At 63.3% G+C, this 56,297-nt stretch carries 57 protein-coding genes and 1 pseudogene (1 of these 58 cut by a window edge); 26 read left to right on the top strand and 32 right to left on the bottom strand.

Annotated features, from left to right (window positions below; translation table 11 throughout):
- Positions 1 to 184 precede the first annotated feature (184 nt).
- Positions 185 to 1,180 carry a carbon-nitrogen hydrolase family protein gene (locus tag L981_RS09895; protein ID WP_043614571.1) on the top strand — a complete coding sequence of 332 codons (996 nt, stop codon included), beginning with the start codon at positions 185 to 187 and terminating at the stop codon, positions 1,178 to 1,180.
- Between the two features lie 33 nt (positions 1,181 to 1,213).
- On the opposite strand, the gene L981_RS09890 is transcribed toward L981_RS09895, so the two are convergent.
- Entirely contained in the window at positions 1,214 to 1,810 is a 597-nt protein-coding gene (locus tag L981_RS09890) for a demethoxyubiquinone hydroxylase family protein (RefSeq protein WP_043614568.1), read from the bottom strand.
- Between the two features lie 23 nt (positions 1,811 to 1,833).
- Positions 1,834 to 3,048, bottom strand: coding sequence for an NADP-dependent isocitrate dehydrogenase (locus L981_RS09885; protein WP_043614565.1), 1,215 nt, complete (start codon positions 3,046 to 3,048; stop codon positions 1,834 to 1,836).
- Positions 3,049 to 3,324: 276 nt separating this feature from the next.
- Here L981_RS09885 and L981_RS09880 point away from each other — a divergent pair, with 276 nt between their 5' ends.
- From L981_RS09880 to murI, 3 genes are all read left to right on the top strand, one after another.
- The gene (locus tag L981_RS09880; protein ID WP_043614562.1) at positions 3,325 to 5,301 is read left to right on the top strand and encodes an FUSC family protein; all 1,977 of its coding nucleotides are present in this window, start codon (positions 3,325 to 3,327) and stop codon (positions 5,299 to 5,301) included.
- A 63-nt stretch (positions 5,302 to 5,364) separates the two neighbouring features.
- Complete coding sequence (locus tag L981_RS09875) at positions 5,365 to 6,195, top strand: RNA methyltransferase (RefSeq protein ID WP_043614559.1); 831 nt, start codon at positions 5,365 to 5,367, stop codon at positions 6,193 to 6,195.
- A complete protein-coding gene (murI, locus tag L981_RS09870) occupies positions 6,182 to 7,042 on the top strand; it encodes a glutamate racemase (protein WP_043614556.1) in 861 nt (286 codons plus the stop codon). The genes L981_RS09875 and murI overlap by 14 nt, the downstream gene beginning before the upstream one ends.
- Here murI and L981_RS09865 read toward each other — a convergent pair.
- Positions 7,019 to 7,207, bottom strand: coding sequence for a hypothetical protein (locus L981_RS09865; RefSeq protein WP_043614554.1), 189 nt, complete (start codon positions 7,205 to 7,207; stop codon positions 7,019 to 7,021). The genes murI and L981_RS09865 overlap by 24 nt on opposite strands.
- Before the next feature lie 339 nt (positions 7,208 to 7,546).
- Here L981_RS09865 and L981_RS09860 point away from each other — a divergent pair, with 339 nt between their 5' ends.
- Positions 7,547 to 9,064, top strand: coding sequence for an ATP-binding protein (locus L981_RS09860; RefSeq protein ID WP_043614551.1), 1,518 nt, complete (start codon positions 7,547 to 7,549; stop codon positions 9,062 to 9,064).
- A 72-nt stretch (positions 9,065 to 9,136) separates the two neighbouring features.
- On the opposite strand, the gene L981_RS09855 is transcribed toward L981_RS09860, so the two are convergent.
- A complete protein-coding gene (locus L981_RS09855; RefSeq protein WP_043614655.1) occupies positions 9,137 to 9,472 on the bottom strand; it encodes a cupin domain-containing protein in 336 nt (111 codons plus the stop codon).
- A gap of 109 nt (positions 9,473 to 9,581) precedes the next feature.
- Here L981_RS09855 and L981_RS09850 point away from each other — a divergent pair, with 109 nt between their 5' ends.
- The 5 genes from L981_RS09850 to L981_RS09830 all read left to right on the top strand — a co-directional run bounded on the left by L981_RS09850 (position 9,582) and on the right by L981_RS09830 (position 13,889).
- A complete protein-coding gene (locus tag L981_RS09850) occupies positions 9,582 to 10,109 on the top strand; it encodes a MarR family winged helix-turn-helix transcriptional regulator (RefSeq protein WP_052201699.1) in 528 nt (175 codons plus the stop codon).
- A 227-nt stretch (positions 10,110 to 10,336) separates the two neighbouring features.
- Entirely contained in the window at positions 10,337 to 10,954 is a 618-nt protein-coding gene (gene rpsD, locus L981_RS09845; protein WP_034794529.1) for a 30S ribosomal protein S4, read from the top strand.
- 153 nt (positions 10,955 to 11,107) lie between these two features.
- On the top strand, positions 11,108 to 12,055 hold the full coding sequence (locus L981_RS09840) for a glutaminase (protein WP_034794526.1): 948 nt from the start codon (positions 11,108 to 11,110) through the stop codon (positions 12,053 to 12,055).
- A gap of 128 nt (positions 12,056 to 12,183) precedes the next feature.
- Positions 12,184 to 13,068 (top strand): tRNA 2-thiocytidine(32) synthetase TtcA, encoded by an 885-nt coding sequence (gene ttcA / locus L981_RS09835; RefSeq protein ID WP_043614545.1) that lies wholly within the window; start codon positions 12,184 to 12,186, stop codon positions 13,066 to 13,068.
- Complete coding sequence (locus L981_RS09830) at positions 13,065 to 13,889, top strand: inositol monophosphatase family protein (protein ID WP_043614542.1); 825 nt, start codon at positions 13,065 to 13,067, stop codon at positions 13,887 to 13,889. Before ttcA ends, L981_RS09830 begins: the two co-directional genes overlap by 4 nt.
- Positions 13,890 to 13,967: 78 nt before the next feature.
- Here the strand turns inward: L981_RS09830 and L981_RS09825 are convergent, their stop codons facing one another.
- From L981_RS09825 to purL, 6 genes are all read right to left on the bottom strand, one after another.
- Positions 13,968 to 15,260: a multidrug effflux MFS transporter gene (locus L981_RS09825; protein WP_043614539.1), complete on the bottom strand. Its 1,293-nt coding sequence runs from the start codon at positions 15,258 to 15,260 to the stop codon at positions 13,968 to 13,970.
- A gap of 101 nt (positions 15,261 to 15,361) precedes the next feature.
- The gene (locus L981_RS09820) at positions 15,362 to 16,600 is read right to left on the bottom strand and encodes a multidrug effflux MFS transporter (protein ID WP_043614536.1); all 1,239 of its coding nucleotides are present in this window, start codon (positions 16,598 to 16,600) and stop codon (positions 15,362 to 15,364) included.
- 475 nt (positions 16,601 to 17,075) lie between these two features.
- A complete protein-coding gene (gene grxD / locus L981_RS09815) occupies positions 17,076 to 17,414 on the bottom strand; it encodes a Grx4 family monothiol glutaredoxin (protein ID WP_043614534.1) in 339 nt (112 codons plus the stop codon).
- A gap of 131 nt (positions 17,415 to 17,545) precedes the next feature.
- Positions 17,546 to 17,794: a hypothetical protein gene (locus L981_RS09810; protein ID WP_043614530.1), complete on the bottom strand. Its 249-nt coding sequence runs from the start codon at positions 17,792 to 17,794 to the stop codon at positions 17,546 to 17,548.
- Positions 17,795 to 17,800: 6 nt separating this feature from the next.
- A complete protein-coding gene (locus L981_RS09805) occupies positions 17,801 to 18,034 on the bottom strand; it encodes a BolA family protein (protein WP_034794447.1) in 234 nt (77 codons plus the stop codon).
- Positions 18,035 to 18,259: 225 nt separating this feature from the next.
- The gene (purL, locus tag L981_RS09800) at positions 18,260 to 20,491 is read right to left on the bottom strand and encodes a phosphoribosylformylglycinamidine synthase subunit PurL (protein WP_043614527.1); all 2,232 of its coding nucleotides are present in this window, start codon (positions 20,489 to 20,491) and stop codon (positions 18,260 to 18,262) included.
- On the opposite strand from purL, the gene L981_RS34440 reads away from it, so the two are divergent.
- Complete coding sequence (locus tag L981_RS34440; RefSeq protein ID WP_156134025.1) at positions 20,478 to 20,645, top strand: hypothetical protein; 168 nt, start codon at positions 20,478 to 20,480, stop codon at positions 20,643 to 20,645. The two genes, purL and L981_RS34440, sit on opposite strands and share 14 nt — an antisense overlap.
- 393 nt (positions 20,646 to 21,038) lie before the next feature.
- Complete coding sequence (locus L981_RS09795; RefSeq protein ID WP_156134024.1) at positions 21,039 to 21,632, top strand: hypothetical protein; 594 nt, start codon at positions 21,039 to 21,041, stop codon at positions 21,630 to 21,632.
- A 138-nt stretch (positions 21,633 to 21,770) separates the two neighbouring features.
- Here L981_RS09795 and L981_RS09790 read toward each other — a convergent pair whose 3' ends face one another.
- Complete coding sequence (locus tag L981_RS09790; RefSeq protein ID WP_043614521.1) at positions 21,771 to 22,352, bottom strand: acyloxyacyl hydrolase; 582 nt, start codon at positions 22,350 to 22,352, stop codon at positions 21,771 to 21,773.
- 92 nt (positions 22,353 to 22,444) lie between these two features.
- Complete coding sequence (locus tag L981_RS09785; RefSeq protein ID WP_043614519.1) at positions 22,445 to 23,863, bottom strand: PLP-dependent aminotransferase family protein; 1,419 nt, start codon at positions 23,861 to 23,863, stop codon at positions 22,445 to 22,447.
- A gap of 106 nt (positions 23,864 to 23,969) precedes the next feature.
- Between L981_RS09785 and L981_RS35525 the strand changes: the two genes are divergently transcribed.
- On the top strand, positions 23,970 to 24,200 hold the full coding sequence (locus L981_RS35525) for a DUF1127 domain-containing protein (protein WP_043614515.1): 231 nt from the start codon (positions 23,970 to 23,972) through the stop codon (positions 24,198 to 24,200).
- A gap of 93 nt (positions 24,201 to 24,293) precedes the next feature.
- On the opposite strand, the gene L981_RS09775 is transcribed toward L981_RS35525, so the two are convergent.
- From L981_RS09775 to purC, 4 genes are all read right to left on the bottom strand, one after another.
- Positions 24,294 to 24,701 (bottom strand): hypothetical protein, encoded by a 408-nt coding sequence (locus tag L981_RS09775; protein WP_043614513.1) that lies wholly within the window; start codon positions 24,699 to 24,701, stop codon positions 24,294 to 24,296.
- A gap of 55 nt (positions 24,702 to 24,756) precedes the next feature.
- A complete protein-coding gene (purQ, locus tag L981_RS09770; protein WP_043614510.1) occupies positions 24,757 to 25,428 on the bottom strand; it encodes a phosphoribosylformylglycinamidine synthase subunit PurQ in 672 nt (223 codons plus the stop codon).
- A gap of 170 nt (positions 25,429 to 25,598) precedes the next feature.
- Positions 25,599 to 25,841, bottom strand: coding sequence for a phosphoribosylformylglycinamidine synthase subunit PurS (gene purS / locus L981_RS09765; protein ID WP_034794427.1), 243 nt, complete (start codon positions 25,839 to 25,841; stop codon positions 25,599 to 25,601).
- A 17-nt stretch (positions 25,842 to 25,858) separates the two neighbouring features.
- The gene (gene purC / locus L981_RS09760; protein WP_043614507.1) at positions 25,859 to 26,623 is read right to left on the bottom strand and encodes a phosphoribosylaminoimidazolesuccinocarboxamide synthase; all 765 of its coding nucleotides are present in this window, start codon (positions 26,621 to 26,623) and stop codon (positions 25,859 to 25,861) included.
- A 309-nt stretch (positions 26,624 to 26,932) separates the two neighbouring features.
- On the opposite strand from purC, the gene L981_RS09755 reads away from it, so the two are divergent.
- Complete coding sequence (locus L981_RS09755) at positions 26,933 to 27,247, top strand: ATPase inhibitor subunit zeta (RefSeq protein WP_043614504.1); 315 nt, start codon at positions 26,933 to 26,935, stop codon at positions 27,245 to 27,247.
- A 59-nt stretch (positions 27,248 to 27,306) separates the two neighbouring features.
- Here the strand turns inward: L981_RS09755 and L981_RS09750 are convergent, their stop codons facing one another.
- Together L981_RS09750 and L981_RS09745 are read right to left on the bottom strand one after the other, a co-directional pair.
- Complete coding sequence (locus L981_RS09750; RefSeq protein WP_052201698.1) at positions 27,307 to 29,829, bottom strand: EAL domain-containing protein; 2,523 nt, start codon at positions 29,827 to 29,829, stop codon at positions 27,307 to 27,309.
- A 178-nt stretch (positions 29,830 to 30,007) separates the two neighbouring features.
- Positions 30,008 to 30,562, bottom strand: a complete 555-nt coding sequence (locus L981_RS09745) for an alpha/beta hydrolase (protein ID WP_043614501.1) — start codon at positions 30,560 to 30,562, stop codon at positions 30,008 to 30,010.
- A 261-nt stretch (positions 30,563 to 30,823) separates the two neighbouring features.
- On the opposite strand from L981_RS09745, the gene L981_RS09740 reads away from it, so the two are divergent.
- Positions 30,824 to 31,639, top strand: coding sequence for a DUF2189 domain-containing protein (locus L981_RS09740; RefSeq protein WP_043614499.1), 816 nt, complete (start codon positions 30,824 to 30,826; stop codon positions 31,637 to 31,639).
- 97 nt (positions 31,640 to 31,736) lie between these two features.
- Here L981_RS09740 and L981_RS09735 read toward each other — a convergent pair whose 3' ends face one another.
- From L981_RS09735 to L981_RS09705, 7 genes are all read right to left on the bottom strand, one after another.
- The gene (locus L981_RS09735) at positions 31,737 to 32,042 is read right to left on the bottom strand and encodes a PilZ domain-containing protein (protein ID WP_034794416.1); all 306 of its coding nucleotides are present in this window, start codon (positions 32,040 to 32,042) and stop codon (positions 31,737 to 31,739) included.
- Positions 32,043 to 32,195: 153 nt separating this feature from the next.
- Positions 32,196 to 33,497 carry an adenylosuccinate lyase gene (gene purB, locus L981_RS09730; protein ID WP_043614496.1) on the bottom strand — a complete coding sequence of 434 codons (1,302 nt, stop codon included), beginning with the start codon at positions 33,495 to 33,497 and terminating at the stop codon, positions 32,196 to 32,198.
- 63 nt (positions 33,498 to 33,560) lie between these two features.
- On the bottom strand, positions 33,561 to 34,121 hold the full coding sequence (locus L981_RS09725; protein WP_156134023.1) for a hypothetical protein: 561 nt from the start codon (positions 34,119 to 34,121) through the stop codon (positions 33,561 to 33,563).
- Complete coding sequence (locus L981_RS09720) at positions 34,118 to 34,861, bottom strand: DUF2259 domain-containing protein (protein ID WP_043614493.1); 744 nt, start codon at positions 34,859 to 34,861, stop codon at positions 34,118 to 34,120. The genes L981_RS09725 and L981_RS09720 overlap by 4 nt, the downstream gene beginning before the upstream one ends.
- A complete protein-coding gene (gene rpe, locus L981_RS09715) occupies positions 34,858 to 35,535 on the bottom strand; it encodes a ribulose-phosphate 3-epimerase (protein ID WP_043614490.1) in 678 nt (225 codons plus the stop codon). Before rpe ends, L981_RS09720 begins: the two co-directional genes overlap by 4 nt.
- Before the next feature lie 76 nt (positions 35,536 to 35,611).
- Positions 35,612 to 36,619, bottom strand: coding sequence for a P1 family peptidase (locus tag L981_RS09710; RefSeq protein WP_043614487.1), 1,008 nt, complete (start codon positions 36,617 to 36,619; stop codon positions 35,612 to 35,614).
- A complete protein-coding gene (locus tag L981_RS09705; protein ID WP_043614483.1) occupies positions 36,616 to 37,707 on the bottom strand; it encodes a branched-chain amino acid ABC transporter substrate-binding protein in 1,092 nt (363 codons plus the stop codon). Before L981_RS09705 ends, L981_RS09710 begins: the two co-directional genes overlap by 4 nt.
- Before the next feature lie 338 nt (positions 37,708 to 38,045).
- On the opposite strand from L981_RS09705, the gene L981_RS09700 reads away from it, so the two are divergent.
- The 8 genes and pseudogenes from L981_RS09700 to L981_RS09665 all read left to right on the top strand — a co-directional run.
- The gene (locus tag L981_RS09700) at positions 38,046 to 38,495 is read left to right on the top strand and encodes a flavin reductase family protein (RefSeq protein WP_082005956.1); all 450 of its coding nucleotides are present in this window, start codon (positions 38,046 to 38,048) and stop codon (positions 38,493 to 38,495) included.
- Between the two features lie 124 nt (positions 38,496 to 38,619).
- Positions 38,620 to 39,549, top strand: coding sequence for a MoxR family ATPase (locus L981_RS09695; RefSeq protein WP_043614478.1), 930 nt, complete (start codon positions 38,620 to 38,622; stop codon positions 39,547 to 39,549).
- Entirely contained in the window at positions 39,549 to 40,805 is a 1,257-nt protein-coding gene (locus L981_RS09690; RefSeq protein WP_043614475.1) for a VWA domain-containing protein, read from the top strand. The genes L981_RS09695 and L981_RS09690 overlap by 1 nt, the downstream gene beginning before the upstream one ends.
- Before the next feature lie 53 nt (positions 40,806 to 40,858).
- The gene (locus L981_RS09685) at positions 40,859 to 41,191 is read left to right on the top strand and encodes an XdhC family protein (RefSeq protein ID WP_043614472.1); all 333 of its coding nucleotides are present in this window, start codon (positions 40,859 to 40,861) and stop codon (positions 41,189 to 41,191) included.
- A 2-nt stretch (positions 41,192 to 41,193) separates the two neighbouring features.
- The gene (locus L981_RS09680) at positions 41,194 to 41,895 is read left to right on the top strand and encodes an XdhC family protein (protein ID WP_043614469.1); all 702 of its coding nucleotides are present in this window, start codon (positions 41,194 to 41,196) and stop codon (positions 41,893 to 41,895) included.
- On the top strand, positions 41,892 to 43,520 hold the full coding sequence (locus tag L981_RS09675; protein ID WP_043614466.1) for an NTP transferase domain-containing protein: 1,629 nt from the start codon (positions 41,892 to 41,894) through the stop codon (positions 43,518 to 43,520). Before L981_RS09680 ends, L981_RS09675 begins: the two co-directional genes overlap by 4 nt.
- On the top strand, positions 43,513 to 43,830 hold the full coding sequence (locus tag L981_RS09670; RefSeq protein WP_043614463.1) for a TfoX/Sxy family protein: 318 nt from the start codon (positions 43,513 to 43,515) through the stop codon (positions 43,828 to 43,830). Before L981_RS09675 ends, L981_RS09670 begins: the two co-directional genes overlap by 8 nt.
- An 88-nt stretch (positions 43,831 to 43,918) precedes the next feature.
- A pseudogene (locus tag L981_RS09665) lies at positions 43,919 to 44,637 on the top strand (alpha/beta hydrolase family protein); the annotation flags it as partial.
- 132 nt (positions 44,638 to 44,769) lie between these two features.
- Here the strand turns inward: L981_RS09665 and L981_RS09660 are convergent.
- The 6 genes from L981_RS09660 to L981_RS34435 form a co-directional block, all read right to left on the bottom strand.
- Complete coding sequence (locus L981_RS09660; protein WP_043614461.1) at positions 44,770 to 45,201, bottom strand: NUDIX domain-containing protein; 432 nt, start codon at positions 45,199 to 45,201, stop codon at positions 44,770 to 44,772.
- A 9-nt stretch (positions 45,202 to 45,210) separates the two neighbouring features.
- On the bottom strand, positions 45,211 to 46,719 hold the full coding sequence (locus L981_RS09655) for a DEAD/DEAH box helicase (RefSeq protein WP_043614459.1): 1,509 nt from the start codon (positions 46,717 to 46,719) through the stop codon (positions 45,211 to 45,213).
- A 185-nt stretch (positions 46,720 to 46,904) separates the two neighbouring features.
- Complete coding sequence (locus L981_RS09650) at positions 46,905 to 48,239, bottom strand: M23 family metallopeptidase (RefSeq protein ID WP_043614457.1); 1,335 nt, start codon at positions 48,237 to 48,239, stop codon at positions 46,905 to 46,907.
- Positions 48,240 to 48,343: 104 nt separating this feature from the next.
- Positions 48,344 to 49,171, bottom strand: coding sequence for a ferritin-like domain-containing protein (locus tag L981_RS09645; protein ID WP_043614454.1), 828 nt, complete (start codon positions 49,169 to 49,171; stop codon positions 48,344 to 48,346).
- An 8-nt stretch (positions 49,172 to 49,179) separates the two neighbouring features.
- Positions 49,180 to 49,647, bottom strand: a complete 468-nt coding sequence (locus tag L981_RS09640; protein WP_043614453.1) for a peroxiredoxin — start codon at positions 49,645 to 49,647, stop codon at positions 49,180 to 49,182.
- Positions 49,648 to 49,702: 55 nt separating this feature from the next.
- Positions 49,703 to 49,930, bottom strand: a complete 228-nt coding sequence (locus L981_RS34435; RefSeq protein ID WP_156134022.1) for a hypothetical protein — start codon at positions 49,928 to 49,930, stop codon at positions 49,703 to 49,705.
- A 127-nt stretch (positions 49,931 to 50,057) separates the two neighbouring features.
- Here L981_RS34435 and L981_RS09630 point away from each other — a divergent pair, with 127 nt between their 5' ends.
- Positions 50,058 to 53,450 carry a DUF3971 domain-containing protein gene (locus tag L981_RS09630; RefSeq protein WP_043614448.1) on the top strand — a complete coding sequence of 1,131 codons (3,393 nt, stop codon included), beginning with the start codon at positions 50,058 to 50,060 and terminating at the stop codon, positions 53,448 to 53,450.
- Between the two features lie 51 nt (positions 53,451 to 53,501).
- On the opposite strand, the gene tyrS is transcribed toward L981_RS09630, so the two are convergent.
- Positions 53,502 to 54,755, bottom strand: coding sequence for a tyrosine--tRNA ligase (tyrS, locus tag L981_RS09625; RefSeq protein ID WP_043614445.1), 1,254 nt, complete (start codon positions 54,753 to 54,755; stop codon positions 53,502 to 53,504).
- Between the two features lie 100 nt (positions 54,756 to 54,855).
- Here tyrS and L981_RS09620 point away from each other — a divergent pair, with 100 nt between their 5' ends.
- Together L981_RS09620 and L981_RS09615 are read left to right on the top strand one after the other, a co-directional pair.
- Entirely contained in the window at positions 54,856 to 55,989 is a 1,134-nt protein-coding gene (locus L981_RS09620; protein ID WP_043614442.1) for an anhydro-N-acetylmuramic acid kinase, read from the top strand.
- A gap of 140 nt (positions 55,990 to 56,129) precedes the next feature.
- Positions 56,130 to 56,297 carry the 5' portion of a diguanylate cyclase gene (locus L981_RS09615; protein ID WP_043614439.1) on the top strand. 1,032 nt of this gene lie beyond the right edge of the window, so only the first 168 of its 1,200 coding nucleotides appear in the window; it begins with the start codon at positions 56,130 to 56,132; its stop codon lies off the right edge, out of view.

Raw genomic sequence — 56,297 nt, 5'->3', positions numbered from 1 at the left:
ATTGACGAATCAGCGGCCGGGCGGCACCTTTTGGTTCGGCGTGGCCTGCGCCGAACCTCCAAAGATCGTCCCCGGCACGATCCTTTCATGGAGGCAAAGGGACTTCAGTCTCGGGTCGCAATCCTGGTCCCACCGTTTCGGATCCGGTTGCTGGGGAACTTGCCCGAGACGCGAAAGGCCCGTCATGACTGAAAACCGGAATTTTAAACGCCGCGTGCGCGCCCGTGCCGCCAAGACCGGCGAATCCTACACGACCGCACGCATGCATCTTCGCGACGCGGAGGCGACCGGCGCGCTGTGGCAAGCCAAATCGCTGCGCCTGGCCGCGGTGCAATCGGCCTATTTGGATGATCCCCGCGACCCGGCAGCCCTTCGCCATGCCGGTGAAGAGATCCGGCAGCTCATTAGGCAGGCGCATCGGGCAGGGGCGCGTGTTGTGCACTTCCCGGAAGGAGCGACATGTTTTCCGAACAAGCGCATCATGTCCGCAATCGGGCCCCGCGACATCGGCCCGTCCGATTGGCACCGGTTCGAATGGGCGGTTCTGCGCGAGGAGCTTGACGCCATCCGAAGACTGGCGCGAGATCTCAGCCTATGGACGGTGCTCGGCTCCGTGCACAAGCTCACCGAGCCGCATCGTCCGCACAACAGTCTCTATGTGATCTCGGACAAGGGAACGATTGCGACGCGCTATGACGAGCGCATGCTGTCCAACACCAAGATCTCTTTCATGTATACGCCCGGAACGATCCCGCTGACATTCGAGGTCGATGGCATCCGCTTCGGCTGCGCGCTCGGCATCGAGTGCCATTTTCCCGAGATTTTCCTCGAATACGAGCGGCTGAATGTCGATTGCGTCCTGTTTTCGACGTCCGGCGGCGCTCTGGAAAACGACCTTGCCTTTGCAGCCGAAGTACAGGGGCATGCGTCGAGCAACCGCTATTGGGCAAGTTTTGCCGTTCTCGCACAACCGGGCCTCACAGCCCCCTCAGGCATCGTTGCTCCCGACGGACAATGGGCGACGCGATGCGTGGGAGACGGGCCTTCGCTTGCCTTAGCCGATATCATCAACGATCCGGACGATCCGGCCCGCCCATGGCGCCGACGGGCGAGAGGTGGCATCTACGATCCGCATATCGTCAGCGACGACCCGCGAAGCAGCAGCCGCGACATGTTCTAGGCGCTGATGGCACGACGGCCGGAGCAATCGAACCTAGCGTGAAGCAGCTTGCGCCGAGGCCTTCCGCAGGGCGGCTGCCATGCGCGTGGAATCGCCCCAGGTCGAAAGCCAGATCAGCACCTTGGTGGCAAAGGAGATGACGGCGCGCAGGGCGTGAGCGAGCGGGTCTTCGCCCGAAAGTTGCGCCTCCGCGTGATCGAGATGCGCCAGCTCCTCCTCGCGGATCGACAGGATGAGGGCATGAAGCTCCGGATCCTTGTCGGCGAGGAAATGCAGTTGATCGTCGAGATGGTGATGCACGGCGGCTTCCACGGCGGCCGTGCAGGCCCATATGCCGCGACGCCCGAAGAGCGCGGTCACGAACCCGAGCAACCACCCGCCCAGGCTCCAGAACTGCATGATGCGGCAGGGTCGGGATTTTCGTGCAGCCATCGCCGCGCGAAACAGCGCGCAGTGCTCGATCTCGTGACCAAGCATTTCCGAGAGCATCGGCACGCAATCCGGATAGAGCCTGCGGGCGACCGCGATCTGGGCTCCATAAATGCGGATCGCGCCGAATTCCCCGGCGTGATTGACCCTGACGATGCGAGCGATCGTCAGGGCGTTGCGCGGGGAAATCGGCGCGATCATTTTTTCAAGCTCGGTCGAGCCTATCAGGCAGCCATGGCCTTCTGCAGGTTCTCGTCGATCTTGTCGAGGAAGCCGGTGGTCGAGAGCCACGGCTGATCGGGGCCGATGAGCAGCGCCAGGTCCTTGGTCATGAAGCCGGCTTCGACGGTGTCGACGCAAACCTTCTCGAGGGTTTCGGAGAACTTCGCGAGTTCGGCATTGCCGTCGAGCTTGGCGCGGTGGGCAAGGCCACGGGTCCAGGCGAAGATCGAGGCGATCGAGTTCGTCGAGGTTTCCTCGCCCTTCTGGTGCTGGCGGTAGTGGCGGGTAACCGTGCCGTGGGCGGCTTCGGCTTCAACCGTCTTGCCATCCGGCGTCATCAGAACCGAGGTCATCAGGCCGAGCGAGCCGAAGCCCTGGGCGACGATGTCGGACTGAACGTCGCCGTCGTAGTTCTTGCACGCCCAGACGTAGCCGCCGGACCACTTCAGAGCCGAAGCGACCATGTCGTCGATCAGGCGGTGTTCGTACCAGATCTTCAGTTCCTTAAACTTGTCGGCGAATTCGGCGTCGAAGACCTGCTGGAAGATGTCCTTGAAGCGGCCGTCATAGACCTTGAGGATCGTGTTCTTGGTCGACAGGTAGACCGGAACCTTGCGCTGGATGCCGTAGTTGAACGACGCGCGGGCGAATTCGGTGATCGAATCGTCCAGGTTGTACATGCCCATGGCAACGCCGGCCGACGGTGCGTCGAAGACGTCGTATTCGATTTCCTTGCCGTCTTCGCCGACGAACTTCATCGTCAGCTTGCCCTTGCCCGGGAACTTGAAGTCGGTGGCGCGGTACTGGTCGCCGAAAGCGTGACGGCCGACGATGATGGGCTTGGTCCAGCCCGGAACCAGGCGCGGCACGTTCTTGCAGATGATCGGCTCGCGGAAGATGACGCCGCCGAGGATGTTGCGGATCGTGCCGTTCGGCGACTTCCACATCTTCTTCAGCTTGAATTCCTCGACGCGGGCTTCATCCGGCGTGATCGTGGCGCACTTGACGCCGACGCCGTGCTTCTTGATCGCGTTGGCGGCGTCGATCGTTACCTGGTCTTCGGTCGCATCGCGGTTTTCGACGCTGAGGTCGTAATATTCCAGATCGACATCGAGGTAGGGATGGATCAGCTTGTCCTTGATGAACTGCCAGATGATGCGGGTCATCTCATCGCCGTCGAGTTCGACGACCGGATTGGCGACCTTAATCTTTGCCATGAATATGCCTCGTAGCTTATGCGGGACAGCGGGAGCGATGTCCCTTCCTCTCTGAAAAATCCTGTGCCCTATAGCACTCAGAACCGACAAGGCAAAGCATGCTTGGCTGAAACTTTGGATGGAGGTGGAGGCGGACCTCGGATGGCTCTTCGCCATCGCTTTTCGACGCCCGCTTTCGTCGCGCCGGCCTTGCAAAGATCGCGTCTGCCGCTATGCAGGAAGAACCGGCGAAAGCGGCGCGTCTACAGGCGGCCGCGGGACAGGCAAAGGCGACCGATGGCACTTCGTTCCCGTATGCGCGATTGGCTTCTTGCCAATGATCCGGCCTTCTCCCGCCTGCGGCAGGCCTCGCGCATCACCGCGACGATCGTCGTTTCCATCCTTTTGCTGATGGCGTTCCATTACCTCGTCGCGCCGTTGCCGCCGGCAGCTTTCGGGCTTGCGGCGTCGCTGTCGATCGAAGGGGGGGTGGCGGTGCGCGATCGCACCATCGCCGGCCAGCGACTGACCCGCATCATCGCGGTCCTCGTCGGCGTTTCGATGGTCGGGCTCGCGTCAGTGCTCGAGAATCACCGCTACGTCTCCGACGTCGTCTTCCTGCTGATCATCTTCCTCGCGGTCTATGGCCGCTCCTTCGGCCCGCGCGGTTTTGCCGTCGGCATGTTCGCCTTCATGTCCTATTTCACCGGTGCCTATCTGAGGCCAACGCTTGACCAATTGCCGGCGCTGTTCTTCGGGGCGGCCGTTTCGGCCACGGTCGCGCACCTCGTCCGCACGCGGCTGCTGCCGGATGATCGCTACCAGGACCTCTTGCGCGCGACGGCAAGCGTGCAGCGCCGCGTCGACCAGATGCTGCTGCAACTGGCGGAGATCGCCCGCAAGCCCGTCCTGTCGCCGGCCGATCGTCGTCAGTTGCATGCGGCTGAAGAGCGGCTGAAGGAAGCGGTGCTGATGGCCGAGAGCTTCATTCCGACCGAAAACCGGCGCCCGGAACCGCAGCCCGGCCTTACGACCTCCGACCTCGTCATCAACCTCTTCGACCTGCATCTTGCCGCCGAAAGCGTGATGGTTGTCAGCTTCCAGTCGATGCCACCGCCGGCACTGGTGGAGGCGATGGTGGCGCGCGACGGCGAGCGGATCGACGCAGAGATCGCGCGGCTTGGTGACGCGGCTCCGCGCCGCGAAGAAACGGTGAAGGCGCTGCTGTGGCTGCGCAACGTCCGGCAAAGGCTCGCCCGAAGCCTTGCAAAGCTGACGCCGGCCGATCTGGAAGAACCGCCACCGCACTTGAGTGGCGTTTCCACCCGTTGGAAGCCGTCGCTGGACGATCCCGCCTTGAAGGCGGCGATCCAGATCACTCTGGCTTCAGGTATCGCCATGGTTTTCGGGCTGATGCTGTCGCGCGAACGCTGGTTCTGGGCGGTGCTTGCGGCGTTTCTCGTCTTCACCAACACGCGTTCGCGCGGCGACACGGCGGTCAAGGCGCTGCAGCGCTCGGCCGGTACGCTCTTTGGCATCGTGGTCGGCATCGTCGTCGGCACGCTGGTGGCCGGCAATATCTATCTGGTGCTGCCGCTCAGCGCCCTTTGCGTCTTTCTGGCGTTCTATTTCCTCGCCGTCTCCTATGCGACGATGACCTTCTTCATCTCCGTCGTGCTGTCGCTGGTCTACAGCCTGATGGGCGTGCTGAGCCCGCATCTGCTGCAACTGCGCCTGGAGGAAACCCTGATCGGTTCGATCGCCGGTGCTGCGGTCGCCTTCGTCGTCTTTCCGACGCGCACGCGCACAACGCTCGATGCCGCCGTCGCAAGCTGGTGCGACGAGCTCAAGGGCCTGCTGCAGGCGGCGCGCGACGGGTCCTCGGGTCTGGTGCTCATCGCCCGGTCGCAGGCGCTCGACCGCGCCTATCGTGAGCTGGCGGCGGCAGCAAAGCCGCTCGGGCTTCCCTGGCAGCTGGTGACGCGTCCCGGTCATGTGCGTCAGGCGCTGGCGATCTTCATGGCTTGCACCTACTGGGCCCGGGTCTTCGCCCGGCGTGTCGGCACGGATGCGGAACTGGAAGAAAGCGATTTCAAGGCGGATATTGACGCCAATCTCGCGCTCGTCCAGACGGTGCGCGACAAGGCGTCCGCCTATTTCTACCAGGTCGGCCGGATCGGCGCGCCGGTCGATCGCCATCTGCCGATTTCGAAGGACGATGCCGAGCTTGGGCTGGAGATGATCGGGGTGTCTCTCAACCGGCTTCATCTGTAGTGGACTTTAATTTCGCCGACATTTGTGCAAGGGAAGCGCCGAACGAAGGCAAAGGCTAGGGAAATGGCAGGCACGAACAGCGAGCGCGAACTTCTGGCGGAAGGACCGGCGATCATCCTCGCCTATCCGCAGCTCGGCGAAAACATCGGCATGGTCGCCCGCGCGATGGCCAATTTCGGCCTGGCGGAGCTTCGGCTCGTCAATCCGCGCGACGGCTGGCCGAGCGAAAAGGCACGATCGGCCGCAAGCCGCGCCGACCACGTGATCGACGCCGCCAAACTCTATGGTTCGGTCGAAGAGGCGATTGCCGATCTCAACTTCGTCTATGCGACGACCGCCCGCGACCGCGACGGCTACAAGCCGGTGCGCTCGCCGATCGTCGCGGCGCGCACGCTGCGCCAGCGCTTCCAGGGCGGTGAGAAGACCGGCATCCTGTTCGGGCGTGAGCGCACCGGCCTTACCAACGAGGAAGTGGCGCTCGCCGACGAGATCGTGACCTTTCCGGTCAACCCGGCCTTCGCGTCGCTCAATCTCGCTCAGGCCGTGCTTCTGATGTCCTACGAGTGGCTGAAGACCGGCATGGAGTCTGAGGACCAGACCTCGTTCCAGGCGATCGAGCAGCGGCCAGCGACCAAGGAACACCTGCAGGGTCTGTTCGAGCACGTCGAGGAAGCGCTTGAGGCGCGGAACTATTTCCGTTCGGCCGACAAAAAGCCGAAATTGGTCGAGAACCTGCGCGCGGTTCTGACCAGGCCGTCCTTTACCGAATCCGAAATCCAGGTGCTGCGCGGCGTCATTTCTTCGCTCGACCGGTTCACGCGGGAAAATCCGCGCGGCTCCGGCGCTCCGGGTGAACACTCAAGGAAAGCGCGAGACAAAGGTGACAGCGAGTGAACTAAAACCCATCCTCGTCTTCGATAGCGGCATCGGCGGCTTGACCGTGCTGCGCGAGGCGAGGGTACTGATGCCCGAGCGGCACTTCATCTATGTCGCCGACGATGCCGGCTTTCCCTATGGCGGCTGGGAAGAGGCGGCGCTGAAAGAACGGGTGATCGCGCTCTTCGGCCGTCTGCTTTCCGAGCATGACCCGGAAATCTGCGTCATCGCCTGCAACACCGCCTTCACGCTTGTCGGCGCCGATCTTCGCGCGGCCTTTCCTCACATGACCTTCGTCGGCACGGTGCCCGCAATCAAGCCGGCGGCCGAGCGCACGCGCTCCGGGCTGGTTTCCGTTTTGGCGACGCCCGGCACGGTCAAGCGCGCCTATACCCGTGATCTCATCCAGTCATTCGCCACGCAGTGTCACGTGCGCCTCGTCGGCTCGGAGAGCCTTGCCAAGATGGCCGAGGCCTATATCCGCGGCGAGAAACTCGACGACGAGACCGTTCTTGCCGAAATCGCCCCGTGCTTCGTCGAGATGGACGGCCGGAAGACCGATATCGTCGTGCTTGCCTGCACGCACTACCCCTTCATGGCCAACGTTTTCCGCAGGCTCGCGCCCTGGCCGGTCGACTGGCTGGATCCGGCCGAAGCGATTGCCCGGCGAGCGCGCTCGCTCGTGCCGCTGCCAAACGGTTTTGAGCCGCTGAATGGCCAGGACCCGGCGATCTTCACGTCGGGAAAGCCGGATTTTGCCACACGTCGACTGATGCAGGGTTTTGGCCTGACGGTCGCGGCAAACACCAACGCCGCGAACGAGCAGAGAAGGCTGACGCGATCAGCTCGTGAGGATCGCCAGTAGTATGGCGATCAAGGAGACCAGCGCGCAGGCAATCAGGAAGGTCTTGTGGCGGGCGGAGGCCGCCTGCGCCTTTGATATGACGGGTTGGCCGTCTTTATAGGCGTCATGCATCCGCTGATCGAGGCCGTTCATCTCGAAGTGGCGTTTCGTCTCGTTCTGCGTCATCGCTGCTCCCGCGAAAGCCTGATGTGTCCGATCGATATGGGGGTGCGCGCGCGCTCGCAAAAGTCCGCAGGCCAAAAAATCTCAACTTTATCTTGCGGCGAGCTGCGTGCGGCTTAAGCGTTCGTCGCTGTTGCGGCGCGTATTCCCTGTGGGTTTTCTTAGGCGATGGCAGGCTTTCCGGGAAATCCGTGTTAGGTGTCGCCCGATTGGCGGTCTCCGCATGATCGCGAATCATCTAAAGCATTCCGGAAATATGCGCCGCCGTCTGCGCGCGGAATTGCATGAAACCAACACATTGAGCGGTTCGACAAGCGGAACGCTCTCGCGCGAGAGGTGGACATGAAGGTCGGCATCGACATGGGAGCGACGTCCGAAGGGACCTCGGCCTCGCTCGATATCGAGGAGCTTCTGGCCACCCGTCTTCTGGTGCAGGGCAATTCGGGTTCGGGCAAGTCGCATCTCCTGCGCCGGCTGCTGGAACAGTCCGCGCCCTGGGTGCAGCAGTGCATCATCGACCCCGAGGGCGATTTCGTCACGCTTGCGGACAAGTTCGGCCACGTCGTGGTCGAGGGCGAACGCACCGACGCCGAGCTGATCGGCATTGCCAACCGCATTCGCCAGCACCGGGTTTCCTGTGTGCTCTCGCTCGAAGGGCTCGATATCGAGCAGCAGATGCGCAATGCCGGCGTCTTCCTGAACGCCATGTTCGATGCGGATCGCGAGTTCTGGTATCCGGTGCTGGTCGTCGTTGACGAGGCGCAGATGTTTGCACCGTCGGTTGCCGGCGACGTCACCGAAGAAGTGCGCAAGATTTCGCTCGGCGCCATGACCAACCTCATGTGCCGCGGCCGTAAACGCGGCCTTGCCGGAGTGATCGCGACGCAGCGCCTGGCGAAGCTCGCCAAGAACGTGGCGGCGGAAGCCTCGAACTTCCTGATGGGCCGCACCTTCCTCGACATCGATATGCTGCGCGCAGCCGACCTGCTCGGCATGGACCGGCGCACGGCGGAAATGTTCCGCGACCTCAAGCGCGGCTCCTTCGTCGCGCTCGGTCCGGCCCTGTCGCGCCGTCCGCTCAAGGTAACGATCGGCACGGTCGAAACCTCGGCCCGCTCGACGAGCCCGAAGCTGATGCCTCTGCCGGAGGCGCCGCAGGATGTCGAGGACCTGATCTTCACGCCGGATCCGGACGAGTTGACCCGGCCGATCATGCGCCGCGCCGTTGCTCCGCCACGCCCGACGACCGACATCCTGGCCGAACTCTCGCGCCCACGGCCCGAGCCGGTCGCGCCGATCGAGGCAAGGCCGACGCAGCCGGAGATGACCGCTGACGAGAAAGAGACCCTGCTCGACAGCGTCTTTGCGGAAATCCTCGCCAATCCGGAGGCAGCCTTCCGGCCGGACGCGGAACTGTTTCAGGACTTCCTGGTGCGCTGCCGCATTCGCCGCATGCCGTCCGGTACGGCCCTGTCACTTGGCGCGTTCCGCCGCAAGATGGCGGTCGCGCGCTCAGGCGTCGATCCGGAGACTGCTGCGAGCGAGACCTGGGCCCAGGCCCTGCAGCTTGCCGATCGCGTCACCGAGGATCTGCAGGCCGTGTTCCTGATGATGGCGCAGGCGGCCGTCCGGGGCCTGCCATGCCCCTCCGACGCGATGATCGCGCGCGCCTACGGCACCCATTCCGCAAGGCGAGCCCGCCGTCTGCTCGGCTACTTCGAGGAGCATGGGCTGATCGTCATCCATGCCGATTTCGCCGGAAAGCGCATCGTTGCTTTCCCGGACCTCGGCAGCGAGACCGCTCCAGGCGACGCCAACGGACCGGATGTGACGGGCGCGGCCGCCGCTGCGGCGGAGTGAGTCCGGTTACAGATCAAGCCTTCGTTTCTCGCGGGAACTCAAGGCGCGAGTAGCCGACCGTGTCGGCATGGCTCAGATAAATTCCTGTATGACGCGGTCGGACGCGTGGATGCAGGTCATCTCGAGCCGCGCCGTACCATTGTTGACGAAACGGTGGGGCGTGCCGGCTTCGACGACGATGATGTCACCGGTCTTACCAATCAGCGTCTCATCTCCAACCGTGAACTCCGCCTCGCCGGAATGAATGAGCCAGGTCTCGGGATAGGGATGCACATGCAGCGCCGGCCCTTGGCCTGGCTCAGCATCCATCAGGAAGAGCGAAATCGGCGTGCCATATTGCCCACCTTCAAACAGGATGGTCCGCTTGGGGCTTGGTCTTTGCTCTGAGCGCGGAATGACATGAAACATGCTGGCCTCCATCGGGTTGGCTTGGCGGTTGGAATGAACTATCTTCACGAGAAGATATTACTCAAAACTATCTTCTCGTCAAGATAGTTTCGAAGACCTGGAGCAAGCGATGCAAAACGAAAAGACCGAGAGCGATCACGTCGACCGGTTGCGGGCGCAATGGGACCGCGAACTGCCGGACCTCGACACGGAGCCGATGACCATCCTCGGTCGCGCCTACCGGCTTTCCAATCTGGTGCGCCCCTCGATCGAGGAGACCTTCGCATCCTTCGGCATCGACCGCGGCGAGTTCGACGTGATCTCGACGCTTCGGCGGTCCGGGCCGCCTTACCGGCTGACGCCGACGGATCTCTATACGCTGCTGATGATTTCGTCGGGCGGACTGACGCATCGGCTCGACCGGCTGCAGAAAGCGGGATTGATCCTGAGGGAACGCTCGGCCTCCGATGGCCGCAGCAGCGTCGTCGGACTGACGGAAAAGGGAATAGCGCTTGCGGAAAACGCCTTTCGTGCCGACATGGCGAGCGAAGCGCGCTACCTCGACGCGCTGAGCAAGGAAGACCGCGTAGCGCTGGCGGCGCTCCTCAGGAAGCTGCTGATTTCGTTGGAGCAAGCGCCGCCGGGTGATCCGGCGTGATCAACGGCTGTTTGTCACGATTTCGTTTGACAACAGGGGCCGGACCCACTAAAGCCGCCCCAACGCCGGGCAGAAATGTCCGGTGTTTCATTTGACATGTCCCGTGGCTTCTCCGTCAGCTTGATCGTGAGAAACCTGTCAGAACCCCGAAAATGGGTTCAGAGGAGGGCGTGTTTCCTTGATCCGGTTTGGAAACAGGCCGGTGTAACCGTTTGAAAGGAAATGCGATGAGCAAGCGCGAATCGTCCAAGTACAAAATTGACCGCCGTATGGGCGAAAACATCTGGGGCCGTCCGAAGTCCCCGGTAAACCGCCGCGAATACGGCCCGGGCCAGCACGGCCAGCGCCGCAAGTCCAAGCTTTCGGACTTCGGTGTACAGCTGCGCGCCAAGCAGAAGCTCAAGGGCTACTACGGCGACATCCGCGAGAAGCAGTTCCGCGCGATCTTCGCTGAAGCTGACCGCCGCAAGGGTGACACCCCGGAAAACCTGATCGGCCTGCTCGAATCGCGCCTCGACGCGATCGTCTACCGCGCCAAGTTCGTTCCGACGGTCTTTGCTGCCCGTCAGTTCGTCAACCACGGCCACGTCAAGGTCAACGGCGTCCGCGTCAACATCGGTTCCTACCGTTGCAAGCCGGGCGACGTCATCGAAGTCAAGGAAAAGTCCAAGCAGCTCGTAACCGTTCTCGAATCGGTTTCGCTCGCTGAACGCGACGTTCCGGACTACATCGAAGCCGATCACAACAAGATGGTCGCGACCTTCGTCCGCGTTCCGGTTCTCTCCGACGTGCCTTACGCCGTCGTCATGGAACCGCACCTGGTCGTCGAATTCTACTCGCGTTAATCCGAGGCTCACGCCTTGTGATGTTTCGAAAGCCGCCCGGAAACGGGCGGCTTTTTTGTCAGTGCCGATCAGCATCCGCGCAACCGCGGACCCCAGCGAACAAGCGCCTTATCGTCGCCTCGATCCGAGGGCGATGACCAAGAGGGAAGCCCGATGCCCGAAGAGCAGAAGCCGCAGGATCTGCAGGCGATCATCGACGACATTCATCGGGAGCTGAGCCCGCGGTTCGGCCAGGGCAAGGTCGCCGACTACATTCCGCAGCTCGCGCGCGTCGATGCCAAGCATTTCGGCATGGCGATCGTGACTACAGGCGGCCAGATCTACCGCGTCGGCGATGCCGAGGTACCGTTCTCGATCCAGAGCGTTTCCAAGGTCTTCACGCTGACGCTGGCGCTCGGCAAGCACGGCGAGAACATCTGGCATCGTGTCGGCCGCGAGCCGTCGGGATCGGCCTTCAACTCGATCGTCCAGCTCGAGCAAGAGGGCGGTAAGCCGCGCAACCCCTTCATCAATGCCGGCGCCATCACCATCAGCGACCTGATCCTCGCCGGCCATACGCCGCGGGAACTGATCGGCGAAATCGTGCAGTTCGTCCGCTACCTCGCCGACGATGACCAGATCGTCATCGACCATGAGGTCGCGCGTTCGGAGACGGCCACCGGCTACCGGAACTTCGCGCTTGCCAATTTCATGCGTTCCTTCGGCAAGCTCGACCATCCCGTCGACCACGTGCTCGGCGTCTATTTCCACCACTGCGCGCTGTCGATGACCTGCAGCCAGCTCGCCAAGGCCGGCCTGTTTCTGGCCGCCGGCGGCAGCAACCCGCTGACGGGCCACAATGTCGTCTCGCGCCAGCGAGCGCGGCGCATCAATGCGCTGATGCTGACCTGCGGCCACTATGACGGTTCGGGCGATTTTGCCTATCGCGTCGGCCTGCCGGGCAAGAGCGGCGTCGGCGGCGGCATTCTGGCGGTGGCGCCCGGCAAGGCCTCGGTTGCCGTCTGGTCGCCGGGCCTCAACGAAAACGGCAATTCGCTGCTCGGATCGCTGGCGCTCGAAATGCTGGCGGCGCGCACCGGCTGGTCGGTCTTCGGCCCTTGAACTGCTCCGACGCGGGCGATCTGCGCCTTCAGGCCGATTTCCCTTGATCTTGACGGCCGGAGCGGGCAAGTGCTGGCCAAGATGAGCCGGGCGCCGGTTGCGCCCGCCTGCCGCACAGGATCCCCGCCATGGACCTTTCATTGAGCCAGCCCCAAGATCCGGTTGAAGCCGCGTTCGATGACGCCGCTATCGACGCCGGCGCACACCCGCTTTTCGAGCGCATGCCGTCTTCGGTCTCGTTCAACAAGCTGCGCAAGCGTCTGCTTCGCCAGACCCGACAGGCGCTCGACGATTTCGGCATGCTGAAGGGATCGAAGCGCTGGCTGATCGGCCTTTCCGGCGGCAAGGACAGCTACAGCCTGCTGGCGCTGCTCATGGACCTGCAATGGCGCGGGCTCTTGCCGGTGGAGCTCATCGCCTGCAACCTCGACCAGGGGCAGCCGAACTTCCCGAAGCACATCCTGCCGGAATACCTGGCATCGATCGGCGTCAAGCATCGCATCGAGTATCGCGACACCTATTCGATCGTGAAGGAGAAGGTGCCGACGGGGGCGACCTACTGTTCGCTCTGTTCGCGGCTGCGGCGCGGCAACCTCTATCGCATCGCGCGCGAAGAGGGCTGCGACGCGCTGGTGCTCGGCCACCATCGCGAGGACATCCTCGAAACCTTCTTCATGAACTTCTTCCATGGCGGCCGGCTGGCCTCGATGCCGGCAAAGCTCCTGAACGACGAAGGCGACCTGATGCTGCTTCGGCCACTCGCCTATGCGGCCGAGGACGATCTCGCCAAGTTCGCCGCGGCCATGGAGTTTCCGATCATCCCCTGCGACCTCTGCGGCTCGCAGGACGGCCTGGAGCGCAATGCGATGAAGGCGATGCTTGCCGATATCGAGCGACGCATGCCGGGCCGCAAGGACACGATGCTGCGGGCGCTTGGCCACGTGAACCCGTCGCACCTTCTCGATCCCAAGCTGTTCGATTTCCAGTCCCTCACACCGGAGCCCAAAGAATGAGCCATCCCGTCGACATTGCCGGCCTTGCCAACCTCCTGCAGGAAGCGGCGGTCAAAGAGATCCTGCCGCGGTTCCGCAATCTTGAAGCCGGCGACGTCAGGGTGAAATCGGAAGCAATCGACCTCGTGACCGAAGGCGACGAAGCGGCCGAGCGGCTGATCAAGGCGCGCATCGAGGACGTCGCGCCGGGCGCACTGTTCGTCGGTGAAGAATCGGTTGCCGCCGATCCGGCGCTGCTCGAAAAGCTCGCTGATGCCGACCTCGCCGTCGTCGTCGACCCGATCGACGGCACCTTCAATTTTGCCGCCGGCGTGCCGCTCTTCGGCGTCATGGCAAGCGTCGTCGCCAAGGGCGAGACGGTTGCCGGCATCATCTACGATCCGCTCGGCAACGACTGGGTGATCGCCGAGAAGGGCTCCGGCGCCTGGATGTGCCGCGCCAACGGATCGCAGGAGCGCCTGTCGGTGACCGCCGGCGTGCCGCTCGAGGCCATGGTCGGCGGCGCTTCGACCGGTTTCTACCAGCAGGAAGCACGCCGCGAAGTCATGGCCAACATGGCCAAGGTGCGCATCGCCACCAGCTACCGCTGTGCCGCGCATGAATATCGCATGCTTGCCGGCGGCCACATCCACTTCCTGATGTACCAGAAGCTGATGCCCTGGGACCACCTGGCCGGCACGTTGATTTCGCAGGAGGCCGGCGCCTATGCCGCCCGCTTCGACGGCTCGCCCTACCTGCCGTCGCATCTCAATGGCGGCCTGCTGCTGGCGACCGACAAGGAGAGCTGGGAGACGCTGCGCCGCGAGGTCTTCACGGTCTAGCTGTTCGAAGCAGCCCGAAAATGCGAAAGCCCGCCCGGATCGCTCCGGGCGGGCTTTTTGTTTGCCTTATGGCGACCGTTACATGTGGCCGCCGCCGTGATCCATGGAGACGTCCTTGTCGCCGGGATGGGTGAAGAGCTTGCCCTTTTCAGCCCAGAGCGTTGCAAGGATCGTCACCGCGCCGAAGAGCGCGAAACCACCGAACAGCGGCTGCAACGTGCCATTGAAGAGCTGGCCGACAGCGCCGCCGATGAGCGCGCCACCGGTGGTCGAAACGAAGCCGGTGATCGCCGTTGCGGTACCGGCCAGGTGCCCCATCGGCTCCAGGCTGATCGCGGTGAAGTTCGTTGCGATCACCGCGAAGAACATCAGGAGCACCGAGAACATCAGGTAGCTGACGACGAAGGCCGGCGTGCCGGAGAGCGACATCACGAAGCCTGCGACCGAAATCAGCGTGAACAGGATCATCGAGACGTGCGAGATGCGGCGCATGCCGAAGCTGCGGACGAAGAAGCCGTTGGCGAAATTCGCAACCGCGATGCCGCCGGCCGTGCCGGCAAACGCGATCGGCAGCCACTCGCCGAGGCCATAGACCTCGCCGAAGATCTGCTGGACGGTGACGATATAGGCGCAGATGACGGCGGTGAACATCGTCATGCCGATCATGTAGCCGCAGGTGATGCGGTTGGTGAGAACGGTCTTGAAACCCGACGCCACCGCACCGACGGAGAGCGGCATGCGCTCCTCTTGGGGCAGGGACTCCTTCATGCGGGAAAAGGCCCAGACGAAGAGGATCGCGCCGATGATGCCGATCAGGATGAAGATCCAGTGCCAATTGGCATAGAGGATCACGAGCTGGCCGATCGACGGTGCCACGATCGGCACGATCATGAAGACGATCATCACATAGGACATGACGCGCGCCATTTCACGGCCGCCGAAGCAGTCACGCACGATCGCCATGGTGGTGATGCGGATCGCCGCAGCCCCGATACCCTGGATGAAGCGCAGGATCAGCAGCGTCTCGAAGCTCCGGGTGAGGGCGGCGGCAAACATCGACACGGTGAAGAAGGCGAGCCCACCGAGCAGCACGCGGCGACGGCCGAAGGCGTCGGACAGGCTGCCGAAGAAGATCTGCGAGATGCCGAAGCCGAGGAAGAAGACGCCGATGACCAGCTGGCTGTCGTTGGTGTTGGCGACGTTCAGCGACTGGCCGATCGCCGGCAGCGCCGGGAGCATGCTGTCGATGGCAATGGCGACGCTCGCCGTCATGACGGCGATGGTGATGATGAATTCGACGATGCCCATGTTGAGGCGCTCGGCCCCCGAGACGCCGTCGACATGTTCGGATTGATTGGTGATGGTGGACATTGGGATAACCCGTAAATTCAATCTTTGGAAAAAGCTGGCCAACGGTTTGGAGCGCTACAGCGACCTTTACGCGTCTCCAGAGAGACGTGACGCTGCAGAGATCAGCCGGCCGGCTGATGGTGCGGTTTGAACAGCTTGCCGCGTTCGGCAATCAGGACGAAAACGAGGCCGATGCCGGCGACGGTGAAGTAGCCGGTGGCAAGCGGAGTGGCCGTTCCGTCGAAGGACTGGCCGATGAAGGCTCCGATCACGCTCCCGCCGATCGTCTGCATGAAGCCGAGAACCGAGGACGCCGTGCCGGCGACGTGGCCGAGCGGTTCCATGGCCATGGCGTTGAAGTTTGGCGCGATCAGCCCGAACTGGAACATCGTGGCGCAATAGAGGACCACGAAGAGCGGGAAGGGCAGCGGCGCATAGAGGGAGGCCGACATCCAGATGAAGCTAGCGAGCGTAAAGCCGCAGAGTGCCGCATGGGACAACGGCCGCATGCCGAAGCGGCGGACGAGGCGGGAGTTGGTAAAGGAAGCAACCGCCATCATACTCGCGAAAGCCGCAAAGACAAGCGGAAACCACACGCCCAGATCGTAGACGCCAACGAGCACCTGCTGCGCCGAATTGATGAAGCCGAACAGCGCGCCAAGGATGACCGAGGTCGCGAGCGTATAAAGCAGCGACAGCCGGTTGGTCAGCACGATGCGGAAACCGCTGAGGATCACCGACGGCGTGAAGGCGCGGCGGTGCGCCGGATCAAGCGTTTCGCCGAGCTTCGACAGCACGATCGCGATGTTCATCACCGCATAGAGCGCGACAATGACAAAGATCATGTGCCATTCGGCAAAGCTGATGATGAGCTGGCCGATCGACGGGGCGATCACCGGGACGATCATGAACACCATCATGACCAGCGACATCACCTCGGCCATTTGCCGGCCGCCATAGACGTCACGGACGATCGAGATGGTGATGACGCGCGTCGCGGCCGCACCGGCGCCCTGTATGAAGCGCAGGGCGAGCATGAGGCCGAAGGTCGGCACGACGGCGATTGCGACCGCGCAGACCGCATAAAGCGCAAGGCCGGCCAGAAGCGGCGGCTTGCGTCCGAAGCGGTCGGACAGCGGGCCGAAGAACAGCTGTGCCACGCCCATGCCGAGCAGGTAGGCGGTGATGATGTACTGCCGCTCGTTTTCCGACGCCACGCCGAGGCTCGCGCCGATTTCCTGAAGACCCGGCAGCATGATGTCGATCGAAATCGCGTTCGTCGCCATCAGGGTGGCCATCAGCGCGATGAACTGGAACTTCGTGAGGCCGGGCAGGGCGTCGTCGTTGGTCGTGCTTGTCATTTCAAAAGTCCTAGCGGCGCGGTCAGCGCCAAGCGAAACGGGTCTGGGTCCGGACGGTGCCGGAAAAAGAAGGATGTCGGCTGGCTTAATGCCGGTCGGCACAGGGATAACAGGCGGGGGCGACCGGGCAGCCGCACCAATTGGACCGGGCCTGCATGAAACGGCGGGAGCATCGATCGGCAGCGACGGGGTCATTTCCGTGCCGGGAGGCCGGAGCGGGAACCGTTGCTGCTTATGCCGAACGATCGCGACTGCTTCATGACAGGCCGAAAACTCGGCCCAGGCCTCGCTTCAGAACGCCGGAAACGTTACAGGAAGGAAGCCCGCTTTCACAAACATTCAAACGGTCATTGCGCGAACCAAGCGCGCAAAGCCTTTGGGAAGACAACGAAAATCGAAATCCGGACAGCGACGTCCGAATCAAAAAAGGCGGTTACCCGCCTTCTCCGATGGATCGGGACAAGGCGTCCTTAGATCAGGCGGCAGCGCCCTTGACGGCGATACCCTGCTCGGAAAGGTGGGACTGAAGTTCGCCGGCCTGGAACATCTCGCGCACGATGTCGCAACCGCCGACGAATTCGCCCTTGACGTAGAGCTGCGGGATCGTCGGCCAGCTGGAATAGTCCTTGATGCCCTGGCGCAGGTCCGCGTCGGCGAGCACGTTGATGCCCTTGTAGTCGACGCCGATGTAATCGAGAATCTGGACCACCTGACCGGAGAAGCCACACTGCGGGAACTGCGGCGTACCCTTCATGAAGAGCACCACATCGTTCGTCTTGACTTCGTTGTCGATGAATTCGTGAATTCCGCTCATCCTGTCATCCTTCCTGCGCCGGCTTCAAGGGCCGGATATCGATTGGGTCTTAGATAGCATGCATATTGGTGATTTTCACCACCCAATCGCAACAAATATTGATGGTCCTCAAGATGTGGTTTTAATACCACTCAGGCCGTGCGGCGCCGCGTCTTGCTGCGCGCCGCCGACGTTTTCCGCCGACTGACCTGCTTCTTCGCCGGCTTGCGGAGGGCCGCCTCCAGAATGTCGCCAAGAAGACCCCCGCCACCGGAAGAGGCCGGCCGTGTCCGGCGCTTGGTCCGCTTGGTGGTGGTTCGCTTGACGCCGGTCTTCTTGAGGATTTCCTTCAACGCACTGTCAACGACGCCGCTGACGAGTTCCTTGATCAGGTCAGCCACGCCAGCTTACTCCGGCGCGCTCGTCTGAAGTGCAAGGGCATGCAGCACGCCGCCCATATTGCCCTTCAGTGCGTTGTAGACCATCTGGTGCTGCTGCACGCGGCTCTTGCCACGAAACGCCTCGGCCACGACTTCGGCGGCATAGTGGTCGCCGTCACCGGCCAGATCGCGGATCGTGACCTTGGCTCCGGGAATCCCTGCCTTGATCATGTCTTCGATGTCGCCTGGTGTCATGGGCATGATACGCCAACTCCCTTTTTATTCTGCAACGTCAGCAACCTGCCGACGTTGTCCATGAAACAAGGGAACCACGATTCAGGGGCGGAACGCAATTGCTGAATTGGGTGAGGCAGGGCTGTTGCCAGCGTGAACACGATCAAATGATCGCTCCCGGCAACGCCTGCAAGCAGGCACCGCAAAAGAGATATGGGAGCCGCAGAAACCGCAGCTCCCGTCCTCGATCTCTTAGTTTTCAGGCGCGACGTCGCCCTGCATAAAGTCCGGGAACCAGCCTTCATGGGCGGCGCGGAGATCCGCGACCGACACGGCCTTGGCATCGCCAAGCTTGACGGCGTCGCCACCGGTCTTGCCGATGACGGGAAGCGAGACGCCGGCAGCCTTCGCACGGGCAGCAACAACATCGAGCGCACCGGCGGCAACCGTCACGACGTAGCGGCCCTGGTCTTCGCCGTAGAAGGTCGCGATCGGATCATGGCCGGCCACTGCGTCGACCGAGGCGCCGATGCCTGAAGCCATCGCCATTTCGGCAACGGCAAGCGCCAGGCCGCCCGACGAGCAATCGTGCACGGCGGTGACGAGACCGTCGACAATCAGGCCGCGGACGAAGTCGCCAACCTTGCGCTCGTGGGCGAGGTCGACATGCGGTGCCGGGCCGTCGGTGCGGCCGTGGACGTCGCGCATGTAGACAGACTGGGCGATGTGCGAGCCGAGACCGGCAGGGGCGCCGGCGACGAGGATGGTTTCGCCTTCGGCAGCAAAGCGGATGCGCGCCATCTTCGACCAGTCCTTGATCAGGCCAACGCCGCCGATTGTCGGGGTCGGCAGGATCGCCTGGCCGTTGGTCTCGTTGTAGAGCGAGACGTTGCCGGACACGATCGGGAAGTCGAGCGCGGTGCAGGCCTCGCCGATGCCCTTGATGGCATGAACCAGCTGGCTCATGATTTCAGGACGTTCCGGGTTGCCGAAGTTGAGGTTGTCGGTGGCTGCCAGCGGCAGCGATCCGGTTGCCGTCAGGTTGCGCCAGCACTCGGCGACCGCCTGCTTGCCGCCTTCGTAAGGATCGGCTTCGACATAGCGCGGCGTCACGTCGGACGAGAAAGCGAGCGCCTTGGAGGCGTGGCCTTCGACGCGCACGACGCCGGCGTCGCCGCCCGGCAGCTGCAGCGAGTTGCCCTGGATCAGCGTGTCGTACTGTTCGTAGACCCAACGGCGCGACGAGTTGTTGGCCGAACCGACGAGCTTGACGAGCGCGTCGGCGACGTCGGCTGCCGGAATGTCGTTGGTTGCGAGCGGTGCCGCGGTCTTGGCCGGGGTCCAGGGACGATCATATTCCGGGGCTTCGTCGCCTAGTTCCTTGATCGGCAGGTTCGCGACTTCTTCGCCCTGGTGCAGGATACGGAAGCGCAGGTCGTCGGTGGTCTTGCCGACGATGGCGAAATCGAGGCCCCACTTGACGAAGATCGCCTTGGCGACTTCTTCCTTTGCCGGTTCAAGAACCATGAGCATGCGCTCCTGGCTTTCCGACAGCATCATTTCGTAAGCGGTCATGCGCTCTTCGCGCACCGGAACGGTGTCGAGGTCGAGCTCGATGCCGAGGTCGCCCTTGGCGCCCATTTCGACGGCCGAGCAGGTGAGACCGGCAGCGCCCATGTCCTGGATGGCGATGACGGCGCCGGTCGTCATCAGCTCGAGGCAGGCTTCGAGCAGGCACTTTTCGGTGAAGGGGTCGCCGACCTGAACGGTCGGGCGCTTCTCTTCGATCGACTCGTCGAACTCGGCAGACGCCATGGTTGCGCCGCCGACGCCGTCACGGCCGGTCTTGGCACCGAGATAGACGACCGGGAGGCCCACACCTTCGGCCTTGGAGTAGAAGATGGCGTCGCTCTTGGCGAGGCCGGCAGCAAAGGCGTTGACCAGAATGTTGCCGTTGTAGCGGGCGTCGAACTCGACTTCGCCGCCGACGGTCGGCACGCCGAAGGAGTTGCCATAGCCGCCGACGCCGGCAACGACGCCGGAAACGAGGTGGCGGGTCTTCGGATGATCAGGCGAACCGAAGCGCAGCGCGTTCATCGCGGCGACAGGACGGGCGCCCATGGTGAAGACGTCGCGCAGGATGCCGCCGACGCCGGTCGCCGCCCCCTGGTAGGGCTCGATGTAGGACGGGTGGTTGTGGCTCTCCATCTTGAAGACGACGCAATCGCCGTCATCGATGTCGACAACGCCGGCATTTTCGCCCGGCCCCTGGATGACGCGCGGACCCTTGGTCGGCAGCGTGCGCAGCCACTTCTTCGAGGACTTGTAGGAGCAGTGTTCGTTCCACATCGCCGAGAAGATGCCAAGTTCGGTAAAGGTCGGCTCGCGTCCGATCAGGCCGAGAATGCGCTCATATTCATCGGGCTTCAGCCCGTGCGATGCGATGAGGTCCGGGGTGATGGGGCGGGTGTTGGAAATCGTCATCGTCGACCGTCAAATCCTTCGGGCGGCGCGCAATCCACGAAAGAGGAATATGGCGCGTGCGAACCGCAACAGAAACAGGGGGCGCTTTGCGGCTTCTTTAACCTATGCTGCGGCGCGGCGCGACAGAAAAATACGGGCGATCAACAGCGGTTGACCCGCTTATGTTGCTTTGCGGAGAGCCTCCGAAGCTCGCGGCACCCTGTGGACCGGCGCGTCGATCTTACGGCCGAAAACCAAGAAAGAACTTTCGCGCATTGATTGTGCCTGCGAACAATCTTCGCGCATTGTTAAGAAGTGCGCCCTACGGTTGTATTCACGCATTGCAGCCACCGATTCGCGCATGAAGCCCGAACTGACGTACTTTCCCGCGGATGATGCAGCGGCGGAGGGATGAGGAACGCGCATGACATCCATTGGCGCCACGAACAGCGCAGCCCTGCTGATCCTGCAGCGGGCGCAAGCGCCGGCACCCGAAACCGGCGGCCAGACGAACGCAATCGATGCGATTGCGGCGATCATCTACAAGGTGGCAGGCGGTGACAGCCCGGTGAAGACGCAAGCCGCATCTCAGATCACCAGCGGCCTCCTGGACATCAAGCAGGCCAATGACGACATCGTCTCGGATGCGCTGAAATTCCTCGATTCCGACGGCTTCAAGTCGAGCGATCCCGGCGTAAAAGACACGTTGAAGTCGCTCATTGGCCAGGATGGCAGTCGCTTTGCGGACCTGGTGAAGGCGGAAAAGGTGAAGCGCCCGGGCATCGCGGATGAAAATGCGATCACGAATGCCCTGTTGAAATTCATCAAGGGGAACCGCGAAAAGTTCACGAATGACGAGATCGTCATCGGCTTCCGCTACTCGAACGGTTCATCAAACATACTCAACATTGAAGACATCAATGGGAACAGTACCCGTGGCGCCCTGTGGGCACGTCATACCGCAGCCCAGGACGAAGCGACCGCCGCAATGAAGGAGTTGCTCGAGGTCGCCAAGGACCCGACAAAGCCGAACAGTTTTGACGGCAGCAGGCTGAAGACCACGCTGTTAGCGACGCTTGCCGCGGGCGCGGAACTCGCAGCCTGGGGCGACAGGTGGGCTGATGCTTTCGGTTTCAAATCGGGTCGGCCATCGGCCGCCTAAAGCTGCGAGCGCGGATATTGATCGCGGCGCGGAGCAGGTGCGGAAGGACTTGCACGCAGCCACTACGAAAAATGCGGGCGACCAACTGTGGTTGACGCCCGCATCGAACTTTGCCGAAGGCTACGGCAGGATGCAGCCTTAGAACTTGTAGCCGAGCGCAAGGCCGGCGCGTGTCAGGCCGTTGTTGGGACCGTCGCAGAGATTGGCATGCGACGCATGCTCCACGGTCGCCGAGACGTTCCAGTGTTCGTCGAGGCGCACGCCGGCAGCGGCGTATTCGCGGAAGAGGAAGCGGCAGCCGAGTTGCGGACCGGAACCGTTGGGATCGTCGAGATCGCCGTCGTGAACCGTGCCGCCCGCGCCGAACTCCACGAAGAGGCGCTGCGTCATGTCGAAGGTCCAGCTCAAGCCGGCATAGGCCTGGTTGACGCCGTTCGACGCGGTGGCGACGGCTGCACCGGTATAGACGCGCGGCCGCAACAGCTTCTCGCCGAAATCTGCCGCGCCATCCGCATTGAACGGATCGAAGTAGAGCGTGAAAGACGGAAACACGCCGTCTTCCTGCTTGCCGCCGCTGGCGATCGATGTCGTCACGCCGAAGCGCATTTCGTCGAAGACGCCGTCCTGAGCCAGCGCCGGCGCGGCGATGACGGACGTGGTCGTAACGAAAAGGAGGGGTGCGATCAGCCGGGACGAGACCGGGCGAAACGGTAGCGGCATGCGAAATCCTTAGGGGCGAATCATCTACGCGATACTGCTAAAATAGTATCTTGCGTAAGCTTGCGCGAAAGTCACCCCGTGGATTTCGATCGTCACTCGAAACTGTCGTAACCGGCTCGGCCGCTGTCGAGCAGCCGCTTCAGTGTCTGGAAGCCAGCCCTGACTTCGGCGCGCTGCGGTGGCGAAGAGAAGCCGATGCGGATCCGATGGAAGACGCGATCGGTACGGCCGGCCTTGAACTCGTCCTCGTCGTCGACGAGCACGCCTTCCTGCAACGCCGCTTGCTTGAAGGTGCCGGACAGCCAGGGGTCCGGCAGCTTCATCCAGAGGAACGGAATGCAGGGATGCGAGGCGAACTCGATGCCCTCGAAGACTTCGCGCGCCATGGCCTCGCGGGCACGAACCTCTTCGATGCCCTGGCTGCGCAAGGCCGCAGCCGAGCCGGAGAGCACCAGGCGCGCGCACAGTTCCGCAAGGATGAACGGCAGGCCGCCGCTGACCATCTTGTGGGCGATGCGGATGCGCTGGCCGAAATGCGGAGGGCAGGCGACCCAGCCACCGCGAACACCGGCGGCAACGGACTTCGAAAGACCGCCGACGAGGAAGGTGCGTTCGGGCGCAAGCTCGGCGAGCAGCGGCGTCTGGTCGCCGGTCATGGCGCCATAGAGATCATCCTCGACCAGCCAGACACCGTATTTGCGGGCGATATCGGCGATCGCCTGGCGCCGGGCGAGCGGCATGACGGCCACCGTCGGGTTCTGCGCGCTCGGCATCAGGAAGGCGAGCTTGGGATGCTGCTGCGCACAGACGCGCTCGAAGTCGTCGGGCATCATGCCGAAGGCGTCGGATTCGACCAGCGTCGTGCGGCGACCGATCAGGCCGGCGCTGCGGCTGACCTGCGAATAGGTGAGGGTCTCGAAGGCGATGCGATCGCCAGGGGCGGTCACCGCCGCGATCACCGCCACGACGGCCGCATGGGCGCCGAGCGTCGGCACGATGTTCTCAGGCTTGGGGCGAAACCCGCCGCGCGCCAACCATTGGCACCCGGCTTCGAACCAATGATCCGGGAAGTTCCGCGCGTAGCTGGCGATGTCGGCGTGATGCTCGTGGCTGATCTCACCCAACACTTCGCTCAGCACCGTTCCCTGGCCGATGTCCGGCGCCGCTGTGCTGTCGAACCTGAGTTTGCCGACGGGCGCGACCAGGGGGCGGGTGCCGGCAAGCGACGTCGTCAGCGGATCCGATTGCTCCGGCGGCCGGCTTTCGGGATGGTCGAGCACATAGGTGCCGCGTCCGACCTCGCCACTCACCAGCCCGCGCTCGCGGACGATATTGTAAGCGCGCCCGATCGTGCCGATTGTCACCCCGATATCGTAGGCGAGGTTGCGTTGCGGTGGCAATTTGGCGCCGACGGGCAGGGCGCCGCTGCCGATTGCCTGTTCGATCTGGTCGGCGATGCGCGCGTAGAGCGGGCCATGACCTTGCTGAATGTCCGGGAGCCAATTTGTCATAGTGACAATTCTTTAGATTACAGCGCGAAATATGTCAATTATCACCGATACAACGATAGCAATCGCTGCATTGGGGTTATCAATGAGTACAATGGATACAATTTGTTTGTCCCACTCGGAGGCGAAGTCCGCAGGCTCCACCGGCGCATCGCTGGGTGGCGACTATTCGGACGAGCGCGAAAGCCTGCTGAAGCGTCTTTGGAGCCTCTATTGCACGCTGGCTGCAAAGCGGCGCGGCCGGCTGGCGCTCGGGGAATTGAGTGAGTGGCAGCTCCAGGATATCGGCGTTTGCAAGAAGGACGCGCGCCAGGAATCGTCTGTCCCGTTCTGGCGCTGACCGATCGGATCGGAACGACCGTCCGAAATGCAAAAGGACCGGCAACCTTGAGGTCAACCGGCCCTTGGATCAATTCGACACGTTCAGCTTGGGCTATTTGCAGCCCTGTCCGCCAGCAGCCCAGCGCTTGATGTCGGCGGCCATGCGCGTTCCCGTCGGTTCGCTCATCAGCGGCCCGAAGGCTTGCAGGCGGGCCGGATTACCCTCGGCCTGAACGACGGCGAGGGGGCGTGCCTCCGGCGATTTGCGCGGGACAATCAGGATGCGCGGACGGCCGGAGAAGGAGTTGAGCTCGGGCGCCAGGCGATAGGACTTGAATTCGGCGTCACCCGACTTGAACCAGCAGCTGTTGGCACCGAGAGCCACGCGTTCCATGGTCGGCAGCGCCGCCGTGTTCGGGCTTGGTGCCGGCGGCTTCGGCGACTGGCACGAGGCCAGAAGCACAAGACCGAAGGCCGTGCAGGCAAGGCCGGTCAGGCGTGCAGGGGCAAATGAAGGCATCGACGGTCTCGCTCGCAAATGGGGATGGGTCGAATGCCTTCTACCAGCCGGATGGTTAAGCGGCGATTACTTCGAGGGCAGACGCAAACAGGCCGCGACCGTCGGAACCGCCATGGGCGGCTTCAATCAGGTTTTCCGGATGCGGCATCATGCCGAGAACGTTACCTTCAGCGTTCATGACGCCGGCGATATCGTTCATCGAACCGTTCGGGTTGGTGCCTTCAGCATAACGGAAGACCACCTGGCCATTGCCTTCGATCGTCTTCAACGTCTCGGCATCGGCGAAGTAGTTGCCGTCGTGGTGGGCGACCGGCGACCGGATGATCTGGCCCTTGGAGTAGGCGCGAGTGAAGTCGGTGTCGGCGTTGACAACTTCGAGCTTGATCTCGCGGCAGACGAATTTCAGCGAGGCATTGCGCATCAGCGCGCCGGGCAGGAGCCCCGCCTCGACGAGGATCTGGAAGCCGTTGCAGACGCCGAGAACCTTGACGCCCTTTTCCGCCTTGGCCTTGATCGCCTGCATGACCGGCATGCGCGCAGCGATCGCGCCGCAGCGCAGGTAATCGCCATAGGAGAAGCCGCCGGGAATGACGATCAGATCGACATCCGGAATATCGGTTTCGGTCTGCCAGACGGTGACAGGCGCCTTGCCGGAGATCTTGGTGAGGGCCGCGATCATGTCGCGGTCGCGGTTGAGGCCCGGAAGCTGGACGACGGCTGACTTCATATCTCTGTCTCCGATACGGCAAGATCAATCTTGATGCCGCACTCGGACGAGCCAGGCATCTGCTGCGACGATGGCAGCGGCGTTTCCCATGGGACCAGCGGCTGCTCCGGCATTTCGTAAACGTCTGGTTCCGCGCCCGAAGACGCGGAACGCCTTCTTCGCCTGTAGGATCAGGCGAAGGAGATGCTGTAGTTCTCGATCACCGTGTTGGCGAGCAGCTTTTCGCACATGGCCTTGAGGTCTTCCTCGGCCTTGGCCTTGTCTGCGGATTCGATCTGCAGGTCGAAGACCTTGCCCTGGCGAACCTGGCCGATGCCGTCGAAGCCGAGCGCACCGAGCGCGCCTTCGATTGCCTTGCCCTGCGGATCGAGAACGCCGTTCTTCAGCGTCACGGTTACACGTGCCTTGATCACTTTGATTTTCCCCGAAGTTACTTCACGAGAACCGGACCGGTGCCGCGCACGGGTTCGTTCTCATTCATGATGCCGAGACGGCGGGCGACTTCCTGGTAGGCCTCGACGAGGCCGCCGAGGTCGCGGCGGAAACGGTCCTTGTCGAGCTTCTCGCGGGTCTCGATGTCCCAGAGACGGCAGCTGTCCGGCGAGATCTCGTCAGCAAGCACGATGCGCATCATGTCGCCTTCGAACAGGCGGCCGCACTCGATCTTGAAATCGACGAGCTGGATGCCGACGCCGAGGAACAGGCCCGTAAGGAAGTCGTTGATGCGGATGGCGAGCGCCATGACGTCGTCGAGTTCCTGCGGGCTTGCCCAGCCGAACGCCGTGATGTGCTCTTCGGAGACCATCGGGTCTTCGAGCGCATCGGCCTTGTAGTAGAATTCGATGATCGAACGGGGGAGGACCGTGCCTTCCTCGATGCCGAGACGCTTGGCCAGCGAGCCGGCGGCGACGTTGCGCACGACGATCTCGAGCGGGATGATCTCGACTTCCTTGATCAACTGCTCGCGCATGTTGAGGCGGCGGATGAAGTGCGTGGGGATGCCGATCTTGTTGAGGTGCGTGAAGATATACTCGGAAATCCGGTTGTTCAGCACACCCTTGCCGTCGATGACGTCGTGCTTTTTCTTGTTGAAGGCGGTCGCGTCGTCCTTGAAGAACTGGATCAGCGTGCCCGGCTCGGGACCCTCATAGAGGATCTTGGCCTTGCCCTCGTAGATACGGCGGCGACGATTCATGGATTTGTCTCTGTGTTTACTGGCGCTCTTGGGGCGCGCACGTGGAGTATCTCTCGCGGTCCATAGCTGAAAAGAACCGATTTCACAATCGGCCTATGTTCCAGTCCCCTGATTTGCATGGGGCACTGCGTGTCCTCCTCGACGCACCGGATGCCGCGATGCTTTCCGGGAGGGAACGCGACCGAGGAAACCATTCAAAGGTAACACGAAAGTCATCGATCCGAAAAACTTCGCATTGCAGTTTGACCCGCGTTTTGATTTATGGCGATAAACTGATTTCAGACATGGAATTCTCAGGGAGATTGATTGATGACGTCGATGCAGGATCGCGAAAAGGCCTTCGAAGCAAAGTTTGCGATGGACGAAGAGCTGAGGTTCAAGGCTGAAGCGCGTCGCAACAAGCTGCTCGGTCTGTGGGCCGCCGGCCTGCTCGGCAAGGCCGACGCCGACGCCTATGCCAGCGAAGTGGTGGCTGCGGATTTCGAAGAAGCCGGCCATGAAGATGTCGTTCGCAAGATCAAGGCGGATTTCGACGCGGCAGGCGTTGCCCAGAGCGAAGAGCAGATCCGCGTGCGGATGCTCGAACTGCTCGGCGAAGCCGTCCAGCAGCTGCAGAGCAAGTAAGCCGAAAGGCTGTTGCCAGAACCATTGAAGCGCCGCCCGTCCCTCTGGCCGGGCGGTTTTTATTTGTCCGGACCGCCGAACACCGGCTTCCACCCGCGGCGCAAGCGCTGCTCCAGCTCCAGCCGGTCCATCGGCCGCGCAAGCGCGTAGCCCTGCAGCACGTCGCAGCCGAGATCCCGCAGCATCGCCGCATGCTCCCAGGTCTCGACACCTTCACCCACGACCGCGATGTTGAGCGAGTGGCCGATGTCGATGATCGCCCGCACCAGCTTTGCCTGCTTGGCGCTTTCGGTCATCGGGCCGACGAGCGCCCTGTCGATCTTGAGCCGGGCCGGATTGAGGTTGAGCAAGCCGATGATCGAAGCATGGCCGGTGCCGAAATCGTCGATTTCGATTTCGATGCCGAGGTCGCCGAGCGCCGAAATGGTTTCGGCGATTTCGTCTTCCGGATCATCGAGGAAGATCGACTCCAGAAGCTCGAAAGAAAGGATGCCCGGCGGGATCCGCATGTCGCGCAGATCAGCAATCAATCCGGGATCGCGCAGCCGCGGCGACGACATGTTGACCGAGATCTTGGGAACCCCGAGCCCTTCCTTCTGCCAGGACTGAAAGTCGCGATAGGCGAGCTCGACCACCTTCCTGTCGATCGCCGGCAGGACGTTGATCTCCTCGGCCACCTTCAGGAAATGGAAGGGGGCGAGAATGCCGCGCTCCGGGTGGTTCCACCGCACCAGTGCCTCGACGCCGGATATCTCCAGCGAGCGCGCGTGGAACTGCGGCTGGTAGTAGACCGTGAACTGCCCTTCCTCGATCGCCTGGCGAATGTCGTCGCCGATGCGCTTGGCGTTGAGGATCTGGGTTTGAATGAGCTCGGAAAACACCTCGACGCGATCACGCCCGACGCTCTTTGCCCGATAGAGGGCGATGTCGGCATTCATCAGCAGCTGTTTGGCGTCGAAGTCCTCGCCGCCCCTGAAGGCGATGCCGATGCTCGCACCCAGGCGGCAGAGCTGGCCGTCATAGGGGATGGGGCGGCGGAAGGCATGGACGATGCGCTCAGCAAGCTCGGTCAGTTGCGGCAGGTCGCGGTCGCGGCGGCAGAGGATGACGAACTCGTCACCGCCGATGCGGGCGATGAAATCGTCGTGGCGGGCGTGCGCGCGCAGGATCGCGGCCGCATGCGTCAGCATGGCGTCGCCGGCCTGGTGGCCGAGTGTGTCGTTGATCTGCTTGAAGCGATCGAGGTCGATATGCAGGATCGCGTTGACGGCGACATTCTCCGTCAGCATCTGATCCAGGTAGCGACGGTTGGGCAGGTCGGTCAGGTAATCGTGCAGCGCGTTGTACTCGATCCGGATCCGGGCCTGCTCGAGTTCACGGTTGCGCGCTTCGGCCGATGCCTTCGCCTGGCGCAACTCCTCCTGCAGCGCAATGTCTTCCGTGACGTCCCAATTGGCGCCGATGAGCTTGCGTGTGCCGAGATGATCGACATAGGTCGCGGCATTGGAACGGATGTGACGGACGGACCCGTCCGGGCGCACGATGCGGAAGGCGTTGGAGTAGGGCTTTCCCGAGGCGATGCCTTCATTGGTTCTGGCAATGACGGCGTCGCGGTCGTCAGGGTGCAGGCAGTTCTCCCAGGTCTCCGAGGTCGGCGCGCCATCGGCGGGGTCGAGACCATAGATCTCGAACATACGCTCGTCCCAGTCGTCGCGCAGCGCATCGAGATTGAAATCGAACACACCGATCTTCGACACGCCGAGCGCCAGCCTCAGGCGGCGGGAGACTTCCTCTAGCCGCGCCTCGGCCTCCTTGCGGGCGGTGATGTCGGTATCCGTCCCGATGATGCGGCTCGGCCTGCCGTCCGGCCAGTAGGCAACGGAGGCGCCGCGGCTTTCGATCCAGATCCAGTGACCGTCGGCGTGGCGTTCTCGATACTCGAAGGTGTTGAAGATCGCTTCGCCGGAATCCTGCCGCTCGATCGCCGCGCGCACATGCGCATGGTCGTCGGGGTGAACGTTCTGGATCCAGTTTTCGAGCGTACCGTCGACCTGGGCATCTTCGGGCAGGCCGCGAAGCCGCCTCCAGGTGGCCGAATAAAACAGGTCTCCGGTTTCGAAGTCGTGATCCCATACGCCCTCAAGCGCGCCGTCGAGGGCATATTTCCAGCGGGTCTCGTCGTTACGCAACCCGGCGATCTCGTTGACAAAATCGTCGGCCGGCAACATCAGCAGCAGCGAGGCGGCTTCATCGCCAAGCCGCACCGGCGAACAGGCAACGAGCATCGGCGCAGAGCGGCTGGGGCCGAGGAAATGGATCGTCTCGGCGACCGCCGACGTTGCGCGCGGCGGCACGCGCGGCCGGTCCTCGTCCGCCACGAAGTCGCTCAGAAAGGCGTGTCGCAACTGTGAAGGCGTGCGGCCGAACACGTCGCAGGCGCGGGCGTTGGCAGCCAGGATCCGTCCGTGCGCATCGACAATGACGGCGTTTGCCGGCAACCGTTCCAGGGTGGCCTGCGTCAGAGCATCCGGATGCGCCGGTGCGTTTTGCGCACCTTTGGTGAGACGTTCGTTTACGGCCACTTCCCATGTCCAGTATCTGCGGCCGGACGACCAAACGGAAGGATCCGGTCAATGCGGGCGCAGATCAAGGTTCGACAACGCTCGGCACCATCATGAGACGAGTCGCATCGTGCCGGCGATGATGACCGCGGACAATGAACGTCGGATTAATATGGCCGCAACAGGTGGCCGCGGCGCGTCAGGGTTTAAGCCGGCTCAGGAACTGGGCAAACACCATCGTGCCCTCCGGCCACGGCCCATGGCCGGACTCGGTGTTGATGTGACCGGATTCTCCGGCATCGACAAGCAGCGAACCCCAGGCGTTGGCGATGTCGTCCGCATGCTCGTAGGAACCGAAGGGATCGTTGCGGCTGGCGACCATCAAGGACGGGAAGGGAAGCGGATCGCGCGGATAGGGGCCGAAGGTCATCAGATGCTTCGGACGGATCGCCGGGTTGGCAACATCCGGCGGCGCCACCAGGAAAGCGCCGGCAATCGGCTTCTTGAAATGTGGCAGGGCGTGGATGGCCGTCGCAACGCCCAGCGAATGGGCGACGATGACAACGGGCTTTTCCGACGCATTGACCTCGTCGACCATGCGCGCCACCCAATCGTCACGGACAGGCTTTGCCCACTCCGCCTGCTCGACGCGGCGTGCGGTCGACATCTTGCGCTCCCAGCGCGTCTGCCAGTGCTCCGGTCCGGAGTTGGTGTAGCCTGGAACGATGAGGATATGGGCGTCGGAAACTTTCATGGTGCCCGCGATGTGGCGCTGAAAGGCGCGGAAGTCAAGGCCTGTGGCCCAACCCGTTCATCACGGCCCAGACGACGCCCATGGGAGCCCGGCTGACGGCCCCGATGTTTCGCGTTCCAAGCGGCTGCTTAACGTGGCGAGAGGCGGCAGGCGACAGCGGTCGCATTTTCTGTATAATCGAACGGACGGTCGCGGATGGTGCGGCTTGGTTCGCCGCAACTCTGTTCCGTGGCCGCTCTGGTTCGTTGAGGAGTGTGAGCCATGACAACATTCCATGTCCTGTCGGGAGCGGACGCGAGTGTCGCCCATCCCGGAATAAAAAAGATTGGCGTCGCGGATGTATTCGACGCCTTACGCTTGGGCTTTGACGATTTTCGCGAGAAACCATCACACTACGTCTTTCTTTGCCTGATCTACCCGATAGCCGGTGTCGTTCTGATCACCTGGAGCGCCGGCGCCAACATGCTGCCGCTGCTTTATCCTCTTGTCTCCGGCTTCGCGCTGATCGGCCCGGTCGCCGCGATCGGCCTTTACGAGATCAGCCGACGGCGAGAACTCGGCATGGACTACTCCTGGCCACACGCGCTTCGCCTGCATCGCTCTCCGGCGCTGCCGTCGATCATGGCCGTCGCCGCCATGCTGTTCGTTGTCTTCATCATCTGGCTGCTGGTCGCCCAGGCGCTCTATGTGCAGATCTTCGGGGCGGAACCACCGGATTCGATCGCAGCCTTCTGGAACGGTATCGTCGGCACTGAACAGGGCTGGAACCTGATCCTCGTCGGCAACGCCGTTGGCTTCGTCTTCGCCGTCATCGTTCTGTCGACATCCGTCGTGTCGTTCCCGTTGCTGATCGATCGGGACGTCGGCGCCGTATCGGCGGTCGAGACGTCCATTCGCGCAACGCTCGTCAACCCGGTGCCCGTCGCCGTCTGGGGTTTCATCATCGCCGCCGGCCTAGTCATCGGCTCGATCCCGGTCTTTGTCGGCCTCGCCGTCATCATGCCGATCTTCGGACACGCCACCTGGCACCTCTATCGCAAGATGGTGGAACCCGGTCCGCGCGCGCGGTCACACTGATCGCTGACAACCGAAGGCAGGATAACCGCTCAACGGAAAAAGCGCCGCATGTCGATCGACCTGCGGCGCCTTTGGCGTGCTTGCCGAGATGCCCGGCCTAGCGAAAGTGCTTGTAATAGGATGAGATCTGCGCCGCCGTGTTGGACGACAGGTTGAGCTTGATGCCGATTTTGTCCCCGCGATACCAGCGGACCATGCCGGTCAGGAAGCCGAGCTCCTCGCTTCTGATCGTCACTTCCTGTCCCGTCTTGGCGCCGATGTCGAAGAGCAGCTGAAAGCAGATGCCCTCGGCTGAAAGGTCCTTGACGATGCCGCTGCTGGAGCCGGACTTGACGGTCACCGTACCTGTAATTTTCGTTTGCGTGCGCTGCGTCGCCCGCTCGACACTGTCTTTGTAGGCCATGCGATCCTCAGAACCTGGATTGACAGATCCTGAGCTTTGCACGCAATGCGTGAATTTCCTGCTAACGCAAATGCCCGCATTCGAGCGATGTGCTCCAAATGCGGGCATGGCAACAAAACCAAAGGCCTACGGCCGTCCGCTCAGCCCGGAACCTTAGCCGAAGACGCGCTTGAAGATCGTGTCGACGTGCTTGGTGTGGTAGCCGAGATCAAACTTCTCGCGGATGTCCTCTTCGGAAAGCGCCGCGCGGACTTCCGCATCGGCCAGCAGTTCCTCGAGGAAGTCCTTGCCCTGTTCCCAGACCTTCATGGCGTTGCGCTGCACGAGGCGATAGGCATCCTCACGCGACACGCCGGCCTGCGTCAGCGCCAAAAGCACGCGCTGCGAATGCACGAGCCCGCGGAACTTGTTCATGTTGTTGATCATGTTCTCGGGGTAGACGAGCAGCTTGTCGATAACGCTGGTCAGACGAGCGAGCGCGAAGTCGAGCGTCACCGTCGCATCCGGGCCGATCATGCGCTCGACCGAGGAGTGCGAGATGTCGCGCTCATGCCAGAGCGCAACGTTTTCCATGGCGGGAATGGAGAAGGCGCGAACCATGCGGGCAAGGCCCGTGAGGTTTTCGGTCAGGACCGGGTTACGCTTATGCGGCATGGCCGACGAGCCCTTCTGGCCCGGCGAGAAATACTCCTCCGCTTCGAGCACTTCGGTGCGCTGCAGGTGACGGACTTCCGTCGCCAGGCGCTCGATCGACGAGGCGATGACGCCGAGGGTCGCGAAGTACATGGCGTGACGGTCGCGCGGGATGACCTGGGTCGAAACCGGTTCCGGCTTCAGGCCAAGTGCCTCGGCGACATGTTCTTCAACGCGCGGGTCGATGTTGGCGAAGGTGCCGACGGCGCCCGAGATCGCGCAGGTGGCGACTTCTTCGCGTGCGGCCAGCAGGCGCTGCTTGCAACGGTCGAACTCGGCATAGGCGAGTGCCAGCTTGACGCCGAAGGTGGTCGGCTCGGCGTGGATGCCGTGCGAACGGCCGATCGTCACCGTGTCCTTGTGCTCGAAGGCGCGGCGCTTCAGGGCTTCGAGCAGCTTGTCGAGATCGGCGAGGAGCAGGTCGGTCGCACGCACCAGCTGCACGTTGAAGCAGGTGTCCAGCACGTCAGACGAGGTCATGCCCTGGTGGATGAAGCGGCTGTCGGGGCCGACGAATTCGGCAAGATGCGTCAGGAACGCAATCACGTCATGCTTGGTGACGGCCTCGATTTCGTCGATGCGAGCGACGTCGAAAGTGGCAGCGCCACCCTTTTCCCAGATCATGCGCGCGGCATCCTTCGGGATCACGCCGATTTCGGCAAGCGCATCGCAGGCGTGGGCCTCGATCTCGAACCAGATGCGGAATTTCGTTTCCGGCGACCAGATGGCCACCATTTCCGGTCGGGAGTAACGGGGGATCATGGGCTTAAGCTTTCGTCGTCAGTGGAGGGATGGCCGTGCCTCTAGCAAAGATAGCCGCGAAGCTCAACGCCGTTGCTCATGGCGATCGCCTGCCAGCCACAGGCAGACGGCGAACAGTATAACACCGCCGACGGGCAAAAAGAGGCGAAGGCCCATGACCAGAAACTGGTAGAAGGCGATCAGCGTCGTAAAGGCGAACTGGAAGAGCCAGGTCGTGGTTCCGATCGGGGCGTGCCACTGTGCATAGAATTCGCGGTAGTCGAGCGCGAAAAGCAGTGCCGTCATCCCGATCGTGCCGAGCGAGAGGAAGAAGAGATAGGCCGCGAAACGCGTTTCCACGCGGCGTCCGATCGCGGCGAAGCGGGCGAGAAACAGCGCCGGCGGCCAGGCGAGCATAGCGCCGGCCCCGAAGACCCAGAGCAGTTCGGCCAGATGGAAGGTCGCGTCCCGTTCCCGCAGCCACAGCGCAAACCACGCCGACAGCGTCATCGACGCGCTCCACAAGGGCGCGCCGAAGAGCAATAGCGGAAGGCTCGGCACGGACCGGGCGAGGCGGGTCCGTTTCCGGGCACCGGCCGCCGCACGCCCCGCTTTCGCTTCGACGCTGGCGGCCGCCTCGTTCATTTGGCGATCCGCGTCGGGATCGCGATCCAGCGCCCGTCCGTCGTGCCTTCAAAGCCGAGCGACTTGACAAGCACCATGATCACGTGGGTTTCCGAACCGTCGTCGTTGCGGTGGGTGATGGCGCCGCCGACCTGATAGCCGGTGGGGCAACGGCGGCTTTCCGGTATGCGGCTGTCATCCTGAAGCACGTCGCTTGCCGGCGCGCCCGCCTTCATCGTCATCGACAGACGGAAACCCTTGGTTTCCTTCAGGAAGTCCTTGCAGATGCCGTCCGGCTCGAAGGTCGTTTCCTCGAGCGTAACCGTATAGGTCTCGCGGAACGCTTGATCGGCTGCAAAGGCATCGTAGGTCAGCGAGAGCGGCTTGGCGTTGGCTTCCGTGATCGGGTTGAAGGCCGCGAGCAGCCCGGGCGCATCGGCCAGGCGATAGGCATCGATCAAGGGGGCTGCCCGACGCCGGGCTTCATGGCGCGCCTTCGACAGCGGGCTGCCGTCTTCGCGGCTGACAGCGCGCACCGGCGCGCCGGGCAGGAAGCTGTCATTGCGCGTGTCGATCACATAGATGGTCGAATAAGGAAAGCCGGAACCGTCCTGGACGCCATATTCCTCGAAGGCAAAGACATTGCCGTCGGCCGAAAAGCCGATCGGCTGCAGTGCGGCATAGTCGCCAGCAAGAGCCGGCGATGCAGCGGCGGCCGCAGCCAGGCAACAAAGACCGGAAATTGCCGCGCGTGCTGTCATCGATAGGCCTTCTCGGCCGGCGCACGGATCGCTTCGATCGCCGAGCGATAGGCCTCGACCGAGCCGCCCTTGAAGATCGCCGAGCCGGCAACGAGAACATTGGCGCCAGCGCCGGTGGCAATGGCTGCCGTTTCAGGCGCAATGCCGCCATCGACTTCGATCTCGATCGGCCGATCGCCGATCATCGCCTTGATACGACGGATCTTTTCCGCGGTGGCGTCGATGAACTTCTGCCCGCCGAAGCCCGGATTGACGGTCATGACGAGGATCAGGTCAAGCTCATCGAGCACGTATTCGATGGCGCTCTCGGGCGTTGCCGGATTGAGCGACACGCCCGCCTTCTTGCCGAGCGAACGGACCGTCTGCAGCGAGCGGTGCAGGTGCGGACCGGCCTCGGCATGCACCGTCAGGATATCGCAGCCGGCCTTGGCGAAGGCTTCGAGAAACGGGTCGGCGGGCGAAATCATCAGGTGGCAGTCGAACGTCGCATCGGTGTAGCGGCGCAACGACTTGATGACATCGGGGCCGAAGGTGATGTTCGGCACGAAATGACCGTCCATGACATCGAGATGGATCCAGTCCGCGCCGGCATCGACGACATCGCGAACCTCCTGGCCGAGCTTGGAGAAATCGGCCGCCAGGATCGACGGGGCAATGCGGATAGGGTGGGTCATGGCGCACTCCAGCGTGTTTTCCGCGGGAATAGCACCGCCGAGCCCCGCAAACAACATGCCTGCAATCAAAGCTGCGTCAGCAACGCCGCGACCAGCAGGGCATGAGATCGTTTTCCGCCGGCGTCGCGTCGTGGACCCCGCGGGCGATCGCGCGCGCCATGGTCGAGGCGGCAACCGCGCCGAGATCGATGAAATCCTCTGTTGTCGGCGTCTTGCCGCTGGCGCCGGTCGCAAGCGCGAAGATCAGGTCGCCGTCGAGCGGCGTGTGCGCCGGCCAGAGCCCGCGGGCAAAGCCGTCATGGGCGGCAATCGCGAGGCGCTTGGCTTCGGCCTTCGTCAGCACCGCATCCGTCGCGATCACCGCGATCGTCGTGTTGGCGACGGCCGCCTGCCGGTCGCGGAACTTGATGCGGATGTCGGCCGCGTCGGCCGGCATCGGGTGGGGCAGGCCAAGCCCGCCGAACTCGTCATCCAGCTCGAAGGGCGCGGACCAGAAATGCCCGGTGTCGCCGACGGTAGCGGATCCGAGCGCATTGACGGCGACAAGCGCGCCGATGGTGATGCCGTTCGGCAGGACGGTCGACGCGGAACCGAGACCACCCTTCAGGCCAGCGGTCAGCGCACCGGTGCCAGCGCCTGCCGAACCGGTCGAAAATGTCGCTCCAGCCCGCCCGACTGCCTCGAAGCCGAGTTCACGATAGGGCGGAAAGCGGCCCCAATCCTTATCGCCACCATTGATGAGGTCGAAGAGGATCGCCGTCGGGACGATCGGGATCCGGTGCGGGCCGACAGCGAAGCCGCGGCCCATCTCCCTGAGAGCCGCCTGCGCACCGGACGCAGCGTCAAGCCCGAAGGCCGAACCGCCGGAAAGAACGAGTGCATCGACCGTCTGCACCGTGTTGTGCGGGTCGAGAAGGTCGGTTTCCCGGGTACCCGGCGCACCGCCCAGAACCTGGACGGCGGCCGTTGCCGGCGGGTCGCAGACGATCGCGGTGACGCCCGATTTCAGGCGATGGTCCTCGGCGTTGCCGACCGTCAGACCTTTGACATCGGTGATCAGGTTCAGCGGTCCCGGACGCATCATGGCGTGGCTCCTTCAGCGGCCGCAGGCACGAAATGGTCGCCTTGCCACTGCATCAAACGGTAGGGATTGTCGGCGCGCTCGTGCGCAGCGTTAAAGGCGGTGAGGCCGAGAACGGTCGGGTAGGGCCCCTTGCCGGCGATCGCTTCGGTCAGTGACTTGTCGTCCTGTGCTGCCCTATCCTTGGCTTCCTCCAGCAACGCCATCACCGCGAAGGCCGGCATCACATAGCCTTCCGGCTCGATGCCGGCGGCGCGCATTTCGTCGGCAAAGGGCTTGCCTTCCGGCGATTGCGCCGCATCCGGCAGCGTTACTGCAAGCACGCCATCGGCAAGCGGAACCGTGAGATCGGCCGCGTTCAAGGCATCGCCGCCAAGCAAGGTAAGGTTTGCGCCTTCGCCAAGGGCATCACGGGCGATCACCGCGGTATCCTGCCGGTCGCCGCCGGTGAAGACGTGGGTTGCGCCGCTTTTCACCAGGCGTCGCACCAGGTTGATCTGCTGCTCCTGCGCCGGCCGGTAGGTGTCGCTGAAGACCGGTGTCATGCCGATTTCGGCAAGCGCTGCGCGCACCGCCTCGACCAGCTCCCGGCTGTGGATCGTACCGTCGTCGACGAGCGCGATGGGCTTGTCCTTCCAGCGGTTGACGATGGCATCGACGATGGCCACGGCCTCGGCATTGCCGCTCGGCGCAAGGCGGAAGAGCGGCCATTTGTTCTTGAGCGCGTCTTCCATCAGGATATCGGAGCGCACGCTGAGGGTGATTGCCGGCAAGCCCGCTTCGGTCAGGGCCGGAAGCGTGGCATCCAGGCTTTCGGTGCAGAGAAAGCCGACGGCGGCTTCGGCACCTGCCGCAAGCAATGCCTTGGTCAGCGCCTCGTTGCCGGCGGTATCGCAGGTCTCGGGAATGACGACGATCTCGCTGCCGCGATCACCGGCCTTGAAGCCTGCGCCGTCGATAATCTGCTTACCGAGCGCCGCGAACGGACCTTCCACCGGCGCAACGACCGCCACCTTGATACCGGCCGCCCAAGCCGGCGTTGCCTGCACCAGTCCGGCAAGGATAAGGCTGGTGACAATGGATCGACGCATTCACTTACTCCGCCGCCGCAAGCTTTCGCGTCCGAACCGATCCGGGGCAAAATCCTACGGCGAGCCACCACAGCTTCCTCTTCCGTTGCCGCTCGCGTCTGACGCGAGGCACGGTCGTTGTCGCATGTTTTAAGGAAGTGCCCCGCGGCGTCAAAGGAAAAGATGTCGCTCCTGGTGAAGAAGGTTCAATCTGCGTCACGGCCACGTCGCAGATGTGCAAGAATCTCCTTCCAGCGGGTTTCATATTTTCCGACAGCGTCTATGTATGTGCCTGACATCGCCTGGAGAAAGATGTGTTGGAGAAGACCCGGCTGGACCCTATCAGTTATCGCGACGCGATGAGCCGCCTGGCCGGTCACGTGCAGATCATTACCGCCGCTGACGGCAGCGAGCGGCGCGGTGTCACCGTGACTGCGGCCTGCTCGGTTTCCGATAGCCCGCCGACGGTTCTCGTCTGCTTGAACGGCGCCAATCCGCGCAACGAGATCTTCACCCGCAGCGACAGCTTTGCGCTCAACCTGCTCGGCGACGAACACCGGGCGCTGGCCCATGGCTTCTCCGGCCGCGACCAGCTCGACATGGATCTGCGCTTTGCGCTCGGACAGTGGACGCGGCTTACGACCGGTGCGCCGATCCTCGTCAACGCCACCGCCGCTTTCGATTGCCGTCTGGTCGAGGTGAAGACGATCGCCACGCATCTGGTGCTCTTTGGCGAAGTCGTCGACGTCTCGATCGGGTCGTCCCGCCCGCCGCTCATTTATGTGGACCGCGGATACCACTCGCTATAAGTTTTTACGCAGCGATCGACTGCTCATCGCAACATGAGAAGATCGCTCTAAGTCGTTGAGCTCGCCGGTGGATTTTATCCCCTTCCAGCTTCCAGCGATCGATTCGGGCCGTGGTGGAGGAGACATGGCGACACAGGCGGCAACGGGCCTGCCACAGTCCATCGAAGAGACGATGGCACTGCTGGAGGCGCATGATTATCTCGCCGGCACGGCGCTGGCGACGGTGCTGTTTCTTGCGCTCAGGATGAAGCGCCCGCTTTTTCTCGAAGGAGAAGCCGGCGTCGGCAAGACCGAGATCGCCAAGGTACTGGCCAAGGCGCTCGACCGGCCACTGATCCGGCTGCAGTGTTACGAGGGTCTAGACGTCGCCTCGGCCGTCTACGAATGGAACTATCCAGCGCAGATGCTCGAAATCCGCCTGTCGGAAGCATCCGGCAAGGTCGATCGCAAGCGGGTCGAAAGCGACATCTTCTCCGAACGTTTCCTGATCCGCCGCCCGGTTCTGCAGGCGATTTCGTCGAACGGAGGGCGTGCGCCCGTTTTTCTGATCGACGAGCTGGACCGGACAGATGAAGCCTTCGAGGCGTTCCTGCTGGAAGTTTTGTCCGATTTCCAGGTGACCATTCCGGAACTTGGTACGATCCGGGCGGACGAACCGCCTGTCGTCATCATCACCACCAACCGCACCCGCGAGATCCATGACGCGCTGAAGCGGCGCTGCCTCTATCATTGGGTCGATTATCCCAAGGCGGCGCAGGAGCTAGAGATCATTCGCCGCAAGGTTCCCGGCTGCAACGCCACCCTGTCACGCGAAGTCATCGCCTATGTGCAGCGGCTGCGCACGATCGACCTCTTCAAGAACCCGGGCGTTGCCGAAACCATCGACTGGGCAACGGCGCTGACGGAGCTTGACCGGCTGGCGCTCGATCCGGAGACGATTGCCGACACGCTCGGAACGCTGCTGAAATACCAGGACGACATCGCCAGGATAGAGGGGGCAGAGGGGCGAAAGCTGCTCTCCGAGGTCAAGGCGGAATTGCTGGCGGCAAACTGATGACGGAGGCGCGGGAGCAGCACAGGAACGATGTTCCCCCGCCCATCGCGGCAGGCGACGGACGGCTTGCCGACAACATCGTCTTCTTCGCGCGCGCGCTCCGCCGCGCCGGCATCAAGATCGGGCCAGGCGCCATCGCTGACGCCATCGATGCGGTGGCGTTGATCGGGATCGGCGGACGGGACGCGTTCTACGCCGCATTGCAATGCGTCTTCGTCAAACGTCACGAAGACCAGCCGGTCTTCGACGAGGCGTTTCGCCTGTTCTGGCGCTCGCGCGGGCTGGTCGAAAAGATGATCGCGATGATGTCGCCGCTGGCGCCGGAACGCGAGAGCGAACGGCAGCAGCGCCGTGCAGGCGAAACCCGCGTCAGCGACGCGCTGGTTTCCGGGCACGAGGCGGATCGACCGCCACGCGACGAGCCGGAGATCGAGGTTGATGCCCGTTTCACGGTTTCCGGTCGCGAGCTTCTGCGCCGTGCCGATTTCGCGCAGATGAACGCCGCCGAGCTTGCCGAGGCCAAGCGCGCGCTCTCGGCCCTGACGCTGCCGATGGACCGCGTCGTCACGCGGCGCTTCCGCTCCTCGAAGCGTCAGATCCGCATCGACCCGCGCGCGACCATGCGCGATGCCATGCGCTTTGGCGGCGAACTGATCCTTCCGCGGTTTCGGGAGCGGCGCGTCGTCCATCCGCCGCTCGTCGTGCTCGCCGACATCTCCGGCTCGATGAGCCAGTACACCCGTATCTTTCTGCACTTTCTGCATGCGCTGACCGAGGAGCGGCGACGCGTTCATACCTTCCTCTTCGGAACCCGGCTGACCAATGTCTCGCGCCAATTGCGCAATCGCGATCCGGACGCGGCGATCGACGACTGCGTCGCTGCGGTCAAGGACTGGTCCGGCGGCACGCGCATCGGCGAGACCTTGCACGAGTTCAACCGACGCTGGTCACGGCGCGTGCTCGGGCACGGCGCGATCGTGCTTCTGATCACCGACGGCCTGGAGCGCGACGACGTGGCCGATCTCGAAATCGAGATCGATCGCCTGCACCGATCCTGCCGGCGGCTGATCTGGCTCAACCCGCTGCTGCGCTTCGACGGCTTCGAAGCACGCGCGCGCGGTGTGCGGGCGATGCTGCCGCATGTTGACGAATTCCGGGCCGTGCACAATCTTGAATCAATTGGCGAACTGGTGAAGGCGCTGTCCGGTCAGCGCTCCCGCCAGGCGGACCCGCGGCGGTTCATCGAACCAAGATGACTGGGCCAAGATGACCGGACCAAGATGAACGGCATTGATGGGAGGTGGCAGGTATGGGGCAGGCAGGCAATGTTCTCGATCCCCTCGACATCGCCGAGGCCTGGCTGAAGCAAGGACGCCGGGTGGCGATCGCAACGGTTATCGAGACCTGGGGTTCGGCACCACGGCCGGTCGGCAGCCATCTGTTGATCGATGGCGACGGCAATTTTCAGGGCTCGGTTTCGGGTGGGTGCGTCGAGGGCGCCGTCATCACCGAGGCAACCGACGTAATCGTTTCGGGTGCTGCGAAAATACTCGAATTCGGCGTCGCGGATGAGACCGCCTGGCGCGTCGGTCTTTCCTGCGGCGGCAGGATCCGGGTCCTCGTGGAGCGGGTAAACGGCTGACAATGGAACGGGCGATCCTGGAAACACTCAACCTTGCGCGCGCGGCCCGCCGTGCCGCTGTCACCGTCAGCGATCTTGCCGGCGACGTCCGCGTCCACCTCGAAGGCGACGACTGTCCCGACCCCTGGCGCGAAGCCGTTGCCCGTGCGCTGCAATCCGGCCGGCCCGGCATCGTCGAGACCGGGCAGGGTGCCTTCTTCCTCAACGTCTATCTGCCGCCGCCGCGCATCATCGTCATCGGTGCAGTGCACATTTCACAGGCCCTGGCGCAGCTTGCGCCCGTTGCCGGCTTCGACATGACCATCATCGATCCGCGCACGGCCTTTGCCACGCCGGAACGTTTTGCCGGTGTCGACCTCATCGCCGAATGGCCGGAGGACGCCCTGAAACTCAGACCGCTCGACCGCTTCACAGCCCTTGCCGCCGTGACGCACGACCCGAAGATCGACGACCGACCGATCCAGGCGGCATTGTCGGTCGGTTGCTTCTATGTCGGTGCGCTCGGCAGCCGCAAGACCCACGCCACGCGGATCGAAAGGCTGCGACATGCGGGGGTCGCCGATGCCGACATGGCCCGCATCCGAGCGCCGATCGGTCTCGATATCGGCGCAGCAAGTCCGGCCGAAATCGCGGTTGCGATCCTCGCCGAAATCATCGAGGCGCTGCGACGGCGTGACGTTGGCGCCGCGGGGAGTGGAGCATGAGGTTCGGACCGATCAAGGTCGCGGAAGCAGAGGGCGCCATGCTCGCGCATGCGGTGAAGGCCGGCGATCTGAGGCTGCCGAAGGGGCACCGGCTCACGGCCGCCGACATCGCCGCTTTGATCGCCACCGGCGTCGACGCGGTTGTGGTTGCGCGGCTTGATGCCGGCGATTTCCCGGAAGACGAGGCAGCCACGCGCGTTGCCGCGGCCATCGCCCCCGATCATCTCCGGTTTTCGCGGGCTGCGACCGGCCGCGTCAATGTCTATTCCGAGGTCGCCGGTCTCTTTGTTGCGAGCCGCGAAATCGTCGATCGGTTGAACCGCATAGATCCGTCCATCACCTTCGCCTGTCTCGCCGACCATGTGCCGGTGCAGCCCGGCGATATGGTCGCGACGATCAAGATCATCCCGCTTGCGGTCGCCGGCGCCTTCATCGAGCAGGCGGAAAGGCTGCTGCGCAACCATCGCCCCTTCGAGGTCAAGCCGTTCGCGGCGCGGCGAACGGCATTGATAGCAACGGAGTTGCCAAACCTCAAACCGCAGGTGATGGACAAGACACATGCCATCCTGGCGGCGCGGCTGCGACAGGCCGGAAGCGAACTCCTCACAGAACGGCGCGTCGCGCACAGCGAGGCCGCCGTGGCGACGGCGATTACCGAAATCCGAGAAACGCACGACCTGCTGGTCGTCTTCGGCGCGTCAGCGGTTGCCGATCCCGACGACGTCATTCCCGCGGCAATCCGGCGGGCCGGCGGCGTGGTCGATCACGTCGGAATGCCTGTTGATCCCGGCAATCTTCTCGTTCTCGGCCGGGTCGGCGAGACGCCGGTCATTGGTGCGCCCGGCTGCGCCCGCAGCCCGCGCGAGAACGGCTTCGACTGGATCCTCGACCGCATCCTTGCCGGCGAGCGGCCGAGCTTCGACGATATTACCGGACTTGGGGTCGGCGGCCTGTTGAGCGAAATCCCGACCCGGCCGCAGCCACGCGACGCTGCAACGGAGTTGTCATTGTCCTCGGTTTCTGTTGTCGTTCTGGCCGCCGGCCGGGCCAGCCGGATGGGTGCGGACGGCGGACACAAACTTCTCGCCACCTTCGACGGCGTGCCGCTCGTGCGCCGCAGCGTCGAAGCCGCGCTCAGGGCCACGCCGGGTAGGGTCAGCGTTGTGACCGGCCACCGCGAGGCCGACATCCGCGACGCGCTGCAAGGGCTGCCGGTGACGTTCGTCTCCAATCCGGACTACATCTCGGGCATGGCCTCCTCGCTAACGGCGGGGCTTTCGGCAATTGGGACGCGGGCGGCCGGCATGCTGGTCATGTTGGCGGACATGCCCTGGATTACCGGCGACGACCTGCGCCGGCTCATCGAGCGTTTCGTCGCCGAGGGCGGCCGCTCGATCATCCGGGCGACCGCCGGCGGGCAGCGCGGCAATCCGGTGATCCTGCCGCGTCAGACATTTTCGGCGATCCGGCAGTTGCTCGGAGACGTTGGCGCAAGGCACATCATCGAAAAGAGCGGCCTGCCGGTCATCGATGTCGAACTCGGCGCCGCGGCGCGCCTCGATCTCGATACGCCGGAACAGATCGTCGCCGCTGGCGGTATCTTGGAGGAACAGACGCGTGGATAATGCCGCAATCGAAGAGATGTTCGAAGTCCTCGGGCCGGTGACCATCAAGCGGATGTTCGGCGGCAAGGGCATTTATTGCCAGGGCGTGATCTTCGCGCTTGAGGTCGACGGCGAAATCCTGCTCAAGGGCGACGAACAAACAGCGCCCGCGCTCGAGGCAGCCGGTTCGCGGCAATGGGCCTATGACGGCAAGGGCAAGCCGGTGAAGATGCCCTATTGGAGCATTCCGGACGACGCATTCGACGATCCGGACGAGATGGCGCGCTGGGTGCGGCTTGCCTATGAGGCAGCGCAACGCTCCCGGAAGTAGGCCGCCCAACATATGCGTGGCCTCAGATGAAATACAGATCACCGCGCCGCCCACCCGCGCGCCTAAGTGACGTCGGCCGGATCCAGCGATGCCAGTCACACGACACATGATCCCGCAAGGTGACGGAACGGCCGTTGAACTGTTCCAGGCGTCTGCCATCGGAACCGCGCCAAGGGGTGCGATTCTGCTTGTCCATGGCAACCAGGGCGGACGTCGTCTCGGCGCAAGCGAATTTGTCGACAGTGGCGGTCTCACGCGGTTTTCGTCCCGACTGAACATTGTGACGGCGGCGGTTTCCCACCAGGGTTCGGGCCTGCGGATTTCTGTGGCTCCCGAACGCAGCAAGCCATCATTGCTGCCGTCGCCTTTCTGAGAGAGCACCCCGCAATCGATCCGGACCGAATCGTTCTCTATGGAAACAGCCGCGGCGCGGTCGCCGCGGCTATGGTCGCTGCCCAGCTATCCGACCTTCGTGCCGTCGTTCTGGCAAGTGGCGTCTATGATCTCAAAAGCGTTTTCGACAACGCCCCTATGGAGATCCGAAAGGCGATAGAACTGGAGGCCGGGCTTTCCAGTGAAGTCTTCAAGGCTCGCTCCGCCTTGCATCATGTTGGTAACATCAGATCGGGGATCCTGCTTTTGCACGGACGGCATGATGACCGCGCGCCCGTTTCCCAGGCAGAGGCGTTTTACGAAGCCTTGTCCGACGCCGATGTGCCCGTCGATCTCAAGGTGTTCGACTGCGGGCACCGCATCCCGCGTGACGAATCACAAAGGGTGCTCGGCCCGTTTCTGCAGAGGATTTTCTGCTTCCGGCGTCACACGCCACTAGGCATTGCGTTCGGAAGACGGTTGTTCCTCCGACAGCGGCACCCGAAAAATTGCGAAATGAGACGCGCCCGATGAACGCCGGCAGCGATTTGGCCAATCGCCGCCAAGCTATGCGGCGACGCCGTGTTCCTGCTTGCGCAAGGCCTCAGCAGCATCGGCGGTAAAACGCGACAGCGGTTGGGGCAGGGCGTCGAGGCTGAACCAGCCGAATTCGGAAAGCTTGTCCGGCTCGACGAGTTGCGGCTCGCCGGAGAAATCCCGGGTCACATAGATCATCGAGATCCAGTGCTGGCGATCGGCTTCGATCACCTGTTCGCTCAGGCAAAGGAATTCGCTCGACCGGATCTTGAGGCCGCTTTCTTCTTCGGCCTCGCGTCGGGCCGCAGCTTCCGAGCGCTCCATGTGGTCGACCTTGCCGCCGACGATGTTCCAGTAACCGGCCTCAGGCGCCTTCAAGCGCCTGTAAAGCAGGATCTTGCCATCGCGCACGACGACAAGTCCGCAGCCGAAGCCCGGAAAATCGATGCCTGGCTGGCCCATCCGTTCGGATCAGGCCTTGCCGGCAATCAGCATGAAGGCGGGGATTTCGTCGCCGAAACCGACCGGCGTCGGGCCGTCGTCATAGTCGCGGCGGTGGCGGTTGCGGCGGTCGCGATTGTCGTCGTTGGCAGGGTTCGATGCACGCACCGGACGATCGCCGCGATTGTTCTGTGCCTGCTTGTTCTCTGCGCTGCGTGCCGGTTTCACCGATTCCGCCCTTTCCACGACTGTTTCAATTTCGGCCTCACTATCGGCGCGCACGGTATCGGATTTATGATCGGAACGGCCCCTCGAGCCGCGATCCCCATCTTTTTTCCGGTCCTTGCGGCCATCACGGCCGCGTTCGCGGCGGCCGGTGTCGTGGCTTTCCATCGGCTCAGGCAGATTGGAAAGGTCGCCGTTCAGCCATTCGACCTTCTGGCCGATCAGCTTTTCAATGGCGTCGGAGAATTTCGTGTCGCGCTTGGTCACCAGCGTGAAGGAAGCGCCCGAGCGGCCGGCACGGCCGGTACGGCCGATGCGGTGGACGTAGTCTTCCGCGTGGATCGGAACGTCGAAGTTGAAGACGTGGCTGACATCGGGGATGTCGAGACCACGAGCAGCAACGTCCGAGGCGACGAGCAGCTTGATGTTGCCGTCCTTGAAGTTGGCCAGCATCGTCATGCGCGAGCGCTGGTCCATGTCGCCATGCAGAGCGCCGACGGAGAAGCCGTGACGGTCGAGCGAACGGAAGAGGTCGGCGACGTCCTTCTTGCGGTTGCAGAAGATGATCGCGTTCTTCAGCTCGTCCTGGGCACGAATCAGGTCGCGCAGCACTGCGCGCTTTTCGTAGTCCTTGGCGTGCGCTGCGACGAAGCGCTGCGTTACGGTCTGCGCCGTCGAAGACGGGCGGGCAACTTCGACGCGCTCCGGGTTCTGCAGGAAGCGATCGGCAAGCTTCTGGATTTCCGGCGGCATGGTCGCCGAGAAGAACAGCGTCTGGCGCGTGAACGGGATCAGCTTGGCGATCCGCTCGATATCGGGAATGAAGCCCATGTCGAGCATGCGGTCGGCTTCGTCGATCACCAGGATTTCTACGCCGGTCATCAAGAGCTTGCCGCGCTCGAAGTGATCGAGCAGGCGGCCGGGCGTGCAGATCAACACGTCAGCGCCACGCTCAAGCTTGCGGTCCTGCTCGTCGAACGACACGCCGCCGATCAGAAGCGCGATGTTGAGCTTGTGGTTCTTGCCATACTTGTCGAAGTTCTCTGCGACCTGTGCAGCGAGTTCGCGCGTCGGCTCCAGAATGAGCGTGCGCGGCATGCGCGCACGGGCGCGGCCCTTTTCGAGCAGCGTCAGCATCGGCAGCACGAACGAAGCGGTCTTGCCGGTACCCGTCTGGGCAATGCCCAGAATGTCACGACGCTGCAGCGCCGGCGGGATGGCGCCAGCCTGGATCGGGGTCGGGATTGTGTAACCCGCATCGGTGACAGCGGAGAGAACTTTTTGGCTCAGGCCAAGGTCAGCAAAATTGGTCAAAGGGAAATCTGTTTCCGTTCCGGTTCAATAGAACACTGATCGATCGATGGAAAACGCACGAGCACGTGGCCGCGCTCTTAAGCTGAACGCCACTGAAAGTCAAGAAATCCAGCACGTTGAAGCAGTAAAAGGTAAATAGTGGCGAATCTGTCGCATTTCTTGTCAAGCAGAACCGCGCGGCAGCGTCAGTTCATATAGCTCGCAAGCTTGGTGCTCGCATCCAGAAACCGCATGGGATCCACGGCCTCGCCGTTCAGCCGGATTTCATAGTGGAGGTGCGGCCCGGTGGAGCGCCCGGTGTTGCCGGACTTGGCAATGACTTCGCCAGCCTTCACCTGGTCGCCGGCCTTTACCAGCACCGTCGAAAGATGGGCGTAGCGCGTCGCCACACCATTGCCGTGGTCGATTTCGACCATGTTTCCATAGCCGCCGGTCAGCCCCGCATTGGTCACCGTTCCAGGCGCTGCCGAGCGGATGCGGGTGCCGACCGTCGCGCGAAAGTCGATGCCGGCATGCAGCGCGAGGCGCCCGAGAAACGGATCAAGCCGGTTGCCGAAATCGCTGGTGATGTCGCTGGCCGGCGAGGGATTGCCGAAGGGCAGCTTGCGAACCTCGGCGCGCGTGCGGTCGAGTTCCAGGAGCGCGGTATCGAGTGCTGCAAGCGAACGGCCGAAATCGTCATCGTTCACGGGTTCGACGAAGGGGCCGCCGATCGCGGTGTTGGCGGACGTGGATATGTCATTGACCGGGATCATCTCGGCGACATCGTCGGCGGGCAGGTCGATACCGGTGCGCCCGACGATCGAGCGAATCGCACCCGACGTCTTCGCCGCGCCGTCCGTCAACTGCTGGACCCGCGCCATCTGCTCGCGCTCGACATCCTTCAGCGAGAGCGTGACTTTCGAAAAAATCCGGTCAGCCCGGTCGGAACTTGATTCGCCGGCATCGGGTGCCGCATAGGCGAGGGCAGGGACGGCCGCGGCACCGACCGGCGCAACGTTCAGCCCCATCAGCTTCTCGATTGCCTTCACACCACCGCTGCCGCTCGCGTCGGCGCGTTTGTCATAGGCAAGCGGCTCGACGGCCGCGGGCGCGTCGGTTGCGGTCGTCACGCCGGAATTTTCGGCTCTTTCGACCAGGGCGCCGAGCTTCCCGTTGCGCGAGGTCAGCGCCATCTGCTGGCGCAGCAGCTTCTCGACCTTTTCCTCGACCACCTGCTGGTCAAGCAGTTGACGGCTGGTGACCCGATCCACCTGCGCGCGTAGCGCCGTGATCCGATCCTCGTATTCGTGCTGCATGCGCGCCTGGCGGGCAATCGTGCCGCCGATCAGGTCGTCGCGCAAAACCAGGTAGGAGGTGGCCGCGAGATAGCCGATGCTGCAGACGCCGGCAAAGGAGACGGCGATCGCCGCCATCCACGGACGCACGGTCATGTGCCGGACCTTGTCGCCGCTGGCCAGGATCAGGACGTGATTCTGCTTGCGTTTTCCAAAGGTACGATTTGCCTGATGTCCAGACACCCGTTCTCTCCCGCCATGTGCGCGTTGCCTCGCATCACCTGGGGATCATTACACTTTGTTAGGGTTAACAATCGGTAAGCAAGATTGCGGGAAGGTGATGGCCGCTATCGATTGGTCGAAGCGGTCATCGAGCGGTAGAAGGACGGCGTCAGGCCGGCCTCGGCGCGGGCGATGTCGTTGAACGGCGCTTTCAGGGGACCGCGGAAATTGGCGCGCACCAGCGCCTGGAAGGTCGCCGCCGGGTCCTTCTTCTCGCGGGCGCAGAGAAAACGGAACCATTTGGCGCCAACGGCGACGTGGCCCTTCTCGTCCTCATAGATGACATCGAGCACGGCAGCGCTCTCGAAGTCGCCGGTTTCGCGCATCTTGGCCTGCAGCGCCGGCGTCACATCGAGACCGCGCGCTTCGAGAATGAGCGGCACGACGGCGAGCCGCGCCGTCAGGTCGTTGCGCGTATCGTGCGCCGCCTGCCAGAGGCCGTCATGGGCGGGCAGGTCACCATAGTCGGCGCCGAGGTCGTTCAGCCGCTGACGGACCATGCGGAAGTGTTTCGCCTCTTCGAAGGCGACGCGCATCCAGCCGTCGAAGAAGGAATTGGGCACCGGCTCGGTCGCAAAGCGGGCGACGATATCAAGGGCGAGATCGACGGCGTTCAACTCGATATGGGCGATCGAGTGGAGGAGGGCGATTCGGCCCTTGAGCGAACCGAGGGACCGTCGTTTGACCTGGGTCGGTGGCGTCAGCACCGGCTTGTCGGGCCGGCCCGGGCGTACCGGCACCGGCCGGTCGAGCGGCGAGCGCAGCGACAGCGTGCGGCGCTGCCAGCGACGCGCCGCTTCCTGCGCAAGCGCCGTCTTGACCTCGAGGTCCGCGGCGCGGATCGCTTCGACGGCGCCGCCCCGCAGGCTGTGAAACACGGGCAACTCGCTCATCGGCGGCCTCAGATCGCCTTTGCGGCGTCGAGGACCTCGCGGGCGTGACCGTCCACCTTCACCTTTTCCCAGACCTTGACGACGACACCGTCGGCGCCGATCAGGAAGGTGCTGCGCTCGACGCCCATATATTTGCGCCCGTACATCATCTTCTCGACCCAGACGCCATAGGTTTCGACCACTGCCTTCTCCTCGTCGGCGGCAAGCGGCACCGTCAGGTTGTGCTTCTTGGCGAAGCGGTCGTGCTTCTTCACCGAATCGGGCGAAAGCCCGATCAGGGCGATGCCGGCTGCGGCGAATTCGTCGGCCAGCTCCGAAAACGAGATCGCCTCGAGCGTGCAGGCCTGCGTGTCGTCCTTCGGATAAAAGAACAGAACGACCGGACGGCCGCGCAGGGCCGAGAGCGAAACCGTACCGCCGCCGTCACGCGGCAGGGTGAAGTCGGGAGCGACATCTCCGGGAGCGGGTCTTGCCATGATTAAACCTTCCTTCCGCCAAGTTTTGCAGACAATCGCGCACTACTGCATGTTTTCATTGGTCTTTGCCGACCAGAGGGCAAAACGTGCAGTGCTCAAGGTAGTCGAGCGCCATTTGCGCGCCACAGGGCACGCGATGCTCTTGGGCATAGCGAAAATCGTCGACCGCCGTCCAGCGCATTTGTGCTAGATTCGACAGGTTTCGGACGGCATGGGCCGCTACGAAACGTTGCAATCGCCTGCGCGCGCGAATTCCATCGCAGGTGGTCGCTTTCCACAGCATGGTCCCGCGTCCCTTGGTGACTCGGCACGATGACATGTGGTCTACAGAAGCGAGAAGTGGTCGCCCCGTACCGTGAGAGACGAAGGGTGGCGACGAAGCTCGTATCGAACGGAGGACGTCCGCGCTGATGAGTGAGATCCGCGGCGAAAAAGTCGGCTTTCGCAAGAAAGACATCGTCGCGTTGCATGCGTTGCCTTCAGCGCAGGCGCACGAACCCATGATCGTGCACGCGCCGCGCAAGAACAGAGCCGCGCGCGTCTGCGCCAAGATCGCACTGCTGATATCGCTGCTCGCGCTTTCCATCGCGGCAATCCTCATCGTCGTCATCGAAAGCGGAATGATGGACAGCACGCTCAATGCGCGCGCCCGCACCGCACTCAATGCAGCACTCGGCGACACCTATCGCGCCGAGGTCGGCAGCACCGTCGTGCGCATGACCGCAGGCGGCGCGATTGCGCTCAGGGCCCGCGAAGTGGCGCTCAGCGAAGCCTCCTCCGGCCAGCCGGTTGCCAAGCTGCGTGCGATCTCGATCGCGCTCGACCCGCTGGCGCTGATGACCGGCCGCATCGCCGTTTCCAATCTTGAGGCGGAAGGCGGCGAGTTCGATACCGGGCTGCTGCCGCGCGGCGAGCCGCTCGATCTGACCAAGATTCGCATTGCCGACGTCGGCGATGCACTCGAAGCAATCTTCTCGCACGTCGATCGCATGTCGCAGATGGCAGCCGGCCGCGGCAGCCAGAAGGTCACGCTCTCGGATTTCAGTTTCTCCGTCATCGGCTCCCGCGATCGCATCGTGCCCGTCGTCGCCAAGGCGCTGGAGTTCAACCGCGATTCTGGCGGGTCGATGAGCGTCAAGGGCAGCGTCACCGTCGATGGGGTGGACGTCGAACTCAGCGCCGACGCCCTCGGCGACAAGGGACACATGACCGGCTTCGAGGCGTCGGTCACCAATCTGCCGCTCGCGCCCTTCTTCTACCATGGCAAGGTTGGTTCGGAGCCGCCCTTCGGCGTCGTCGCGTCGGCCGGTCTGTCGCTGAAGGCGACGCGGGCCGCCGGCAACGCGAAACCGGATCTGCGCGTCACGGTGCGCACGTCCAAGGGCGAGTTCCACGCAGGCAACCTCATCTCGACCCTCAATGCCTCGCAAATGGACGTCGCCTATGACTTCGAGCGCTCGTCCGTCGAAATCCTGCCGTCGTCGGTCAAGATCGGCCGTTCGATCTTTCCGTTCACCGGGGCGATCATCGACCTCGACAAGATTGCCGGCGCAACGGAGACCGGGTTTGCCATTGATCTCCTGCTCAAGAATGCAAGCTCCGCCCCGGAAGACGTCGCTGACGCGCCGCTGATCTTCGATGCCAAGGCAAATGGCCGCTTCGTGTCGGACAAGCGCCAACTGATCTTCGACCAGCTTGCCGTGTCGACCCCGCTCGGTTCGATGTTTGGCTCGCTTTCCGTCGCCTTCGGCAAGACCTCGCCACAGATCAGCTTCGCTTCTGTCAGCGATCGCATGGAGGCGACCGCCGTCAAGCAATTGTGGCCGTGGTGGCTCGCCAAGGGCGCGCGCCGCTGGGCGATCGCCAACCTCTTCGGCGGCACGGTTACCAATGCCCGCATCGAAGTGTCGGTCGCCGAGGGCCGGATCGCCAACAACGAAGGCGAGCTCAAGCTCGACGAGCAGGAGCTCAATATCAATTTCGACATCGACGACACGCGCATCAACATTACCGGCGAGATACCGCCGCTGCGCGACACCTCAGGCAAGTTCAAGCTGAGCGGCCAGCGGATGACGGCGGAGATCGAGAAGGGGACCGCCTTCTTCCCGTCGGGACGCTCGGTCGCGCTCAACGGCGGCGACTTCATCCTGCCCGACGTCTATACGAAACCACTGATGGCGGAGATGAAGATCGAGGTCGGCGGCAACGCCGATGCGATCGCCGAGCTCGTCAGCTACAAGCCGATCCAGGCGCTGCAAAAGACCCCCCTGCTGCCGGAAGATTTCAGCGGCCCCTTGACGGCTGTCGTGGGCGCCCGTTTCGGCCTGATCTCGGATCAGAAGCCGCCGAAGCCGCTCTATCAGGTACAGATGCAGCTCGATAAGGTCACCGTCCAGAAGGCCATGTTCGGGCGCGCAGTGGAGGATCTCGTCGGCACATTCCGGGTCGATAATCAGCAGGCGGTCCTCGATGCGGATGCCCGCATCGAAGGCGCTAAGGTCAAGGTCGCGCTGACGGAACCGGTCGATTCCGGTTCGACCGTCAAGCGCTCGCGCGAGATTTCGGGCTCGCTGGAGCAGGGTGTCTGGCAGAAACTGATACCGGGTCTTTCTCGGATCGTTTCCGGGCCGATCACGATTGACGTTGCAATCGACGAGGCGAGCCGGCAGACGGCAGAGATCGACCTCACGAAAGCCCAGCTCTCACTTCCCTGGATCGGCTGGAGCAAGGGCGTCGGGATCCCGGCCGAGGCGCAGTTCATGTCCTCGATGGACGGCAAGATCGCAACGATCAGCAATTTCGCGCTTGCCGGCGACGGCTTCGGTGCGCGCGGCAAGCTGCAGATCGACGATGGCGGTCTTCTCTCTGCGGATCTCGACAATGTCCGCTTGGCGCAGGGTGACGACTTCAAGGTCTCCGTCGACCGCAACAGGGGCGGCTACACGGCGTCGCTCTCCGGAGCTGCAGCCGATATCAGGCCGATCCTGGCGCAATTGAAGACCGGAAGCGACCAGAGCCAGGGTGGTGGCGACGACATTGCCATCAAGGCTCAGCTTGGTCGTGTCACCGGCTTCAACGGCGAATCGCTGTCGAACGTCAATCTCGTCTACGGCGAACGCGGACGCCAGATCGAGGACGTCAACCTCTCGGCTGTCACGAGCAGCGGCCAGGCGCTGGTTGCCCGGCTCGCCAAGGCCGGCGCCGACAACACGCTGGAACTGACCACGGGCGATGCCGGCGCGCTGGCCCGGTTTGCCGATATCTACCAGAACATGCGCGGCGGCCTGCTCAATCTGAAACTGCGCGATCGCGGCGGCCGTTCGTGGCGCGGCAGCGTCGATATCCGCAAGTTCCAGCTCGTCGGCGAACAGCGCCTGCAATCGATGGTGTCGACGCCAACCGGTGCCGACGGCCGAAGCCTCAACCAGGCCGTGCGCCGCGACATTGACGTGAGTTCGGCCCGCTTCGAACGCGGCTTCGCGCAACTGGCGCTCGACCGTGGCGCGATCCGCGTCGATGGCGGCGTCTTGCGCGGGACCGACGTCGGCGCGACCTTCCAGGGAACGGTGCGCGACAACAACGGCATCATGGACATGACCGGCACCTTCATGCCGGCCTATGGGCTCAACCGCATCTTCGGGGAACTGCCTCTGATCGGCGTGCTGCTCGGCAATGGTCGCGACCGTGGCCTGCTCGGCATCACTTTCAAGCTCAACGGCCCGTTCAACCAGCCGAAGCTGACGATCAACCCCCTGTCGATCATCGCACCGGGTGTCTTCCGCAGCATCTTCGAGTTCCAATGAAAAAGGCCGGCGCGAGGGCCGGCCTTTGTCTCGTTGTGCGTATCCCCGGCGTCAGGCCGGCCGCACGAGAATGTGCTTCTTCTTGCCGAGCGAAAGCTTGACGACATTGTCAGCGGTCACGTCACCGGTGCCGATCACACGGCGCTCATCGCTGACGGCTTCGTCGTTGATCCTGATAGCGCCGCCCTGGACGTGACGACGGGCTTCGCCGTTGGAGCCGGCAAGGCCGGCGCGTACGATCAGGCTCAAAAGGCCGAGGCCGGCTTCAAGCTCGGCGGTCGGGATTTCGACCGAGGGGAGGTTGTCCGCAAGCGCGCCTTCCTCGAAGGTCTTGCGGGCTGTCTCGGCGGCCTGCTCGGCGGCCGGACGGCCGTGCAGCATGGCGGTGATCTCGGTTGCGAGGATCTTCTTGACCTCGTTGATTTCCGAGCCACCAAGCTGCGAAAGGCGGGCGATCTCGGCCATCGGAAGCGTCGTATAGAGCTTGAGGAAGCGCGTGACGTCGGCATCCTCGGTGTTGCGCCAGTACTGCCAGAAATCATAGGCCGACAGCATGTCCGGGTTCAGCCAGATGGCGCCGTTGACCGACTTGCCCATCTTGGCGCCCGACGAAGTCGTCAGAAGCGGCGAGGTCAGCGCGTAAAGCTGCTCGGTGCCCATGCGGTGGCCGAGGTCGATGCCGTTGATGATGTTGCCCCACTGGTCCGAGCCGCCCATCTGCAGGCGGCAGCCGGTGCGCTTGTGCAGCTCGACGAAGTCGTAGGCCTGCAGGATCATGTAGTTGAATTCGAGGAACGACAGCGACTGCTCGCGATCAAGCCGCGTCTTGACGCTGTCGAAGGACAGCATGCGGTTGACCGAGAAGTGACGGCCGACATCGCGCAGGAATTCGAGGTAGTTGATGCCAAGCAGCCAGTCGGCGTTGTTGATCATCAACGCGTCCTTCGGGCCCTCGCCGTAGTTGAGGTAGTTGGAGAACACCGTCTTGATGCTGGCGATGTTGGCGTCGATCGTCGCAGGCGTCATCAACTGGCGCGCCTCGTCCTTGAAGGACGGGTCGCCGACCATGCCGGTGCCGCCGCCCATCAGCGAGATCGGCCGGTGACCAGTCGCCTGCATCCAGTGCAGCATCATGATCTGGATCAGACCGCCGGCATGCAGGCTCGGCGCCGTCGGGTCGAAGCCGATATAGGCCGTCACGGTTTCCTTGCGGAACAGTTCGTCCAGGCCAGTCTCGTCGGAGATCTGGTGGATGAAGCCACGCTCGCTGAGGGTGTGAAGGAAATCGGACTTGAAACCGGACATGATCTGTCTCTCTTGCGGGGGGAGTTTTTGAACGAACGGGCGTTTAGCACTGTTTTTGCGCATAATCACTTCAAAAGTGATTCTGGAAATATTGACCCGCATGACACAGACAAGAACGGCAATCGGCCTGATGAGTGGCACGAGCATGGACGGCATCGATGTCGCCTTGCTGAGGACCGACGGGCAAACCGTCGTCGAACGCGGTCCATCCGCGGGCTTTTCCTATGACGCACGTTTCCGCGACCGGCTGAAGCAGGGACTGGTCGATGCGAAGGCGATCACGCAGCGCGATGAAAGGCCGGGTGCACTTGCCGACCTCGAGCGCGACCTGACGCTGCGGCATGCGGAAGCGGTGAAGACCTTTCTGAAGCAGAACAGCCTGTCGGCGGCGGACATCGACGTGATCGGCTTTCACGGGCAGACGGTGCTGCACCGTCCCGACGAGGCCCTGACGGTGCAGATCGGCGACGGCCCGCTGCTGGCCCGCGAGACGGGCGTCGACGTGATCTACGACATGCGCGCCAACGACATGGAACATGGAGGGCAGGGCGCGCCGCTGATCCCCGCCTACCACGCGGCACTCGCTCGGGGCGCGGCCGGCCTTGCGGCACCGGTTGTCTTCGTCAACATCGGTGGCATTTCGAACCTCACTTTCATCGGCGGGGGCATCGGCGAAGGCGAGACGCTCATTGCCTATGACAGCGGCCCCGGCAACACGCTGATCGACCAATGGGTCGAGGCTCATGCCGGCATTCCCTTTGACCAGGGCGGCATGATCGCCAGCGAGGGCACGGTGCTGCCGGCGCTTGCCGAACGCTATCTCTCCAACCCCTTCTTCACCGCGACCACGCGCCGCTCGCTGGACCGGAACGATTTTGCACCGCCGGTTGGAAGCGACGCTGGCCTCGCCGACGGCGCCCGCACGCTAGCCCATGTCACGGCGGCAGCGATCATCAAGTCGGCCGGGCACCTGCCGCAGCGGCCGGCCACCTATGTCGTCTGCGGCGGCGGCCGGCTCAATCCGGTGATTATGCGCGACCTCGCTTTACTTGCCGAGGAAGAGGCCGCAACGGTCCTTGCGGCGGAAGCCGTGGGCTTCAACGGCGATTCGATGGAGGCCGAAGCCTGGGCGTATCTCGCCGTCCGCTCCTTGCGCGGTTTGCCGCTCACCTATCCGGGAACGACGGGCGTGCGGCAGCCAGTCAGCGGCGGCCGGCGCGCGGCGAAAACTTAAAGTTGATCTCGCGTTTCGCCATGAGTTCGTCACCCGGACGGATTAATCAAATTTTCGCAACAGCGAATTAGGATCTCAGCCGCTGCCACAGGAGGTGGCGAGGAGCGGCTTGGTGCCGCACGAGGGTTTCGGGTTCTTCGATGGGTGGTGCGATTTCTCTGCTGGCCGTGAATTTCATCATCGCGCAGATCTTCACAGCCGCATTTCTCATCATTGCCGCAAAGAGCCGGCAGCGGCGTGCAGCGCTCTGGTGCGCCGCCGGATTTGCCGTCGCCTCGCTTGCAGCCGTCTGCGAAGCCATCGTTCCT

The organism is Ensifer sp. ZNC0028 (genome assembly GCF_000799055.1).
In the GTDB taxonomy this organism is placed as follows: domain Bacteria; phylum Pseudomonadota; class Alphaproteobacteria; order Rhizobiales; family Rhizobiaceae; genus Ensifer.
This window is presented reverse-complemented; position numbering and strand designations above follow the sequence as displayed.

Coding starts and splice junctions, on each gene's coding strand:
- tyrS (WP_043614445.1), bottom strand. CDS start 54,755: ATGTCCGGTTTCAAGTCCGATTTCCTTCACACCCTCAGCGAGCGTGGC.
- L981_RS09740 (WP_043614499.1), top strand. CDS start 30,824: ATGACAACATTCCATGTCCTGTCGGGAGCGGACGCGAGTGTCGCCCAT.
- L981_RS09865 (WP_043614554.1), bottom strand. CDS start 7,207: ATGACGCAGAACGAGACGAAACGCCACTTCGAGATGAACGGCCTCGAT.
- L981_RS09775 (WP_043614513.1), bottom strand. CDS start 24,701: ATGCCTTCATTTGCCCCTGCACGCCTGACCGGCCTTGCCTGCACGGCC.
- L981_RS09695 (WP_043614478.1), top strand. CDS start 38,620: ATGGCGACACAGGCGGCAACGGGCCTGCCACAGTCCATCGAAGAGACG.
- purQ (WP_043614510.1), bottom strand. CDS start 25,428: ATGAAGTCAGCCGTCGTCCAGCTTCCGGGCCTCAACCGCGACCGCGAC.
- L981_RS09895 (WP_043614571.1), top strand. CDS start 185: ATGACTGAAAACCGGAATTTTAAACGCCGCGTGCGCGCCCGTGCCGCC.
- L981_RS09685 (WP_043614472.1), top strand. CDS start 40,859: ATGGGGCAGGCAGGCAATGTTCTCGATCCCCTCGACATCGCCGAGGCC.
- L981_RS09805 (WP_034794447.1), bottom strand. CDS start 18,034: ATGCCCATGACACCAGGCGACATCGAAGACATGATCAAGGCAGGGATT.
- rpsD (WP_034794529.1), top strand. CDS start 10,337: ATGAGCAAGCGCGAATCGTCCAAGTACAAAATTGACCGCCGTATGGGC.
- L981_RS09630 (WP_043614448.1), top strand. CDS start 50,058: ATGAGTGAGATCCGCGGCGAAAAAGTCGGCTTTCGCAAGAAAGACATC.
- L981_RS09875 (WP_043614559.1), top strand. CDS start 5,365: ATGGCAGGCACGAACAGCGAGCGCGAACTTCTGGCGGAAGGACCGGCG.
- L981_RS09880 (WP_043614562.1), top strand. CDS start 3,325: ATGGCACTTCGTTCCCGTATGCGCGATTGGCTTCTTGCCAATGATCCG.
- L981_RS09710 (WP_043614487.1), bottom strand. CDS start 36,619: ATGATGCGTCCGGGACCGCTGAACCTGATCACCGATGTCAAAGGTCTG.
- purB (WP_043614496.1), bottom strand. CDS start 33,497: ATGATCCCCCGTTACTCCCGACCGGAAATGGTGGCCATCTGGTCGCCG.
- rpe (WP_043614490.1), bottom strand. CDS start 35,535: ATGACCCACCCTATCCGCATTGCCCCGTCGATCCTGGCGGCCGATTTC.
- L981_RS09855 (WP_043614655.1), bottom strand. CDS start 9,472: ATGTTTCATGTCATTCCGCGCTCAGAGCAAAGACCAAGCCCCAAGCGG.
- L981_RS09645 (WP_043614454.1), bottom strand. CDS start 49,171: ATGAGCGAGTTGCCCGTGTTTCACAGCCTGCGGGGCGGCGCCGTCGAA.
- L981_RS09850 (WP_052201699.1), top strand. CDS start 9,582: ATGCAAAACGAAAAGACCGAGAGCGATCACGTCGACCGGTTGCGGGCG.
- L981_RS09690 (WP_043614475.1), top strand. CDS start 39,549: ATGACGGAGGCGCGGGAGCAGCACAGGAACGATGTTCCCCCGCCCATC.
- L981_RS09825 (WP_043614539.1), bottom strand. CDS start 15,260: ATGTCCACCATCACCAATCAATCCGAACATGTCGACGGCGTCTCGGGG.
- L981_RS09640 (WP_043614453.1), bottom strand. CDS start 49,647: ATGGCAAGACCCGCTCCCGGAGATGTCGCTCCCGACTTCACCCTGCCG.
- L981_RS09785 (WP_043614519.1), bottom strand. CDS start 23,863: ATGACAAATTGGCTCCCGGACATTCAGCAAGGTCATGGCCCGCTCTAC.
- grxD (WP_043614534.1), bottom strand. CDS start 17,414: ATGAGCGGAATTCACGAATTCATCGACAACGAAGTCAAGACGAACGAT.
- L981_RS09660 (WP_043614461.1), bottom strand. CDS start 45,201: ATGGGCCAGCCAGGCATCGATTTTCCGGGCTTCGGCTGCGGACTTGTC.
- L981_RS09725 (WP_156134023.1), bottom strand. CDS start 34,121: ATGAACGAGGCGGCCGCCAGCGTCGAAGCGAAAGCGGGGCGTGCGGCG.
- L981_RS09675 (WP_043614466.1), top strand. CDS start 41,892: ATGAGGTTCGGACCGATCAAGGTCGCGGAAGCAGAGGGCGCCATGCTC.
- L981_RS09790 (WP_043614521.1), bottom strand. CDS start 22,352: ATGCCGCTACCGTTTCGCCCGGTCTCGTCCCGGCTGATCGCACCCCTC.
- L981_RS09890 (WP_043614568.1), bottom strand. CDS start 1,810: ATGATCGCGCCGATTTCCCCGCGCAACGCCCTGACGATCGCTCGCATC.
- L981_RS09755 (WP_043614504.1), top strand. CDS start 26,933: ATGACGTCGATGCAGGATCGCGAAAAGGCCTTCGAAGCAAAGTTTGCG.
- L981_RS09700 (WP_082005956.1), top strand. CDS start 38,046: ATGAGCCGCCTGGCCGGTCACGTGCAGATCATTACCGCCGCTGACGGC.
- purL (WP_043614527.1), bottom strand. CDS start 20,491: ATGACGATTTCCAACACCCGCCCCATCACCCCGGACCTCATCGCATCG.
- L981_RS09705 (WP_043614483.1), bottom strand. CDS start 37,707: ATGCGTCGATCCATTGTCACCAGCCTTATCCTTGCCGGACTGGTGCAG.
- L981_RS09680 (WP_043614469.1), top strand. CDS start 41,194: ATGGAACGGGCGATCCTGGAAACACTCAACCTTGCGCGCGCGGCCCGC.
- L981_RS09735 (WP_034794416.1), bottom strand. CDS start 32,042: ATGGCCTACAAAGACAGTGTCGAGCGGGCGACGCAGCGCACGCAAACG.
- purC (WP_043614507.1), bottom strand. CDS start 26,623: ATGAATCGTCGCCGCCGTATCTACGAGGGCAAGGCCAAGATCCTCTAT.
- L981_RS34435 (WP_156134022.1), bottom strand. CDS start 49,930: ATGCTGTGGAAAGCGACCACCTGCGATGGAATTCGCGCGCGCAGGCGA.
- L981_RS09620 (WP_043614442.1), top strand. CDS start 54,856: ATGACACAGACAAGAACGGCAATCGGCCTGATGAGTGGCACGAGCATG.
- L981_RS09860 (WP_043614551.1), top strand. CDS start 7,547: ATGAAGGTCGGCATCGACATGGGAGCGACGTCCGAAGGGACCTCGGCC.
- L981_RS09830 (WP_043614542.1), top strand. CDS start 13,065: ATGAGCCATCCCGTCGACATTGCCGGCCTTGCCAACCTCCTGCAGGAA.
- L981_RS09820 (WP_043614536.1), bottom strand. CDS start 16,600: ATGACAAGCACGACCAACGACGACGCCCTGCCCGGCCTCACGAAGTTC.
- L981_RS09885 (WP_043614565.1), bottom strand. CDS start 3,048: ATGGCAAAGATTAAGGTCGCCAATCCGGTCGTCGAACTCGACGGCGAT.
- L981_RS09720 (WP_043614493.1), bottom strand. CDS start 34,861: ATGACAGCACGCGCGGCAATTTCCGGTCTTTGTTGCCTGGCTGCGGCC.
- ttcA (WP_043614545.1), top strand. CDS start 12,184: ATGGACCTTTCATTGAGCCAGCCCCAAGATCCGGTTGAAGCCGCGTTC.
- L981_RS09745 (WP_043614501.1), bottom strand. CDS start 30,562: ATGAAAGTTTCCGACGCCCATATCCTCATCGTTCCAGGCTACACCAAC.
- L981_RS09840 (WP_034794526.1), top strand. CDS start 11,108: ATGCCCGAAGAGCAGAAGCCGCAGGATCTGCAGGCGATCATCGACGAC.